Raw genomic sequence first — 57,671 nt, 5'->3', positions numbered from 1 at the left:
ACTGATTTTTTCCATACGTCATAATAATTAGGCAGACTACCAAAATATGGTATAATTATAGCTATTTTATTCATTTTTTCTCCTCTAATCATGTATAGATTATAATTTATTAATTCCCAAAAACTAGATTATTTGATTGCTCTAGTACTATTAAATTCCTTTAATAATATTTAGATTCTATAAATCCAGCTACACCTGTTACAAATACTTTTTGTTACCCAATACTACATTATCTTCTAATATACGTTATCCTCTTAAAATAAAAAGCCAAAATCTTCTATATGAATTTTCTAATTAAAAAACTATAGTCTAAAAATAACCCGCCTGAAGTTGTATATAAACTTCTAATTAATATGATCATCATTAAAATAAAAAATATAAAAATCAATATACTTTTTTCTTCACGTGTAAATGCTCTAAATATAACTGTACACATTATATAAAAAGCAATCATATAATATTCCATCATTCTTGTGAATATCTCAACATCGATTGACCCAACAACAATTGCTACACATCCACAATAAAATAAAATATCTTTCTTGTCATAATTAATTTTGTCATAGAAAATGTAAAATAAGGTAATAATTACAAATCTGATAATGTAATAAATAAAATTAAAGCCACGAACTGTTTCTCCATTTTCAATAATATATTTACTATACTTGGGTCCTACTAATCTAACAAAATAATTTATACCAGTATTAATTATATTTGAACCTGCAAATAGCAAAAATAGAGATAGTATTATTGTTCCAATGAAAATATATTTTTTATTAATTTTTTGCAATTTTAATAATAAAGGCCATACAATAAAATTAAACATTGACGTAACATGAAATAAAGTAGAAATATATATAGATATGGCAGTTTTCTTTATTCCATCCCAATTATCAACGATTAAGTTCCATATTATTAAATTTGCAATATTTTGTCTAAGTAGTACAAAAGAATTTAAAAAATATCTAAAACAAAAATATGTAAATAAAAATAAGCACTTTTCTTTATATGTCATATCTAAATGACTAATTAATCGTACCAGTAAAATCGTACTTATGAACGTATATAATATTTGATATACTAGATAATTATTTGAAATACTTTTTGATAAGCTATTAACAAATGCAAAACCATTCTCATATCTATAAGATCCTAAATTTTGAAAAAAATCGCCAAGTACAGGTGTATCTCTAAAAAAAGCTTGATAAGAAATCGCATCAGAACCACCTAAATTAATATTTCTAAATGCTGTAAAAGCGAATAAAATAACAATTAAAAATATATAATAACTCCTTCTGTTTTTAACAAAATATCCAAAAAACATTAATGTTGCCATTGAAATATAATAAATCATAGTTTATATTCTCTTCTCCATTTTTTTCTTAAATAAATTCCTACTGGAAAAGCTAGCAAAACATTGATTTTTGTATTTGCTTCTTTAATAATTTCTAAAATTCCTTTTTTTGATAAAAGTCCATACGCAACATATATTGGAGCATATTTTATCTTTCTTTTTATCGAACTCCGTTTTATTAAACATAAATTAGCATATTCCATTCCGCCATTTGGAGATTTTAATCTGACTATTCTACCATTTTTAGTTAGTCCGCCTTCTAAATATTCAGCAACATATATCGCTTTATTTTCACATATCATGTCGTATTTTTGACCTAGTTTTATCCACAATGTACTTTCACCAATATATTTTTCACCATCATACTCTGAAAAAGGATATTCTTTTAGATATTTACTGTAAACTACATCGCATTGATCACCAGTGACAACACCATTTACACGCCATTTTATAAAATTGTACCTCCCATTATTTGGAAATCTATCGCCCATCAAGCTTTCATCTGGATATTTCTTCAAAAAGGTGAAACCGCATATATTTTTTTCATTTTTACTTAAATTATATAAATTATATATATCCTGTATTGCTGTAGTTATTAAATAGTCATCGCTATCCAATATAATTGTCAATTTAGTATCTACAAATGTTGCTCCATAATTTACTGCTCTATGCTTTCCACCATTTGATTTCTTATAATATTTAATTTCAATCTTATTCTCTGTCATCCATTTTGCTACAACTTTTTCAGTATCATCAATACTACCATCATCTATAATTAACCAAATAAACTCCTTATTAGTTTGTTTACATAAAGTCTCATAACATTTATTTAATAGTTTTGCTCTATTGTAAGTAGGAGTTAAAACTGTTAATTCTTTCACTATTTATACCTACCTTCATCATATTTACCCATAACTTGTTTTTTTGAATCTCTAATCCCACGCATCATCATTTTATATTTTTCTCTTTTTCTATCTTCAAATAATGTTATCTTAATGAAGAATTTCCAAAGCGATACTCCAATATATTTCTTTGCGTCTTTTCCGTACTTATTTTCTAAATACTTTTGATTTCTAAACAAGTAGTATGTTCTAACAGGATTAGCATAAGATGGATGAACAGTTTTCCATAATATTTTTTTAGGTTTTGAATTACCAAAATGTTGATTTAAAATAGAATCATGAATTACAATAATACTTTTATTTATTTCATGGATTTTAATACCCAAATCAATATCTAAATGAGCTATGAACATTTTTTCATCAAAGCCACCAATTTCTATAAAACTATTTAAATGCATTAAACTCCCTGATGTCATAGTCCAATTCTTTATAGTATTCTTATCTGTATCAAATTGAATATATGCTTCTTTTTCTTCTAATCCATCATAATATAGTGACCTAACATTAGGAGAAACGATTGCATATTTTTTATCTACATCATTTTTAGCAAAATTCATCATTTTTTGTAGTGCACCACTATCAAAATAGGAATCTTGATCCATTGTTAAAACATATTCATAATCTAATTGCGCCGCTTTCCTGCATCCGACATTTAAAGCTACAGCAAGTCCCTTATTATCATATAGTGGTATATATTGAATTTTTTTCATGTAACTAAAATCTTTGTTTTCAAATAAATTCATATTATCATTAATAGAATTATCGACAATGATTATTTTATCTAGATGATCAATATAACTATCTATATTGCTAATACAAGAATCACTTGGATTAAAAAAAACTACAACTCCACAAATATTCATGTATTACCTCCTTGTCAAAATTTATTTTTATAAATATTCACATAAAACTTGAATAAAAAAGCACTAGATGATTTAATATCATATCCAGTTTTTACTACATCTTCTTTTTTAATAATTTTTCTTTTACTATTCTTTATTTTTTTTAGTTCTTTAATCCATTTGCTCATATCATCCAAACTTATAAATCTAATAATATCTGTAATTTTTACTTCTCTAGGTACATTATCAGAGCATAAAGTTGGTAAAGAAGAAGACTGTGCTTCTATAGCGACAATTCCTAGTCCCTCATATTTTGATGGAAAAATAAATACGTCAAAAGACATCATCAGTTCATTTATATCTGAGCGAGAATCTAAAAAAATTACTTTATCATTTATTTCTAGCTCATCAGCATATTTTTTTATTTCCGATTTTAGTTCACCTTCTCCAACTAAGACTAACTTTGAATTCAGTTCTTCTTTTAAAAATTCATTAAAAAGATTTAATGTAAAATAATGATTCTTTTGTTCATGAAATCTACCAACATTTCCAATTATAAAAAAATCTTCAAACCCTAACTCTTTTCTCTTTAAATCTCTAATATTTTGATTGAATACAAATGCTCCCATATCTATTGCATTTTTCAAAATATAAAATTTATCACTTTTTATAATTTTTTTTCCAAAAAGCCATTCACCTGCCTCGATAGAACACGCAAAATAATAATCTGCAATATACCTCAAGGGAAGTTGAATTAAATTTTTTCCTAAAGCTGATATTCCATTTCCAGATGATGTATTATGACTATGAGCAATGGTGTATCTACCCATGCTTTTAGCAATCTTTAAATAAATAGAAGCGGTACTTCTCATATGACCATGAATTATTTCATATTCTGGATGTTTTATAAAGAAATCTTTAAATTGTTTGATATACTGACATAAATTGTATCCTTTAAATCTTTTTAAAGAATATATTTTTCCACCCATACTTCTTATTTCTTCGTTATAATCACATTCCCTATCTGTATGTATTAAAAAATCAAATTGAACCTTTGATCTGTCTATATTTCTATAGAGATTCATTATCATAGTCTCAGCACCACCACGATCAAGAGAACCAAGAACATGTAAAATCCTAATTTGAAGATTATCTACAACCATACTCATTTGCTTACCTCTGATAAATATGCATCAACAACAATTTGCCTATCAAATTCTTTTTCTACTTTCTTTCTTCCTGCTAATCCCATTTCTTTTCTTTCATCATTAGTTAAAGAAATAAACTTCTCTACAATATCAATTAATGATTGAGTATCCTTTTGTTTGATCATATAGCCATTAACACCATCATCAACTACTTCTCGACATCCACTTCTATCTGTAGTAATGATAGGTCTACCAGAAGCAGAGGATTCAAGTAGTACATTACTTAATCCTTCGGGGTAGTACGTTGGATGAATTGTACAATGTGTATAAGACAAAACATCTCTTACATCCATAATTAATCCATGATATGTAATAATCCCTTTATCCTCATATTCACTTAAAACATCTTGATATTCTTCTTCACAAAACCCACAGATATGGAAATGAGTTTGAGGGTATTTATCTTTTATGTATTTAGCCATTTCTAAATAATAATCAATCCCTTTTTCTTTCATAATTCTAGAAATAAAAACAAACTCTATCTTTTCGTCATTTGGATAATCCAAAACATGAAACTGTTTTAGATTAACTCCTGATCCAGGTAAAAGTTTTAATTTATCTACTGATATATTGTTATCTATAAAGAATTGTTGATTTTCAGTATTTTGTACAAATACAGTTTGTACTTTTCTAAATGCTAATTTATATAATCCAATCATAGCTTTTTGCATTAAACTAGGATTTTCTACTGCACTTCCTAGTCCAGTGATGTTTGCTACTATTGGTACATTACAAAATGAAGCAGCCAATGCCCCATATAAATTAGGTTTAATAGTATATGAAAATATAATTAATGGCTTAATCGTTTTTATAAGTTCTTTATAGTATGCAATTAATTTAAGTTCATCTAATGGATTTTTTCCATGTCTATCTAGTTTCACTTCAATGAATTTACATCCTATTTCTTTTAATAGGTCAATTCTCTTCCCATAAGGAGAAGAAATAATAACTTCATAACCATCTTTTAATAGCCTTTCGACAAGTTCTCTACGAAAGTTATAAATAACAACATCATGATTTACTAAAAATAGTACTCTTTTCATTATTATTCTCCCTCTGTTAACTTAATTGACTCTAATAAGCTATTAACTTGATATTTATCTTTATACATACTCATATCCATATCGTAGTAAGAGTCCCCAAAAGCTTTACTGGATAATTGTCCTACTTTGTTATTCATCTTTATCATCAGCTTAATTACTTGTTTAAATCCAGGAATCGTAATAATATTATGATTTTTTATAGTTGCTATTATTTGTACCATATCTGATGTATTTGTATATTCAGCATTTTGTGGGAAGAATACTCCTGATTCTTCATTATCAATCATTAACTTAATGAATTCACAAAGATTGTCTATATGTAACATCGATCTTTTATTATCAACAATTGGGAATATTGGCAATTTCGTTGCTAGTTTTGCTAATTGTTGATAATTTCCTTTTGATCCTTTTCCATAAATCATTGGTGGTCTTACTACCACAACCTTAAATGACTCATCGTCCATTTCTTGTAGTTTTAAATCAGCTTGTAGTTTACTATCACCATAGAAGTTTTCTGCTTTAGGTTTAGTATCTTTTGTAATATGAGTAGTTTCACAACCACTATAGACAATCATTGAAGACATAAATATAAATTGTTTTACTTCAGCTTCTTTTGCCTTATTTGCTACTTCTAAAGTTAGATCAGTATTTACTTTATAGTATCTTTGTTTAACTTCATCAGATACATTACCAACATCAGCATGAGCTATACCTGCAACATGGAATACTGTATCGTATTTAGAAAAATCATATTCTTTCCAATTAGGATCTAACATATCTAATGTATCAACTTCATATTCATCGTCTGAATTGTTTAACCACTTTTCTACCGATTCTCCAATATAGCTATTAGCACCAGTTATTAAGACTCTCTTTAATGAAAGTTGTTTAACTTCTTTAATTTCTTTTTTATTAATTTGATTATCTTGTAACTGTACTTTACGTTTGACATTTGTATATGCTGTGTAACCTGCATATGATAAAGTAGCTAAAATAAAAAGAACTCCCTTATAAGATTTCCTACCCTTCATTTTATCTTTTTTACAATGTCTGTAGATTAGCCCTAATCCTGTTAGTCCGACTGTTCCTGCAGTTGTTACCACAGCAGCTCCTATCTTTGCTTCTTTTTCTATCTTTTCGGGATCTATAATTTGAATATCGACAGTTTTTTCTAGTTCTCCTGTTCCACCTTCTACTACTCCATCCCCTAATAGTACTGATCCAATAGTAGCTAGAAAACATTTGATATCCATCTTTAATCCCATATCATTAACATAATCACCATCAAACTTAGCTTTAACATCTATTTCTAATTCATCTCTACCATTAATTTGTGCCCACCCAGTTAATCCCGGTCTTACATCATTCGCATGATATTTATCTCGTTCTGAAATCAAGTCATCTTGATTCCATAAAGCTGGTCTAGGACCTATGACGGACATCTTTCCTGTAAAGATATTAAAGATTTGCGGTAATTCATCTAAAGAAGTCTTTCTTAGGAATTTACCTGTTTTAGTAATAAATTGATCTGGATCTTTTAACATATGAGTAGGCATATCTTTAGGTGTATCTGTCCTCATTGTTCTAAACTTATATATTTCAAATAGTTCTTTATTTTTACCAACTCTTTTTTGTTTAAATAGTACTGGCCCAGGAGAATCTAGTTTGATAGCTAAAGCTAATAAGCCTAGTATTGGACTTAGTACAACAATAGCTCCACCACTTAAAACAATATCGACTCCTCTTTTTAGTAGTAGATACTTCTTTTGTTTATCCGTTATCATTTTTTCCTCCATATTTACTCAAACTAAAAAGATGGTTATATTTGAGTACCATCTTCAATAATTCGATTCATTTCAATTTCTTTATTCATCGTTATTAAACAACGACTGCCTATACTTGCATATTTGTTAATTCTTGTATTGGGGCGAATCACTGTTCCTGTATTAACAAGAACATATTCATCGATTTGTGCATCATGATTGATGACAACACCAGAAGTAATAATGCAACAATTACCAATTACCGCATTCGCTTCTATTACGGAGCAGGGGAATAGCACACAACCTGCCCCTATAGATGCATACTTAGACACAACACTTGAAGGATGTTTTAATATAGGTAATGAATAACCAATTTCTTTGGCTTGTAAAAGCAATTTACTTCTAAGTTTGTTATTGCCTATCGCAATATGAATATGAGTGAATTCGGGATAATAAGAACTCATTTCATCAATAGAACCAATTACTTTACAATCATTGATTATTTTATTAATTTGGTTATCATCAAGAAAAGAAATCTTATCAAAAATATCCATATCTCTAGCTATATCAAGACAACATCTCCCATGTCCTCCAGCACCTATGATCAATAATTTTCTCATCCTATCTTTTCCTTTTTATATTTATATGTCGGTACCAGTTCCTGTACCATCGGCCTAATATCTTCAATTTCTTCATAAACTTCTTTTTTAAGATTCTTAAGTTTATCAAAAAGTATCCTCTCATCCAATTCAATTGGTTTACCAATATGAATCATTCTATTCGCAGTCTCTTGTAGTCCTTCTTCTTTCATTAATAGTTCTTCATATAACTTTTCTCCTGGTCTTAAGCCGGTAAATTCTATTTCTATATCTACATCTGGTTCATATCCAGATAGCTTTATTAAATTTCGCGCCATATCAACAATTTTTACTGGTTTACCCATATCAAGAATAAAGATTTCACCACCTTTAGCATATGCGCCTGCTTGTAATACTAGTGACACCGCTTCTGGAATTGTCATAAAATATCTAATAATATCAGGATGCGTTACAGTTACCGGTCCCCCTGCTTTAATTTGTTTTTTAAATAATGGTATTACCGAACCATTTGAACCAAGAACATTTCCAAATCTTACCGCAACATATTCAGTTTGTGATCTTTTATTATATGTTTGAACGATCATTTCACATAACCGTTTTGTTGCTCCCATAATATTGGTCGGATTTACTGCCTTATCAGTCGAAATAAGAATAAAACGCTGTATTTTATATTTATCAGCTGTTTTTACTACATTTAAAGTACCAAATACATTATTTTTAACAGCCTCGTTTGGAGCATCTTCCATCAAAGGAACATGTTTATGTGCAGCCGCATGATAAACAATATCAGGATGATATATTTCAAATATTTTATCAATTCGATCTGCATTTCGTACCGAAGCAATCAAAGTTTCTAAATTAAGATCAGGATAATCATGTTGAAGCTCAAGCTGAATGTTATATGCGTTATTTTCATAGATATCAACAATAACTAATTGTTTTGGATGATTAGCAGCGATTTGCCGGCATAATTCAGAACCTATTGAACCACCGCCCCCTGTTACCATAACAACTTTGTTGGTTACATAACCCATAATATCTTCTAAGCTAACCTCAATTGTATCACGCCCCAATAAATCTTGAACCTCAACATCTTTAAAATCACTGATTTGAAAACCATCATTAATAAACTGATACATCCCTGGCAATCTTTTAATATGACATTTAGTTTCCTTACAAATATTTAAAATATCAGCTAACTCCTTTTTATCAGCTGATGGAATAGCAACAAGAATTTCATCAATTTTATACTTTTTAGCCATTTCAATGATTTTATTACGATTACCAGCGATAGGAATGCCATGAACCGTTAATTTATATTTACTTAGATCGTCATCAATAAAACAAACAACTTCTTTATATACATACTGCGAATTAAAAATTTCATTAAGAACCTTTTCACCTGCCATCCCTGCACCGATAATCATTACTTTTTCCAAGGAGCGTCGCTCTTTATAATTATCACTGCCCTTTTCTGTTCGATATAATCTAGTCATTCGATAAATCAATCTTGTTATCCCTAAAAACATGGTAATCAATAAAAAATATATAAAATAGCAACTTAGCGGTAAACTTTTATCGGCTATTTCAAATAAAAAAACATTAGCAATACTATCAATTACTGCAGCGCTAAGAATATTTTTAAGCTCATTAATTGAAGCAAATTGCCATAAACTACGGTAAAGTTTAAAAAGATAAAAAATCACCAACGAGATAAAAATCTCCAGTCCCATTAAATTCTTTAATATATTAAAATAATAGCTTGGAATTTCTCCATTAAACCTAAGAAATAGCGCTAAAAAACTTGCTAGAATAATGCAAATTAAATCAATTAAAATTAAAATAATTCTTCTTACACTAAACTTTCTCATTGCCCCTCCTTAATAATAGTAATAATTATTGTATTTATCCTTTTCAACTTCTACTTGACTTAATACAGTTCCAAGGATATTGACATTATTCTTTTGTAAGATTTCGATTGAAGCCTTAGCATCTTTACGACCAGTTAGTTGTGATGAGCAAACAAAAACCGTTCCATCAACCACATTACCAATCGGAATAGCATCACTAACTAACATAACTGGTGGACAATCAATAACTATAAAATCATACAGCTTCATCAGCTCATTAATAAACTCTTCAAAGATATCACTACTAATTAACTCACTAGGATTTGGTACCTTGATGCCAGCAGTTAGTACTGATAACTTTCCCTCAAATGATTCATCTTCAATAAATTGAAAATATTTTGAACTAATTTTTTTAGTTTCACCATATTCGATCAAAGCGTTAGTTAATCCTCGTGAGTTCGATAGTTTTAAATAATGATGTTGGGTCGGTCTTCTTAAATCAGCATCAATCAATAAGACATTTGCATATTTCGTTGCATATATCATCACTAAGTTTAAAGCCGTAGTGCTCTTTCCTTCATTACTAATTGAAGATGTGATATTAATTGCTTTAACATTTTTTCCTACTGCTGAATATTCAATATTAGTCCTAATGTTACGATATACTTCTTGATAATCAACATGATTATTTTTGTTACTTTTATCAATAATTTTATGTGTACTTTTTACGGCCTTTTTTCTCTTTCTTCCTAACATTTTCTCTCTCCTTTGAAAACTATTCACCAGTCATCATACAGCTTTAATAAATTGGCAGTTCTACCAGCTGTTAAACATATGACCAGGGAAGTAAATTAGACTATCACAAAATAATTTTGATTTATTTTACAGAGACAAGATGTGTTGTTTCTATATTTTCTAGTACTATTCATGAAAATCTAATTATATATATTTATCACTAGAACAAATAAACTATCATACTTGGTATTTTAAACATTCAACTAATCTGTGATAATAACATAAGCCAAAAAATATCACAGCAATTCATACTAAGTATTATTTTATTTTCTAGAACTGCCCTAACAAAAAAAGCTCTGGGCATCATTACCTAGAGCTTTGCTAATACATATCATTTTACATCTATCAAATCTAGAATATATCGATATAGATATATTCATTCAATCATTCATCTATATACAAATACTAGCCGTATTAGCATATTACAAATTACTTATAATAACGCGACATAGCGACGATCACTAAAAGTAATTATTTTTAAAATAAAAAAGCCCCATGTCTGTCTATGAGCTTTTGCCTATAATTTCAAGGCCCACCTGGACCATTGTAATTTGATCAAATAATTTAACTTCGATATAAGCAACTCGCTTATGTCTATCAATCTTTTTGATCATTCCTTCATATCCCACTAAGGGACCACTAATAATATTGATTTTATCACCCTCAATATAACCTTGAGAAAGATCAACAATATGTTTTTCTTTTCCAAATTTCAAAAGAAAAATTGCTTCTTCTTTTAAAATCGGACAAATAAATTCACCATCATTACCTAAAACCTTCGTTAAATCAGGAATAAGCTTCAACTTATTAAATAGTTCATCAATATGATCACTAATCATAAATACATAGCCTTTAAATAAAACTTCATCAACTTCTTTCCAAGTTCCTTGATATTTTTTTAATCTAATACATTTTGGAATAAAACATTCTTCTAAAATATCCCTTGAAATAAGCTTTTCACAAGTATTCTTGATTTTTTCCTCTTTACCAGTTCTGACTTGAATCACATACCAATTTTCATACATGCCATTCCTCCATTTGGGTATGCTTCGCCAGTCCACATAAAAATGCAGACTGGCCTTTAGCATATTACAAATTAGCCATGGCAACGCGACATAGCGACGATTACCACGATTAATCATTTTTAAATATTTACAGTTTTACTAACTTGAACTTGTTCATTAACTTGAACATGTGAATCTTTCTTTATTTCTGGTGTCTTTCTTCTCTTTGGAGTAATACCATATTGGTAAGTTGGCACAAGTTCCTTAATCAATGAACGAATATCATCTGTTTCTCCATATGCAGCTTCTTTTAAATTTATTAATCTTTCAACAAATGTATCCTCATTCATCTCAATCGGTTTTCCAATGTGAATCATATGATTAGGAGTATCTTGAAGCCCCTCCTCTTCCATAAGTAATTCTTCATATAACTTTTCTCCTGGTCTTAATCCAGTATACTCGATTTTTATATCAACATCCGGTTCATAACCAGATAATTTAATTAAATTTTTTGCCATATCAGCTATTCTTACTGGCTCACCCATATCTAAAATAAAAATTTCACCACCCTTAGCATAGGCACCTGCTTGAAGAACTAACGATACTGCTTCAGGGATTGTCATAAAATAACGAATTATATCAGGATGAGTTACTGTTACAGGTCCACCTTCTTTAATTTGTCTTTTAAATATTGGAATTACCGAGCCATTCGAACCTAGAACATTGCCAAATCTTACAGCAACGTATTCAGTTTGTGATCTTTTATTGTAAGTTTGAACAATCATTTCACATAACCTTTTTGTAGCACCCATCACATTAGTTGGATTGACTGCTTTATCAGTCGAAATCAAAATAAATTTTTGTGCATTATATTTATCTGCAGCTCGAGCAACATTTAATGTTCCAAAAACATTATTTTTTATTGCCTCATTCGGCGAATCTTCCATCAAAGGAACGTGTTTATGTGCAGCCGCATGATAAACAATATCAGGATGATAAATCTCAAATAATTTATTGACCTTGACTTCATTTCTTACAGAAGCAATTAAAGTCTCTAAATTAAGTTCTGGATAATTATGCTTTAATTCTAATTGAATATCATAAGCATTATTTTCATAAATATCTACAATTATTAATTGTTTTGGTTTATTTGCAGCAATTTGACGGCATAATTCACTACCGATTGATCCGCCCCCACCTGCTACCATAACAACTTTATCGGTTACATAGCCCATAATATCAGCTAAATTAACTTTTATTGGATCACGTCCTAATAAATCTTGAATCTCAACCTCTTTTAAATCAGAAATATGAACATCTTCATTAATAAACTGATATATTCCAGGCAACTTTTTTAACTTACATTTTGTTTCTTTACATATATTAAAGATATCGATTAAATCTCTTTTACTTGCTGAAGGCATCGCTACCATAATTTCTTCTATCTTATATTTATTTACAGCTTCAATGATCTTATCACGACCACCATATATTGAAACCCCATGAATTGTTCGATTCCATTTACTTGGCTCATCATCAATAAAACAAATAACTTCTTTATAGATACTCTTTGAACCTAAAATCTCCTTATAAACTTTTTCCCCAGCAACTCCGGCACCAATAATCATTACTTTTTCTAAAGGTCGTTGCTCTTTTCTTCCCCTTATATTATGACACGCCGCATATAACCTAATAAAACGATAAATAAATCGACTTCCCCCAACCATCAATACTAATAATAAAAAGTAAATAAAATAACAACTTCTTGGTAATGGATTTCCAGTCAATTCACATATTAAGATATTTGCTATGGCACTCATAATCGACGCAAATATAATATTTTTTAGTTCAATTATCGATGCAAACTGCCATAAACTATGATATAGACGAAAAGTAATAAAGATTGCTAATCCAATTAATATCATTGAACCAATCAATATATTTACTCTATGTAGATACTGAGACTCAATAGGTCCATTGAATCTCAATAATAAAGATCCATATGCAGCAATTATAATGCTAATAACATCAAAACTAACTAAAAATATTCGTCTAATATTCAGTTGCGTCTTTTCTCCCAATCTTTTCATTCTGTTCTATCTCCCTTCTAGAAACTCAGAAAAGTAACTACTTATCATTTCTCGATTTTCTAAAATCATTTAACATTCTATTTTTAAGCATGATAAAAGATTCTATCAAATATACAAGGCAATTATGATTAATTTAAGACAATAAATCAAGTGATTTTCCATATTTTCTCTATTTTATTACAATTACCGACAATATCCATCATAAATTTAATCTTATTTTCATTCTTTTTTTTAAATTTATAAAATAACAACTCTGTCACACATTCTATTTTAACATTTTTCTACAATAAATATTAATTTTTATTGGTAATTTCTTGCATTTTATCCGCTTATAAAGGATAATACGTTTTGGAATAGTTTTATTCAATATATTAATAATGGGAGGACTTATGGATAAAAATGAATTAAATGATGAAGTTGAAATCGACTTATCACAATTATTGAAATTACTGAAAAAGAATATTCGCTTGATTATTATCTTAGCCTTAGTCGGAATAATTATTGCAGCTTCTGCAACTACCTTTCTAATAAGTAAAAAATACCAGTCACAAGGAAGTGTATTATTAAAAGCTGATGTAGTTAATGGATCATTAGACTCAACTCAAGTTAATACAAATAAAATGATGGTAAATAACTATGTTAAATTATTACAAGGTAATAACATTCAAGATCAAGTTGCTAAAAACTTAAATATTACTTCTGCCGAAGTACGCAGTTCATTAAGTATTACAAATACTACTGATACACAAATTATTGAAATTTCTTCAACAACTGTTGATCCTGGACTTTCTAAAAGAATCGTTGATGAAACAATTAGTGTTTTTACAACTTTAATCCAAGAAAAGCTAGATGTGACAAATGTTACGATCGTTGATCAGCCTGAAGTAAATCCTAATCCGGTTTCACCAAGCATGGTTAAAAATGTTATTATTGGGGCAGTAGCCGGTATCGTTATTAGTTTGGGGTATTTATTACTTACATACCTATTAGATACTAAAATTAAAAACGGTGAACAAGCTGAACAATATCTAGGGGTCCCTCTATTGGGAATCGTCCCTTTCTTTGAGGAATAACCATGGCATTTATTGATATACATAGTCATTATGCTTGGAATGTTGATGATGGTATCGAAACTCGAGAAGATGCACAGGCAGCATTAAAAAAAGCTCAAATTCAAAATATTACTAAAATTGTAGCAACTCCTCATCTTACTCCAGGAACAACTACAGCAAAAGAGTTTGAACAAATTAAAGAACGGATTGAGGAATTAAAAAAGCTTGCCAAAGAATATCAAATTGAAATCTATCCAGGTTGTGAAGTTATGCTTAATGGAGACTATCTAGAACTATTAGATAATCATCAATATTTAACTATTAACAATGGACCGTATTTACTTGTTGAATTTAATGTTACTCAAAAATTACCCGAAGATTATGATGATCGTCTATATGAATATGGAATAAAGCAAAAAATTGTTATCGCTCATGTAGAACGTTATTTTCATCATAGTATTGATTTAAATCTAATTCAAGAGTGGATTGATCGTGGCTATATTATTCAAGTTAACAGCACTAGTTTATTAGGAATCCATGGTAGTATGATTCAAGAAAACGCATACCAGCTATTAGATAATGGTATGGTTCATGTAATCGCTAATGATGTTCATCGCCCTAATGGTAAACGTAGTGTTAATCTCCAAGAGACATATGAAGTTTTAGCAAAAAAATATCAAGCTGAGGATTTAACTAGACTCATGTATGATAACCCTCTAGCCATTATCAATGGACATGCGCCTGAATTAATAAAAGTTCGTAAAATATCTAAATTACCTTGGTTTAAAAGGAGAAAATAAATGTTTAAAAAGAATAAAAAACAGAGTGAAAAAGACACATATCTGATTACTTCGCCAGATAAAAAGCATGGGAAAATCGATTTTAAAGAAGTATACCGCCACATTAGAACAAACATCGAATATTCTACTGTTGGTAAAAATGTTAAAGCAATCAACGTGACATCTTCAATTCCTAGTGAATCAAAAAGTACTACATCATTAAACTTAGCGATGATATATGCAACGAAATATGCAAATGTCTTATTGATTGATGCTGATTTAAGAAAAGCTACCCAGCATCGTTATTTAAAACTATCGAACTCACGAGGATTAACTAACGCTTTGATCGAATATGGTGAAACTAAAAAAATTAGTTCAAAATGTTTCCAATTCATTGAAGATGAATCGTTTGTAGGAAAATTATCAGTTTTAACTTCTGGGGTCAAAGTACCAAACCCTAGTGAATTATTAAGTAGTCAAATCTTCGAAGACTTTATTAATGAATTAAAAGGATTATACGATTTTATTATCATTGATTGTCCTCCAATTATGTTAGTTAGTGATGCTATTCCGATTGGTAATGTGGTTGATGGAACAATCTTTGTTTGCTCATCACAACTAACTGGTCGTAAAGATGCTAAGGCTTCAATCGAAATCTTACAAAAGAATAATGTCAATATCCTTGGAACAGTATTAACTCAAGTAGAGCAAGATGGCTCTAGCAATGGATATTACTACTATTACTAACAATGAAAAATAAAAAAAACAGTATTTTTCTTATTGTTGTTCCAATTCTTTGTATTTTAATAGTAGCATTATTTGCCTATGATCGTTACCAAACCAACCAGTTAGCAAAAAAATTCAAGCAAGATAATCAAACTGTCGATACTTCTAAAAACAATAATCAAACATCGTTAGAAAACAAATTACCAACTATCTATTGCGTTGGTGATAGTACAACGATTGGAACTAGCAAAAATACCAGTTATCCCAAATATTTAGAAAATAGCATTAATACAACTATTACTACTTTTGGAGATGACTCTATTAACAGTCTTGCTTTAGCAATTAAATTTGGCGTTAGTGAAATCTATGTTAATAACTTTACGATTCCTGCAAAAAGTGAAGAAACTACAATTACCTTATTAGATAAAAATGGTCAGGCCGTAAATGCTATTTTAACAAGTAAGACCAATATTGATAAATGTACAATCAATAACATTGAAGGTTCCATCAATTATGATACAGCTAATAATCGTTTAGTTTTCAAACGTTCAAAAGCTGGTGAAAGTAGTAAAATCAATACTTTAACTAAAATAGAAGTAACAAAACCTGAAATTAATAAGGATAACATCTTAATATTATTTACTGGTTCTTATGAAGAAAGTGTTCAAGGAAGCTTAGCTGAATATCAAAAACAAATTATTAGTGCATTTAACACTGATAAATATATTGTTGTATCATTAACTCAAGATGATCGTGATGCTACAAATAATTTATTGAAGACAACACATGGTGATCATTATTTAGATTTTAAAAGTTATTTATTAACAAGCGGTTTAAAAGATGCAGGAATTACAGAAACTGCTCAAGATAAAACAAATCTAGCTAATAAAAATACTCCGTCTAGTCTTTTAGATGACAAGATAAATGGAAATAGCAAATATAATGAATTATTAGCAAAACAGCTTACTGATAAAATGACTAAATTAGGTTATCTAAAATAAATAAACTAGTTTAACACTTTAATTTTTAATAAAATTAAAGTGTTTTTTTATAGTTAACAGTAATTAACTTAAAAAAAATATAAAAGATATTATTATATCATAAATAAATTGTTTTTTATATATCAAATTTTTAATATTTTTTTGTATTTTTTATCATTGTCACAAAATTATCTCAAATTTAAATAACTAAATTTAACTAATTACTTGTTATTATGCCAAAAAAGATATATTATATATGTGTATATTTGTGTATCTTTCGCAAATATTCTAAAACTAAAAAGGAGGGGACAAGATGAAGAAACTTTTAAGTTCTTTAATGGTAGCTTGCTTAATGTTTGTTGCAACTATCTCAACTGTTGGTGCTGTTGGTTCTATCACTGCTGATGAACAAAAAATCATCGATGCTTTAGAAGCTGGTGTTACAGTTGATGGAGTTAAAGTTAATCTAAAAGCTGCTGATATTAATGCTGCTAAAAATTACTTAACTAACAATGATGTTACAGCTGCTCAAGTGACTACTATTTTGAACAACATTGAAGGAGCTAAATCTTATATGCAAACTAATCATATTAAAGATATCGCTTCTATCAAAGGTGCTCATGCCACTGCAATTTTAGGTTTCGCTCAAGCTGCAGCTGATGTACTTGGGTTAACTATTAAAGTTGGTGCTGATGGTACTGTCACTGTTTACAAAGGTAGCGAAGTTGTTTATTCAACTACAAACGTTATCAAAAAGACTGGTTATGATTTCACTCAAACTGCTGTAATGGCAGCTGGACTTGTAGCTGTATTATTCGGTGCAGGATATTACGCTAAGAGAAAACAACTTTTAGTTAAATAATCGTGCGATTAAAACATAAGCAAAAAAAGATAATGGCACTAGTATTAGTGCCATTATCTTTTACCATTATCTGCTACCTAGTATTATTTTTAATAATTAGTCCAATTATTGAACCAGTCATGTCTATTTACAGTCTTGTTGCTAGTGAACATGCACCAAATTTAAATGATAACAGCAACAAAGATCTATATAAAAATAAACTAGTTAGTTCTGCTACTATTAAAGCTTCAGAAGTAGTAATGCCTTCTTATGGTGACCTATTTGGTAAAATAACCATTGATTCTGTCAACAAGACAATTAACCTATACTATGGTGATGGTAATGATCAGCTTCGTAAAGGCGCTGGATTATTCAACGGTTCATTTTTACCAGGATTTAACCGTACTTCATTAATTGCCGGTCACTCATTGCCTTACTTTGAATGTTTAGGTGATGTCAATGTTGGAGATATTATTAAAATATCTACCCATTATGGTGATTTTGAATATAAAATAACAGATACTAAAATTGGTAAAGCTACTGATGAATCAAATTACGATCTTGCCCAAAGCGAGAAAGAACAATTGATCTTATATACATGTTATCCATTCGAATTGATTGGTTACAAAGCTGACCGTTTATTTGTTTATGCAGATAAAATAAGTGGTCCAACGATCTTGGAGGGACAATAACATGGCAAGAAAAAAATCAAGTAGTCGAACTACATTATCGTATATTTTATCATTATTAATTGCAATCTTTCTAAGTATCTTAGTAGTTCTAACAGTAACTCGTTTTACTGTTATGTCTCCAGGTTTCTTAATTTCTAAAATGGATGGAGCTGATTTTTATAAACAATCAGTTGTATCATTAAATGAAGAGATCCAGCAAGAAACACAGTCAACAGGATTTCCTATAGAAATGTTTGAAAACTATGTTGATGAAGATACTGCTAAAACAGCAATGGAAAAATACATTAATAATGCCTTTGATGGTGGTGAAACCACTATTAACACAACTGAATTTGAAACAAAACTTACCCAGGATATAGATAACTATTTAACAACTAATAATATTATTATTAATAGTGAATCACAAGAAGCAATTAGCGTACTGAAAAGTAACTTGATTGATTTATACAAAAGCTATTTATCATTCCCTTATCTAGCCCTTGTTATTGATGTTATAAATACATATGATGGAATCTTTTTAATTGCGGCAGCAGCTTTAGTTGTTTTAATCGGATTAGCAAGTTTCTTATTATATCGCCTATATAGTCATTATCAAGGTAGAAGACGCTATTTCTCATATGCCCTATCGGCTTCTGGTTTAATGTGTTTCGCTTTACCATTCTTTATCTATATTGGTAAATTTATTGATAAAATCAGTTTATCACCTGCATATTTCTATAATTTCTTTACAAGTACCTTAAACTCTTACATGTTGACATTTGTAATCGTTGGTTTAGTAATGATTGTTTTAGCAAATATTGTAGCGTATATAAAATTTGAACGAAAATAATGCGCTTGTAATTAATACAAGCGTTTTATTTTGCTTATAAAGAAAAAAGGCTCTAACTTAAATTATAGGCCTTTTAACTGTTATGTGTAATTATCAAATATTTGTTCAGCGGTCTTAATTAAAGCTTTTGAAAAAGCCAGCTCAAATACTTCATAATCAAATGAACTTCGTGTAATTCGATTAAACAGTCGATAAAAATCATCATGATTGCTGATAAAATAAGGAATTCCTGCATCAATACCCAAATACTCACAATACTTAAGATAATTATTGGTGTCAATGTTTCCACCTTTTTCAAATCGATAGACAGTACTCTTACTGATTTTCAACACTTTAACAATTTCTTTTTGGGGAATCTGCTTTGTTTTTCTAATTCTTTTTAACACTTTCCCTAATGTCAAGATAAACCTCTTTTACATTACCCCAATTTAAATTAAACCTAATCGCTGCAGACACTTAAAGATTCCATCATCATCAGGCTCTTCAAATGTATCATCCGCAATTGCTTTCAACTTATCAGGAGCTAAATACGATACTACTCCATAAGCTGCCTCGCTAATCATTTGAAAATCATTCATACTGTCACCAAAAGCAATCGTATCTTTCATATCTCCACCTAGATATGCAACTGCTCGTTTCATTGCATCACCTTTAGTACAATTTTTTAAAATAATTTCACCATTAATAAAATCGTCTGTTTCCTTAGAAAAAATAACGATATTAAAAAACTCACTTAAATACTTTACACAGTCATAAAATGCCAACTTATCTTCTGCAATAAAACATACTTTTGTTACTTTCGTTTGCAAAATGTTAAATTCACTGATTGGTAAACGTACTTCTTCATTTCTACGCTCTTCTAAAAAACGTGCTAATTCAAGATTTCCTTCAAGAATATTTGCTTGCTTCTTTTCAAAAAAATCTTGGACACCTGGTGTTTGATACAAAGCATCTTTAGTTTCTAAGCTAAATAAAATTTTAGCATTAGTAAATAAAAGCATTACTTCTGATAAAACATACTGGTTAATAAAATTCTCAAAGATGTATTTACCATCAATACTAACAAAACCACCGGCTGAAGAAATTATTCCGTCAAATCCAATATCCCGTATCGATTTCATTATCGACACCGGAGCACGTCCCGTACATAAAAATGTTTTATGACCATTTGCCCGTGCTTTCTTTATTCCTTCTTCAGTATTCTTAGTTACTCGTTTACTTGGACCAATTAAAGTTCCATCAATGTCAAAAAATAAATATTTACCCATCTTTATCCTCCGTTATGACTATATTATACAAGGATTTCATCAATTAGTATCGGTTTTTCAACAAAAAAATCAACAATTTTATAAGCTCCATATAATTCGTTAATTAATTCATCGCTTACTTCATTATTTGCATGGATATAAGCTAATACTTCTCCCACCTTACATTGATCTCCAACTTTTTTATTTAAGATAATCCCTACGCTATGGTCAATAACATCATCCTTAGTCTGACGACCACCGCCTAATTTCATTGAAACTATTCCTAATGTTTTAGCTTCAAGAGTTTGAATATACCCAGCTTGCTTAGCTTTAACCTCAATAATTAGTTTAGCTTTAGTAAACAACTCAGGATTACCAATATACTCATCATTTCCATGTTGATATTTAACCATTTCTTTAAATTTATCTAATGCTTGACCAGTATCAATTACTCGCTTAAGCATTTTTAAAGCGGACTCTTCATTTTTGCATTTTTTGGCCTGTACTAACATATGACTGCCAGCTTCAAGACAAAGATTTAAAAGATCCTCAGGACCACTTCCATTTAATGTATCAATCGCCTCAATTACCTCTAAAGAATTCCCGATTGCTTTTCCTAGCGGTTGATTCATGTTTGAAATAGCTGCTCGAGTATCTTTACCTAGATGTTGTCCAATTTCAATCATTGTTTGTGCCAAGCGCTTAGCTTCCTCTTTAGTTTGCATAAAAGCACCTTCCCCATATTTTACATCTAATAAAATAGTATCGCTGCCAGACGCTAATTTTTTTGACATGATCGATGAAGCAATCAAAGGGATACAATCAACAGTTGCAGTTACATCACGCAGTGCATACATTTTTTGATCAGCCGGTACTAGTGTAGCACTTTGTCCAATAATCGCGATACCGATTTCATTAACTTGTTTAATAAAATCATCTTTACTTATTTGAATTTGCAAACCCGGAATCGACTCTAATTTATCTAATGTTCCCCCTGTATGACCTAAACCACGCCCCGACATCTTAGCAACTTTAACCCCACAAGCTGCAACCATTGGTCCTAAAACTAAAGATGTTTTATCTCCAACACCACCTGTTGAATGTTTATCAACCTTTACACCTGCAATTTCACTTAGATCAATTATTTCCCCACTATGAAGCATTTCATCAGTTAAGATAGCCGTTTCATGTTTAGACAGCCCATTAAAACATATTGCCATTAAAAAAGCACTCATCTGATAATCTGGAATATTGCCATCATTATATCCTTTAATAATAAAATGGATTTGTTCTTTTGTTAACTCATGATTATTTTTCTTTAATTCAATTAAATCAACCATTCTCATACTTACACAACCTCCGTAGTTATATTGTACTACAAACAAAACAAAATATTAATCTAAACAATAATAAATAAAAGACTTAGAATTACTCTAAATCTTCTAAAACAACAGCTGTTCCCATTAAAACCGGTTTATTTGAATCACGCAAATCAAAGCAAACCCCCAATACAGCATTGGCACCTAATTTTTCAGCAGCTTTAGCTAAATTTTCTTGAGCTTTGACAATATATTCTTCCACTCCCATTGTTACTCGAAAAGCTCGTATAGCATCATCATAGCCGACTACTATGCCTAAGTCTTTAACTACTTTTTTATTAGGATAACTGCTTAAAGTTGAAATAATCATTTCTATTTCCTCCTTTGTATCTTCTCTAATTATATCTTTTAATTTATAAAAAAAGCAACCATTAGGCTGCTTATTCGAATTTACTATCAACTTCAAAAATATTATTTCCATTCAAATAATCTTTAACTAACATTCGCTTCTTTCCAGCTAGCTGTAATTCTGTAATTAAATATATTCCTTCACCAGTTTTAACCCCAATTGCATCTTTAAAGATCTTAACGATTGTTCCATTTTCTTGATGAGCGTGGTGCTTAAGGGCATTTTCACATACATGAATTTTACCGGCCCAGATCTTTACAACTTTACCTTGATAAGTGGTATAAGCACCTGGCCATGGATTCATTCCACGTACTTGATTATATACTCGAAGAGCACTCTTACTAAAATCTATTTTTTCTTGTTCATGACTAATTGTTGGTGAATATGTAACTAAACTTTCATCTTGGGCAATTGACTCATTTGTACCAGCAAGTACGCTCGGTAAGGTTTCTAGTAACAACTCTGCTCCAGCAATACTCAAACGCTCATATAATTCTCCCGTTGTTTCCTCTGCTCCAATTGGCACTTCGACTTGAGAAATAATATTTCCAGCATCCATTTTTTTGACCATATACATGATCGTTACCCCTGTAACTTCTTCACCCTCCATGATTGCATAATGTACTGGCGCGCCACCACGATATTTAGGTAATAATGAAGCATGAACATTGATACAACCTATTTTAGGAGCATTTAAAACTGCTTCTGGAACAATTTGTCCATAAGCTGCAGTAATAATTAAATCCGGCTCTAAGGCTATGATTTCCTGATATTCTTCCTTAATTTTTAAAGGCTGATAAACTGGTATCCCAGAAGCCAAAGCAACTTCTTTAACTTCAGGCATTGTTAACACCTTTTTACGACCAACAAAACGATCGGGCTGAGTTACTACAGCAACAACATTATAATTATTTTCCAACAATTTTTCTAAAACCTGTTTAGAAAAACTTGCTGTTCCCATAAATATTATTTTTGCATCTTTCATAATATACACCATCACTTTCTTACTATAAAAGTGTACTAATAATATTGGAAATAATCAATACTAATGTTTCAATAACTTTAATACAAACTTCACTAATCTGTTTAACTACTAATGATAATGTATTTTCTTCATTATCATTAGTAGTTCCATAATCGGTAGTAATTGGTTTTTGTTCTTTAACATCCTCTTCAAACTGAGTAATATTCTTGTCAAATACAGCTTTTTGGATTCCGTAGTCTCCAAATAAACCATTAATCATAAATAACAATAATCCAACTAAACAAAGATCAATTAAAAAATTTTTCATCCTAAATATTCTCCAATCGCTTTAGCAATAATTTCTACTGTCGCTTGAACTTCTTCTTTAGTATTACTTTGAGCGCCAACCTCTATTAGAACCATATTGTCACTAATTCCTTGATTATAGTGAGATTTTTTCACATAAACACCACGGCTGATTTTTGGAACTGTTGCATTAGCTAAATCTGACAGTTTTTGTGAAAGCTGATTAACCGCATCAAATTTACCACTGCTTTTACCTACAACAAACATGATTTTAGCATATGATTTTCCATCATGGCTAATGGTTGACAGCTCTTTAGAAATCGAATCGCGATGAAAATCAATAATTAAGTCATAACCACCACTAAGCTTTAAACTCTCTTCAAGATACATTTTAGATACCGTATATGATTTATTATAAGCTATTTTATGAACCGCTTTATAGCCTTCAAAATCATTTCCTTCAACATCGCACTGGTATCCTTTATTATTTAAACAATCTTTTAAATAATTAGCTCCTTCTACGACATTAAAACCATCATATTCTTCACCCTGGTGAGTATTATAAATATGAATCTTTTTATCTTTCGTGGGAACAAAACTAGTGTTGGTTGGATTGGTTGCCACTGGAGTAGTTGGATTATTTTGTTCATTATTAATTGCATTAATAACTTGGGCATTTGATCCGCTTACTTTAGTTGGAAGATAAACAATTAAACCTACAATAACCGCCAATTTCAATAAAATTAAAAACGTATTTTTAAGTCTCATCTGCATCACCTACTATACTATACAATACAATAGTATGCATGAATTGTAGGATTTAGTACCTTAACGCATTAATACTTTTACTTATTATTTTTGACATAATTTCACACTGTTCATCAATTTGCTTATCACTTAATACAAAATTACAATCAATCGGATTCAATATTTCATTAAATAACAGCTCTAATTCACTATCATCCAATTTTCCTAATTGTCCTAACATCATTTCTTTTTGCTGTTCATTTAAGCTCCCATGATAACGTTCACGCTTTCCTACTTTTAATTTACTTATTGGATTTAAACTATCACCAAAGTAATCTAGCGTATAATTTAAGACATCACTTACTAAACTGCTTGCATAAATAACAGTTGGTATACCAATTGCAATTACCTTAGCACCCACAGTCTCCTCGTTGATTGCCTGACGATAATTACCTATCCCACTACCAGGATTTATCCCTACATCGTTAATTTGGATTACATGAGCTAATTTATGATAATTTTTAGCACAGAGGGCATCTACAACGATTACAAGATCAATATCCTCTTTATCCACTAACGCTTTTACAATCGCTCCAGTTTCCATCCCTGTTTGCACCATCACCCCAGGAGCAATACCTAAAATATCATAATAGTGATTAATTAATTTGTCTTCATCATCAAGAAAATGAGTAATCCGCACATCCCTTAAAGTTCGTGGGCCAATCGCATCATTAGTTAAATATTGATTACCTAACCCTACCATCAAAATCTTAGGATAATCAATCTTATCAATTAATGGCTTTAAATTATTTACAACTTCCTTAATAATAGCAGTTTGTTCCAAATAGTCTTTAAAACTTATTTCGATATAAGTTCCAATCCCCTGATTAATACTTTGATGAGCCTGAAGGATCGAAACTTTTTCAACCTTAACACCATCATTAACATACTCTTCCTTTTGATAATGCTTACCAACTTCTAGTTGCTCTAGCGATTCGGTTGCTAAATCACTACGTATATTACTAAAATTCATCCTATCACCTATTATAAATATCACCAATTATGGAAATTTAATACATATTTGTCCAATAATATCGTATCAATTCAAAAAAAAGTTGCATTTATTGGATTATTTTTATATAATGTAAAAGCAAGAAATGAAGCGAGGTGAAAGATCATGGCAAATATGAAACAACAAATTAAACGGTATAAAAATGATAACCAAAAAAGAGCAAAAAATACTTCATATAAATCAGCATTAAAAACTGCAATCAAAAAAGTATTAGCTGAAGTTGAAGCTGGAAATAAAGATGAAGCAGTAAAAGCTTATAACGAAGTAGCTTCTAAATTAGATGCTTCTGTAGTTAAAGGAATTCATCATAGAAACTATGCTAGCAGACAAAAATCTAGATTAGCTAAATTAGTAAACTCTATCTAATGATAGGGTTTTTATTTTAAAGGAGAAAATTGTATGGAGAGAAAAGATATTGATATTAAAGATACATGGGACTTAAGTACTATCTATAATAGCCATGAAGCTTTCTATCAGGATTTAGAAAAAACTAAATCTTTAATTAATGATCTAATTACTTTCAAAGGTAAAATTTGTAATAGTATTGATAGCTTTTATAATTTTTTAACAACAAAAGATACGGTTGAACGATTAATGAATAAATTATATTGCTATGCTCATTTAAATTGTGATGTCGAACCAAAAAATCAGGAATATCAAACTATGATGGCCACTATAATGGGAGTTTTAGAAGCTTCGTCAGTACAAATATCATTTGTCGATAATGAAATCATTGAGGCTAAAGATAAAGTACTGGAATATTTAAAAGATCCAAAATTAGAAAAATATACTTACAAGATTAATTCATTATTATCATATGAAGCACATATTCTGCCCAAAGAACAAGAAGAATTATTAGCTAAAGTGGAAAGTATTGCTGATACTTCTAGTCAAGTATTCAATGCTCTTCGTCTTGAATATGAAGATGTTGAAGAAGATGGAAAGTTGAAAACATTAAATAATGCTACTTTAAACCAATTCCTAAAGAATAAAGATGAAAAAGTACGTAAACAAGCATATACTAATTTCTTTAAAGAGTATCAGCGCTATGAAAATGTCTTTGCTCAAACATTGGCCGGGGTAATGAAAAAGGATGCTTTTTATGCCGATGTACGTAAATTCAATAGTGCTCTTGAAGCTAGCGTTTTTGATGATGATGTTCCTAGTGAATTATTTTTTAAAGTTTTAGAAAGTGCAAACGTCAAATATCGACACTTATTTCATCGCTATAACCGACTAAAAAAAGAGCTTCTAAAGAAAGATGTTATTTATAATTATGATTTAAATATTCCACTAGTATCTTCAATCAACAAAAAGTATACGATTGATCAGTGTTTTGAAATTATTAATGAATGTCTTAGACCATTTGGTCAAGATTATTTGGACATTATTAATAAAGCTCGAAATGAACGCTGGATTGATTATTATCCTACACCAGGTAAACGAATTGGTGCTTATTCTAGTGGCAGTTATGACACTAATCCTTTTATCTTAATGAATTTTATTGGTGACTATAATTCTCTTTCTACTATGATCCATGAACTTGGTCATAGTGTTCATAGTTATTTATCTAATCATCATCAAGATGCAGTTAACGCTAATTATCGTATTTTTGTTGCTGAAGTTGCTTCAACTGTTAATGAAACGTTACTGATTAATTATATGATCAAAAATGCTAAAAATGATCAAGAAAAAGCATACTTTATTTATGAACAATTAGAAAACTGTGTTGGTTTGATTTTTAGACAGCCAATGTTTGCTGATTTTGAATATAAATTGCACACGATGGCAGAAAATAATGAACCATTATCATCAAAAGTTATTACTGATCTATATGCACGACTTAACCAAGAATATTATGGAAAAGATGTAACTATGGATGAACTAGTTGGCTGGTCATGTTATTATGTACCACATTTCTATTATGATTATTATGTATATAAATATACGTTAGGTATGACCGTTGCCTTAGCCATAGTTAATCGTATTTTAAAAGGTAATCAGCAGCAAGTAACTGACTACTTAAATTTCTTGAAATCTGGAGGCAGCAAAGCACCTGTTGAGCTTTTAAAACAAGCGGGTGTTGATCCTTTAGATGATCAAATTTATGAAGATGCATTTAAATATTTTGAAGAACTATTAAATCAATTTGAAACAATTAAAAAAAATGCTTAGAGAATCAATTATGATTCTTTAAGCATTTTTACTTTTTTGCTTCTTTCTTTTTCGGAAGCACCAAACTTAATAACAAAGATACAACAAATACACCTGCAACAGCATTACCATTAAATATATCTCCCACTACTGGTGGAAAAGCTGCAAAAAAATTACCCGAAGTTTGAGTTAATCCTACCCCAATACAAAAAGCTAATGAAACAATGATCATTGTGCGCTCATCAAACTCATTTTCTTTAAGCATTTTGATTCCTTCATACATGATTGAACCAAACATCATCACTGTACATCCACCTAAAACTGCTTGTGGTAAGGAATTAAAGAATGCTCCTAACGGTGGAAATAGGGATGCTAAAATTAAAATCAATGCCCCTACTAAAATGGTAAAACGATTAATAACTTTTGTCATCGTAACTAATCCCACATTTTGGCTGAAAGATGTTAAAGGAATACAACCAAAACACCCTGAAATTGCGCTAGAAAGGCCATCAACAGCAAGTGAACCTTGTAGTTCCTCCATCTTAATATCACGTTCTAAAGCACCGGTACACACTGCTGTAGTCGCTCCTGTTGTTTCTGCAGCAGATACCAAAAATACGATTGCAATAGTGAAGAATGCTCCTAAATCAAAAACTGGTGTATGACTCGTAAAAAAAACTAACTTGGGAATACTAAAAAAACCTACTTCTTGTATTGTTTTTGTTATTCCTGAAAAATCCACCATCGGAGCAATATTTGCGACCGTAAAAATAACAGATAGTAAATATCCAAAAATAAGTCCCACTAAAATATTTAAATTTTTATAAACACCTTTCAGTAAATAACGTGATACTAAACAGACAACTAAAGTGAATGTACCAACTAATAAATGATACCATGACCCAAAATCAGCGGCACCATTTCCACCGCCCCATGAATCCATTCCAACTGATAAAAGTGAAAGTCCAATTGCAATTACTACACAAGCTGATACAACTGGAGTTAAAAAACGTTTCCAGTATTTTGCACTCAATCCGACAATTCCCTCAAAGATCCCACCTAAGATGACCGCTCCGATCATCCCTTCATATCCTAAGTCTGGGTTCGTACAAATTACTAATAAACTTCCTAAAAAAGTGAAACTAACACCCATAACAACAGGTAATTTCGAACCAATCTTCCAAACTGGATAAAGTTGCATGCAGGTTCCAATCCCAGCTACAAACATTGCACATTGCAGCAATTGCGTGATCTCAGCTGAAGTTAAATGTTCTCCTGTTCCTCTTACAAGTGCTGCACCACATACAATCAATACAGGTGCTAAATTCGAAACAAACATCGCTAAAACATGCTGCAACCCAAAAGGAATTGCTTTTTTTAAAGGAACTCTTCCATTTAGCTTGTAAATATTTTCTGTACTTACAGATGTAACCTTTTCTTCTTTACTATTTTCCATCATAATGACCCCTATTTTCTTTTATCTTCTTGAAGTTATAACTGCTATCTATCCAAACAATAATAACTATAAAAAACGATAGAATTTTACCATAAAAATAGACAAATATCTACTCCTTAGTAAGCCTTTTCTTTAATAAAGCCATATAATAGAACATTTATTTTTATTAATAAGGAAGGATATGTTATAATTCTAACGAGGTGAAATTCATGAAGAGAAATGAAACAAGAACTATCAAAGTGGGAAACCTTACTATTGGTGGTAATAACGAAGTAATTATCCAGTCAATGACAAATACTAAAACTAAAAACATTGAAGCAACTGTGAAACAAATAAATGCTCTAGCTGCAACTGGCTGTCAATTAGTGCGACTTGCAGTTTTAAATAATGATGACGCTCTAGCTATTAAAGAAATAAAAAAACATGTTAGTATTCCGCTAGTCGCTGATATTCATTTTGATTATCGTTTAGCATTACAGGCAATTGAATCAGGAATTGATAAAATTAGAATCAACCCTGGTAATATCGGTTCTCCAGAAAAGGTTGAAATGGTTGTAAATGCCTGTAAGAAACATCACGTTCCAATTCGAATCGGAGTCAATAGTGGTTCTTTAGAAAAAGATATTTTAGCTAAATATGGCAAACCTACTGCTGAGGGAATGATTGAAAGTGCGAAAAAGCATGTTGAAATATTAGAAAGCCTAGGTTTCTATGATATCTGTATTTCTTTAAAATCATCAAACACCTTACTTACGATTGCTGCATATCGACTAGCAAGTGAAACTTTTGATTACCCTTTACATATTGGTGTTACAGAAGCCGGTACAAAGCTTGGTGGAACAATTAAATCTAGTTTAGGGATTGGCACGATTCTATATCAAGGAATTGGTAATACAATTCGAGTTTCTTTAAGCGATAGTCCCTTAGAAGAAATCAAAGTAGCAAAAATACTTTTGAAAGAATTAGAGCTAATTGATAATGTCCCAACTCTTGTTTCTTGTCCAACCTGTGGAAGAATTCAGTATGATCTGATTCCCGTAGCCCAAGAAATTGAAGATTTTTTAAATACCATCAACGCTAATATTACCGTAGCTATTATGGGTTGTGCTGTAAATGGTCCCGGTGAAGCTAAACATGCTGATATCGGAATCGCTGGTGGTTTTAAAGAAGGTCTTCTGATCAAAAAAGGTGAGATCATTCGCAAGGTAAAACAAGAAGATATGGTTGAAGAATTAAAAAAAGAAATTTTATTAATGATTAAGTAGTACATTTTAGTACTACTTTTTTACTTTATGCATATAATTGAAAAAAAGGAGGAAACATGATGAGTAACACTAGTTACAATGAATTATTTAATTTAGATTTTAAGATGTTTAAGAAGCTTGTATATGAGCAGGATATTGATATTGACGAAGAGCAATTATTACTAATTTATAATTTAATTCAAAATAATCGCTATGCACTGATCGATAGCCATTATAATGAAGTTCTCTACAATTATATAAGTGAAAAGACAAGTATCTCTACTTGCCTTAAAATTAAAAGTTTTTTATCCAATTGTCCCCATTACTTTAATCTAGGATTAAAAGTTTGAGTTCTAAACATCTCAATTTCTTCCTTATATGGAGCAATTTTTTCAATATATGGTGTTTCTAAAATCTTAGGAACACTTTTTAATTTATCATGATGAACGATCATATTCAATGTATCAAATCCAATATGACCATATCCAATATTTTCATGACGATCTTTACTTGCTCCACACTCATTTTTAGAATCATTTACATGAACAACCAATAACCGTTCCAAACCAATTTTTTGATCAAATTCTGTTAAAATATCATCAAACTTAGTTAAATCAAATCCAGCATCATGAAGATGACAAGTATCCATGCAGACCCCTAAACATTCATTATTATCAACATTTTCAATAATATATTGCAATTCATCGAAAGTTCGACCACATTCACTTCCTTTACCAGCCATTGTCTCTAAAGCAATTTTAACATTACCACAATCTTTTGTTGCCTCATTCAATCCTTCAACGATTCTTTCCAAACCAATCTGACTCCCAGCTCCTACATGGGCACCTGGATGTAAAACTAATCGTGTTGCTCCTATCGCTTTACAACGTTCTATTTCTTGCTTTAAAAAGCTGACTGCTAATTCAAAAGTCTCAGGTTTTGTTGTATTAGCTAGATTGATAATATACGGTGCATGCACAACAACATTATCAATTTCAATTCCATTTTCTTTCATTAATTCTTTTGCTTCTTCAATGCGTAATTGATCAATAGGCTTACGGGCAGTATTTTGGGGAGCTCCAGTGTAAAACATGAAAGTATTAGCCCCGTATGATAATGCCTCTTTGACTGAACCTAATAACATCTCTTTTCCTGACATTGAAACATGACTACCAATAATCATTAATTCTCTTCTCCATTCCTCTTAGCCGCTTGAGCTGCACGAGCTCTTTCTTTCTTTTGTCGGCGAATATCATTTTGAATCATTGCTCGTTTTTGTTTACGAACAACTTGCTCAACTTCTCTTTTACGTTTCTTTTTATAACCAGGTTTTACCTTTTTTGGTTTACGAATAATACTTTGAACTTTCTTTTCTAATTCGGTTTGTTGTTTAGGACGTTTATTTCTTTTTAAACGATCACCCAAATCAACAAATTGACCATTTTTAATCGTCATATTTTTAAAAAGAATTCCTTTACGTTCAAGAACTTTTAAATTTGCTTCATCGGTTGTATCATACATGCTGTAACATATTCCAGTATAATTTCCACGGCCGCAACGACCACTACGATGAATATAAAAATCCGGTTCTTTAGGAAATTCCATATTAATAACATGCGATACTCCATCAATATCAATTCCACGAGCCGCAATATCCGTTGCAACAATAAATTGATATTCATTGTTTTGAATTCGCCGCATCATTTGCTTACGTTCACGAGGTTCTAGATCACCATGAATCTCTCCCACTTTAAATCCGTCTTCTCGTAATTTTTTAGTCGTACTGGCAACATCACTACGAGTATTAGCAAAAATAATACATACATAAGGATCAATCGACTCAATAATCTTTTTTAATACCTCATAACGGTTTTTATGCTTAGTTGCAATTAGAATATGTTCCACATTTTCAGTAGTTACTTTATCATCATCAATCTCTACTAATACTGGTGATTTCATATATTTTTTTAAAAACGGTCTTAACATCTGCGGAATCGTTGCAGAAAAGACCATCATCCTTAAATCATCACGCATCTTCCCGGCTACAGCATCAATATCTTCCAAATATCCAAATTCAAGCGTCATATCAGCTTCATCAACAATAAAAGTTGAAGCAGTTGTAATTTTTAAAGCTTGTTCATCTAAAGATAAATCTTTAATTCTTCCCGGTGTCCCAATAACAACATGTGGTTGAACTGCTAGTTTATTAACGGTCTTTTGACGATCATTTCCTCCAACGATCAAAGATACTTTGATCTCACTATTATATTTAGTAAATAATTTAGCATTGTTATAGATTTGGGTTGCTAATTCCCGTGTCGGGGCTGTAATTACAGCTTGAACACTATTATTCTTAGGATCGATGCGATCCATTACCGGTAACAAAAAGGCATGAGTTTTTCCTGTACCTGTTTGTGAAATACCAATAATATCACTATTTTTATACACTAAAGGAATTACTTGTTCTTGAATTGAAGTTGGTTTTTGAAAACCTAATTCTTCAATTGTTTGTAAACAAAATTCCTGCATTTTAAATTTTGTAAATGTACTCATTTTGTACTCCTTTCTTTGATAAATTCAACTAATTTTAACATAACCAAAATAAAAAGCAAATAAAATAAACCTATTCTTTAAATAGATTTAGTATGTTCTATTCTAAGTCCTCAAAGTTAGTTTTAAAGACCTAAATCCCACTTAAAAACAAATAAAATAGTTAAACAACAATAGTTTACCCAAACAATTTTTATCTAGCTATTGCCCTTTGCAAAAATAACCTCTAACTCCAAGCAAAATAACAAGTATTCAATATCACAATTATTAATTATTTGCATACATTATTAATAAAGGAGGGATAAAAATGAACCCATTCTATGATGAAAATTTTTACTACAATAATTTCAATCCCCAAATGAATCCCATGAATCAAGGGTTTCCTGTTAATAGAAAACTAAAAACCCGCGCCAATTTACAAAAAACATTACATTATGCCTCTAAAACTGTTTATACCATTAATCAAGTAATTCCTCTAGTCTATCAAATCCGCCCTATTATCAACAATACTAAAAATGCTTTTAGAGTCATTCAAGCAGTTAATCATATTAACGATATTGACTTTGATGAGGTTGAACAAAATATTACTCCTATCGATCAAGAGAAAAAAGAAACAAAAGAAGAATCAGATGACGTAAAGTTTGAAAATATGGTACAATAACCACGAGGTGATTTAATGAAAGTATATCCAATTACACCCAGAGGATATTGTAAAGGGGTTGTTCGTGCAATCGAATTAGCTAAAAAACAAGCCCATCAAGATGATGTTTATATTCTAGGCATGATTGTCCATAACCAATATATTGTTGATGCTTTAAATAATTTAGGTGTCAAAACGATTGATAAAAAAGGTGCTTCGCGTGAAGAATTATTAGATCAGGTTTCCCAGGGAACGGTTATCATTACTGCTCATGGAGCTAGTCATAATGTTATAAAAAAGGCTCATTCAAAAAATATTCAAGTAATCAATGCTACTTGCCCCGATGTTATTAAGACTCATGACTTAATTAAAAATTATTTAAATCAAGGGATTGAAATTCTTTATATTGGCAAAGCTGGTCATCCGGAATCAGAGGGAGCATTATCAATTGATCCTGCTCATATCCATCTGATTGAAAATAAAACCGATTTTGAAAATCTTGATCCTAATTTAAACTATGTCATTACAAATCAAACGACAATGTCTTTATATGATGTTTATGATTTATGTGAATATGCTAAAACAAAACTAAATAATTTAATTGTTGCTAAAGAAACATGTCAAGCAACAACTGTACGTCAAGAAGCTATTGCAAAAATTAATGATGAAGTTGATGTCATTTTTATCGTTGGTGATCCTCATTCGAACAATACTAAAAAATTAGCTAGTATCGCACATGAAAAAGCTAATAAGGACACTTATATGATTGAAAGTGTTAATGATATTGATATATCTATGTTAAAGGAAAAACATGCTGCAGCTGTTAGCTCAGGGGCATCTACACCAACATACTTGACAAATCAAGTAATTGAATATTTACGTCAATTTGATTATCAAAATGTTTCTACTCATCCTAAACCTAAAATTGATTTAGCTAAAATTATTTAAAAAGCTTAATTTTCTCTCGAAAATTAAGCTTTTATTCATCTGGCAGCCAATTAACTCTTCGATAATAAATTAACAATCCAATTGCACAAATTGCCCAAGTAACAGGCCATCCTGCAAAAACAAAAGCTAGATTATGCGTTAATGGAACGGTAATCATTAAATAGATTTGTCTTAAAATAACAAAACTTCCTACCATAAAATACATTGGTACTTTAGAAAGCCCTGCTCCACGCAATGTACCGTTAAGAATTTGAACAATCGGTAAAATAATATAGCATGGTGCAAAAACATTGATCATTGTCACCCCTGCAGCAATTACGGCTTTATCATTAGTGAAGATTCCAACTAACTCACTACCAAATAATCCCATTGTAATCGAACCAGCTAAGATTACAATTGAACACATTAACCAGGCTGCTTTTACTCCTTGACGGACACGTTGATATTGTTTTGCCCCCATATTTTGACCCACAAAAGTTGTGATTGCCATATTAAAACTTTGCAACGGTAATTGCAAAAATCCATCAATTCTGATCGTTGATGAATATCCAGCCATTGCTGCAGTTCCAAAACTGTTAATATACGATTGTACTATAACATTTGAAAAAGATGTTAAACTTTGCTGAAATGCTGCAGGAAAGCCTACTTGTACGATTTTTCTAACAATATGTTTGTCAAATGAAATCTCATTAATTTGCACTCGATAATCTTCTTTTGTGTGAATCAACTGGTACATTACCATTACCGCACTAATTGCCTGAGCAATTACTGTTGCGATTCCAACTCCAGCGATTCCCCAATTAAAACTACAAACAAATAAAAAATCTAAAGCGATGTTAACAACACTGGCAACGATCAAATAAATTAAAGGTCGTTTTGAATCACCGATTGCTCTTAAAATTCCTGAACCCATATTATAAACAAGGCCAAAAGAAATACCACAAAAATAAATCATCAAATACATCGATGAATGAGGTAAAACTTCTTGTGGTACTCCAATAGCCTTTAAAAGCGGTTGGGTACACAATAGCCCTACAACCGTAAAAACAACACATAAAACTCCTGTAAGAGCCAGTGATGAATGGACAGCACGCTGCATTTTTTCAATCCGTCGCGCCCCAAAATATTGGGAAATTACAACTCCAGCCCCCGTTGCCAGTCCCATAAAAAAGCCTACAAGCATATTAATTACTGGGGTAGAAGCTCCTACAGCAGCTAATGCATTACTGTTAACATAGTTGCCAACTACATAAGAATCGACTGTGTTGTATAATTGCTGAAATAAATTACCAATCAATAATGGAATTGAAAACCATAAAATTGATTTATAAATACTCCCCTTAATTAAATCCGTACTTTGATCTGCCATAAATCTCCCTCGCTTTAACATGAAAATGATACACCTTATTAACCAGCATTACAAGAATTGCTTAAACAATTCTTGTTCAAAATATGAAAATCAATTATATCTAAATATCACGATGTTATAATTTATACATGGAGAAATTATATGGAAAAAAAGATTATATTTTTTGATGTTGATGGCACACTCGTAAGTGATACCGGCGGGATTGAACATGTACCTGAATCTGCCAAAAGAGCAATTGCTTTAACTAGAGCTAAAGGAAATTTAGTATACTTATGTACTGGGCGCAGCAAGGCTGAAATCTATGATTTCATTCTTGAATGTGGAATTGACGGAGTAATTGGAGCTGGCGGTGGCTATATTGAAATAGGAAATCAAATGCTCTATCATAAAAAAGTGACAAATAAAGCAGTTAATCATATGGTTGACTATTTTGATACTAATAATTTTGATTACTATGTTGAAAGTAATGGCGGTTTATTTGCAAGCAAAAATCTAGTTAAAAGACTTGAAAGAATTATATATGGTGATTATGAAAATGATCCTCAGGCCAAAGCTCGCTATGAAAAAAAGACAGCCATTTTATTAACGCTCTAATTGAAGGTCAAGAGATGCGTCGTGATGACATTAATAAAGCCTGCTTTTTAGAAAATCCGAATATTCCATTTAATAATATTATTAAAGAATTTGATCGAGAATTCAATGTAATCCATTGTACTGTTCCTGCTTTTGGTGATAACAGTGGCGAATTATCAGTCCCAAACATCCACAAAGCTAATGCTATTGAAACATTAATCAACTACCTAGGAATTGAACGTAAAAATACTTATGCATTTGGTGATGGAATGAATGACAAAGAAATGCTTGAATATGTTAATATTGGAATCGCCGTCGGCAATGCTAAAGAAGGTTTAAAAGCAGTTGCTGATGAAATAACTGACAATATAGATAATAACGGTATTTACAATTCTATGAAAAAGCATAATTTGATTTAAACATATAATTGAAATATAATATTATTAATTAAGACTGTATTGCCGTAAAGGAATCGAATCATTGGGTTCCTTTCTTTTTTTATAGTTGATTGATTTTTAGAACATAAAACTATTTTTATTAAATAAAATAAGAGTAAAATTTGAACATATTGTACAAATTTCTAATTCATATAATCGATATCATCACTTAAGTGCCTAACTAGGTTCCCTAAGACCATATCCTAATAAAATTATCCTCAATATCAATATTTTAAACAGTTATTTTAATACAACTAAAAACACACATCCCATTATATGCTTACATCAATAGCTCCAATTATGTTGTAGCATAAAAGTCAAAAACCAAGATACCTACTTTATGTAAATATCTTGGCTATAATTACTTACATTCAACTTTATGACATGCATCAAAATACTTTTTAATAATATGAATAATAATCCTGACTATTCGCTTCTTTTACAGTAATCCCAAGATTACTCAATAAACTAGCAAGTCGCTTTTCCATAATTACTTCAAGATGATGAGGAACATCGATTAAGACAATATCATGATCCAATGCATATTTAGCATGACGATGTTTACTATCACCCGTTATATATGCATCCACTCGACCAGCTAGCTGTTCAAGATCATCGGCCCCACTACCACCACAAATAGCAATTGTTTTAATCTCTACTTCTTTACCAGCAAGACGTACTGGTACATTAAAAGTATCTTTAACTTTCTTAACTAACTCGCTAGTCATACAAGGCTGATTTAAAAGTGCCATTTTCCCCACTTGAAATTCATCATAACAGCTAACATCATGAACACCTAAAGCATTAATAAGCCAATCATTCATCGAAATACCATCTTTGCCTCGATCAAGACAAGTATGTAGGCTATAAACAAGAATATTGTTTTTTATTGCCATTTCAATAAACTTTCCATGATGATTATGGAAATCAAGATTCATTATTTCTTCTAGCAAAAATGGATGGTGTGTAACTAACATTTGACAATTTTGATCAATTGCCTTTTGAAGACTTTCTATATCAGCATTTAATGCAACCATTATACTTGTTACTTGTTGATTACAGTCACCTACTTGAATTCCACATTTATCCCACGACATTTGTAAGTTAAGTGGAAAGATTGATTCCAAATAATTAATTATTTTAACGGCATTCATGGAGCACCTCTTCAATCATTTTCATTTTATCAGCAATTTCATGATAACGCGGATGATCATGTGGTAATGTATTTTGAATCTTTTCATAAACTTGATACTGTTTTTGCCATTTTTCTTTAAACAATGGAGTTTGATTGTTGATTAAAATTGGTCCAAACTCTTCATCCTTACGATTATATGTAATTGCTTTATTCTGTCTCGCTGTAACTACCATCACCTCATATATATGCCCAGCATCCTTAACCATCTGTTCATCAATGATGATCCAATCATTAGCAAATAAATATTTACGTAAATGATCATTATTGGCATTAGCTTGTAAAAACATCAGTTTAACATTTCTTAAATACTCACGATGCTCTTCAAGAATCTCACTAATTAAATAAGATCCCATTCCAGCAATACTGATCATATCCACTTCACGATCAAGAATTGGGTTCAGCCCGTTTCCCAATAGTGCAAAAACTTTATCTTCTAATCCATATTGTTTGATTGTCTCTTTTGCGGAATCTAATGGTCCCTGTGCTACATCACAAGCGTAAGCACAAGTTATAATCTTATTTTTAACTAAGTAGCATGGCAAATAGCCATGATCACTTCCAATATCTGCTAAAACACTTCCTTGTTTATATTTACTAATTACATCAGCAATTAGCTGTAATCTTTTTGATAGTTTCATTTTAACGATCTAAGAAGTCTTTTAATCTTTTTGAACGTGAAGGATGTTTTAATTTACGAAGTGCCTTAGCTTCGATTTGACGAATTCTTTCCCGGGTTACACTAAATTCTTTCCCTACTTCTTCAAGCGTTCTAGTTCTTCCATCATCTAAACCAAATCTTAAGCGTAATACTTTTTCTTCACGATCAGTTAATTCTAATAAGACTTCATTCAATTCATCTTTTAGAAGTTCATTAGCAGCATAATCATCTGGCGACATTGCACCTTCATCTTCGATAAAATCTCCTAAATGAGAATCATCTTCTTCACCTATTGGTGTTTCCAAAGATACTGGTTCTAAAGAAATTTTTTGTATTTCACGAACTTTTTCTGGTGTCATTCCATCCATTTTTTCAGCAATTTCTTCGGCACTAGGCTCACGCCCTAATTCTTGAATCAATTGACGCTGAATTCTTGTCAATTTATTAATTGTTTCTACCATATGTACAGGAATACGAATTGTTCTAGCTTGGTCAGCAATAGCTCTTGTAATAGCTTGACGAATCCACCATGTTGCATAAGTTGAAAATTTAAATCCCTTAGTATAATCAAATTTCTCGACTGCTTTGATTAAACCCATGTTACCTTCTTGAATCAAATCTAAAAATAACATTCCTCTTCCAACATATCTTTTAGCAATCGATACAACTAAACGTAAGTTAGCAGCAGCGAGTTCCTTTTTTGCATCTTCATCTCCTTCTAAAATCTTTTTAGCAAGGTCTATCTCCTCATCATGAGTAAGCAGTTCAACGCGTCCAATCTCTTTTAAATACATTTTAACTGGATCATTGATCTTGACATTACTTCCTAATTGATTTTGATCTAATTCCGCATCAGCATCAGCAACTTGATACATATGAATCGTATCACCTGTCATCATATCGAAATCACCAGCAAAATCTAAATCTGGAGTATCACCATCTAATCCTAAATCATCATCTAGTCCTAAATCATCATCTAATTCAGCAGGTACACCAGCTAATAATACTTCGTCTTCTACATCTAAATCATCTAATCCATCATCAGAAATAACAATATCATTATTTCCAATAAATTCTAATAGTTCCTCTGCAAGATCATCATTTAAATCATATGTAGATAAATAATTATCAATTTGATCTTGTGTTAATACACCATCTTCTTTTTTAGCATCATTTAAAACAATTTGCTTTAAATCATCAAATGATACTGCAGTTACATTTTTCTTTTTTTTCATATATTACTCCTTGTCTTTTAATGCTATGATTTCTTTTAATATTTGCGCCTTTTGTTTAGGATCAAAAGTATCTGCCAATGCTTTTGTTAATTCTTCTTTTTTTACCATTACAGTTTTTTCTTTAATTGTTTCAATATAATCATCAATGGCTTTAGTATCTTTTAACTTAGGTAATCCTAATTGCGATATCTCAATTATATTTTGAACCAAGTTTTCATCTTCAATACTACTGATTAAATCAGCAACCTCTAATACAACTTCTTGACGATAATAATCAATAATATAAGAAGCAATGATTCGATAAATATCATTAAACATAAAACCTGCTTTTGCCTCATACATCATTGCGACATTTTTATCATTCATCATATAGTATAATAAATCACGTTCCGCTCTTATATATTTATCCAATAATCGCTGATTTTGAAATTTTGGTATTTTAGGTGGCTCTGCTGTCTCAATTCTTACAGCTGTATTTTGATTAATTAACTGGTCAATAATGTTTCTTGAAAAACCTGATTTTTTTTCTAATTGCTGGATATAATGATCTTGATCAATAATATCATCTAATCTACTGATTTCTCTGGCAATTGTTTCTAAATAAGATTTACGATCTTCATAATTATCCATGTTTGTCATTTCATAATAATAATTCATCTTAAAATCTAATGAAGATAATGGCCTTTTTATTACAGCGTTTAATTCTTCTATACCACGCTTATCCAAAATTTCATCAGGATCCAAATTATCTGGTAAATCAACTACCTTAACGATGAAACCAGCACTCAATAATATATCAATGCTTTTAATTGTAGCATTTCTCCCAGCCTGATCACCATCTAAACATAAATATACGGTTTTACTTAAACGTTTTAATAAATTTAAATGCCCATGTGTCAAGGCGGTTCCCATAATTGCTACTGCATTTTTTATTCCAGCCTTGTATAATGCAATAACATCCATAAATCCTTCAGTAATAATGATATAACCCGCTTGTCGTGCTTCTTCGCCAACGCGGTGATAATTATATAAAGTATCACCCTTAATAAAAATTGATGACTCGGGCGAATTCATATACTTAGATTCATTTTGGCTTTGTTTATAGATTCGACCGCTAAACCCAACGACACGACCACTAGCATCATGTAGTGGAAACATGATCCTGTCTGTAAAACGATCATATCCATTTGAAGCTTCAATAATCAAACCAGACTCAAACATTGAAACCTTATTAAAATTCATTTTTTCAAACGCCTTTAATAGTACATGATTATTAGGGGCGTATCCAATTTCAAAGGTTTCAATAATTTCATCCGTAATTTTACGATTATTTAAATATTCTTTAGCTTGAATCGCTAACTTAGTATTCAAGTAATGATTATAAATTTTATTGGCTTCATCATGCATACGATACAGTGGTTCTAACTTTTGATCGACCGGCTTAACTCGACTCTCTAAATTATATTTACTTATATCAACGTTACCAATATTAGCAACCATCTTGACGGCTTCAATATATGGTATTTTCAAATAATCCTTTAAAAAAGTAAAAACATTTCCCCCATGATGACAGACAAAACACATAAATATTTGTCGTTCTGGTGAAATTGACATCGATGGATGGCTGTCATCATGGAAAGGACATATCGCTACATAATTACGGCCTTTTTTTTCTAAGGGAAGATACGTGCCAATGACATCAACAATATCAACACTTTGCCTAATTTCATTAATTTTCTCTGATGATAGTCTCGGCATTAATGTTCCTCCTTATTAGAATGTGATCTTTTTACTAATATAATCAACTAATTGATTAATTGGTAAACGAATTTGTTCCATTGTGTCACGGTCACGTACAGTTACTGTCTCGTCTTCCATTGTATCAAAATCAACAGTTACACAGTAAGGTGTTCCAATTGCATCTTGACGTCGATAACGTTTTCCAATTTGTCCAGCAACATCATATTCACAATTAAAATATTTTGCTAACTGACCATAAATTTCAGTTGCTTTATCACTTTGTTTTTTGGTTAATGGCAAGATAGCAACTTTAAACGGTGCCACACTTGGATGTAATTTCATTACAACTCTAGTTTCACCATCTTCTAAAATTTCTTCCTCATAACTATCACAAAGTACTGATAAGAAAAGACGATCAGCACCTACCGAAGGTTCAATAACATAAGGAATATATTTTTCATTAGTTGTTGGATCTAAATATTCTAAAGATTTTTTAGAATGATTTTGATGTTGGGTTAAATCGTAATTAGTTCGATCAGCAATTCCCCATAATTCACCCCAACCAAATGGGAAATTATATTCAACATCACAAGTGGCTTTAGAATAGAAGGAAAGTTCCTCTTTTTCATGATCTCTAAATCTTAAATTTTCTTCTTTTAATCCTAAATCAAATAAAAACTTTTGACAATATGATTTCCAATAATCAAACCACTCTAAATCAGTATCTGGTTTACAGAAAAATTCTAATTCCATTTGTTCAAATTCACGCATTCTAAAAATGAAGTTTCCTGGTGTAATTTCATTTCTAAAAGCTTTCCCGATTTGACCAATTCCAAATGGCACTTTTTTACGTGATGTTCTTTGAATGTTTTTAAAGTTAACAAAGATACCTTGAGCTGTTTCTGGTCTTAAATAAACCACATCTTTTGCATCTTCGACTACACCCATTTGAGTTTCGAACATTAATTTGAATTGTCTTACATCAGTGAAGTTGCTTTTCCCACAATTAGGACAAACAATATTGTGATCCTTGATATATTTTACTGTCTCTTCACTAGACCATCCTTCACTATGAACACTCGGATCATAAGCTTCGATTAATTTATCCGCACGATGACGGGTCTTACATTCCTTACAATCAATCAAAGGGTCAGAGAATCCACCAACATGTCCACTCGCTTCCCATACCCGCGGATTCATAAAAATAGCTGAATCTAATCCTACATTATATGGTGATTCTTGAATAAAACGTTTCCACCACAATTGTTTAATATTGTTTTTCATTTCAACACCTAAAGGACCATAATCCCATGTGTTTGCTAAGCCATCATAGATTTCAGAACCCTGATATACAAATCCTGAAGTTTTTGCATGACTTACTAATTTATCCATATCTTTGCTTGCCATAATTTACTCCTTATATTCATGTTATTTTAGATATATAAACAATGAATGACTTGAACACAGTCAAGTCAAATAAAGGCAATAATTTGTTTAATATCTATTTTTTCGTGCACATATAAAATACCCTTATAGTAGTTATTTGTCAACCAACTATAAGGGTATCAAACAAAGGTTCGCTGATTCAACCAATCAAGTACATCTTTATACACTTCAAGACGCTGTTGATCGTGTAATAAATCATGATGACTACGATCATAGAGCGATAAAGTAATATCTTTAACTCCTTGATGACTAAGCGCTTCATATAACCATTTAGGCCCTACGCCAAATTTGCCAAAAGGATCCTTAGCACCAGAAATTATCAAAACTGATAAATATTCAGGTATTTTTTTTATGTTTTGGATAGTAGAAACTTTTTTTATTAAGCCAAACACTTCTTCATAAGCGTTATTAGTATATGTAAAATCAGTAAACGGATCTTGCTGGTACTGTTCTAACTCTCGAGCATCACCAGTAACATAAGTTGCATTTTTAGTACGAGAAATTAATTGATTGATAACATTTTTACGAACCGTTTTGGAACGATGCATATGTCCTTTAAGCATTGCATCCCCCTTAATAATTAGTTTTCCAATCAATGCAAAATGAGGTTTGCCACAGGTTCCCATTAATATAGCACCTTGGATAAAGTCCCCATATTGTGCCATATATTGTCGTAATACTAATGAACCAAGTTGATTGCCAATCATAAAATATGGTAAATCTGGATACCGAGATGCCATAATATTTCGCAAGCGATGCATATCTTCAACTAATGTCTTTGTTGCATCACCAATCCCAAAATAACCCTGCTCATAATTATATAATGAAGTCCCATGACCCGGAAAATCACTAACAACGACAACAAAACCATCGTGAGCTAAATATTCAGCAAACCGTTCATAGCGCCCTGAATGCTCTCCCATTGCATGATGAATCTGGATAATAGCCTTATAGCGAATCATTACAGTCGGTAAATATATATCAAAATTGACATGTGTTGCCGTTGCTGATGTAAATTTTTCACTATATTTCATAGCTAATTTCTCCTTTTCTTTTGATAGTTATTTTTAGCCTGATAAGAGCGCTGATTATTATTGCGACGAGGTCGAATTAAACAATTCTTCCCAAACCCAATTAAATCTTTTCGGTTTGCCTGCACTAAAGCTTCATACACTAAATCATAATTCTTTGGATTACGATATTGTATCAATGCCCTTTGCATTGCTTTCTCTTTTGCCGTCTTTGGAACGTATACTTCAGACATATCACGAGGATCTAAACCAGTATAATACATTGTCGTAGATAAAGTTCCAGGAGTCGGATAAAAATCTTGAACCTGTTCTGGCTGATGATGAATATCCCGTAAATATTCTGCTAATTCAATCGCATCATCAAGTGTACACCCAGGATGTGATGACATTAGATACGGAACTAAAAATTGTTTTTTGTTGTATTCTTCATTTAATTGATAATATTTATCAACAAATTTCTCATATAGTCCTCTCCGAGGTTTTCCCATCTTATCTAATACCTGATCACTAATATGTTCCGGAGCTACTTTTAACTGACCACTAATATGATTTTGAACTAACTCCTTAAAAAAAGTATCATCTTTATCATACATTAGATAATCATATCTAATTCCTGAACGAACAAAAACCTTTTTTACGTTTGGTAATACTCTTAGTTTCCTCAATAATTCTAAATAATCCTGATGACTTACTTCTAGATTATTACAAGCTTTAGGCCATAAACACTGTTTAGTCGGACATGCACCATGTTTATTTTGCTTCGAACAAGCAGGCCCTCTAAAGTTTGCAGTAGGTCCTCCAACATCATGAATATATCCTTTAAATTCAGGATCCCAAACCATTTTGCTAGCTTCACTAATAATTGATTCATGCGAACGCGCTTGAACAATTCTTCCCTGATGAAAAGCCAATGCACAAAAGTTACAAGAACCAAAGCATCCTCGATTACTAATTAAAGAAAACTTAACCTCATCAATTGCAGGAACATGCTGCTTATAACTAGGATGACTATCACGGTTATAATCATATGAATAAGCACGATCAAACTCTCTTTGCTTCAACGGACGATTAGGCCTATTTTGAACAACATACCATCCTTGATACGGTTCTACTAAAGTTTTTGCATTAAAATGATCAGTATTTAAATACTGAATATGAAAAGATTTTGCATAAGCTTTTTTATTATTACAAATTTCCTCATAGCTTGGCAACATAACTGGCTCGTGAGCATCATCGAGATTTTTCGTTTTAAAAACAGTTCCATCTAAATAAGTTAAATATTTTATTTCCAAGCCGTTATCAAGTGCTTCAGCTACTTCAATAATGCTATTTTCACCCATTCCATACAATAATAAATCTGCATTAGCATCAATAATTATCGATTTACGTACTTTGTTGTCCCAATAATCATAATGTCCTAAACGTCTTAAACTAGCCTCAATCCCACCAATAATAATATTAGCATCTTTATAAGCTTGGCGTGCCATTTGACTATACACGATTACAGCGCGATCTGGTCTTTTAAAGCCTTCACTTCCGGGTGTATATAAATCTTTATGACGACGTTTTTTAGCTACTGTATAATGATTAACCATTGAGTCAATATTTCCTGATGAAATCAAAAAACCTAATCGTGGTTTGCCAAATTGTCTAAATTCTTCAACATTATGCCAATCCGGCTGTGCTAAAAAACATACTTTAAACCCGTGACTCTCTAAAGTTCGGCAAATTATTGCTGCACCAAATGAAGGATGATCAACATAAGCATCCCCACATATATATACAAAATCTGGTTGTTGCCAACCCCTTGCTTCCATTTCTTCTCGATTTATTGGTAAAAATTCACTCATGATCATTCCTCTTTCTTTATTTACATATTATATACACAATTTTACAAAAAATAAATAAAATCGACAAAAGTTGATAAAGTTTTGTCGATTATTTCTATAGATTATTGAATTGACGAATAAACTTACGACTTTGAAACGTAATCCCCGTAAATTCATCAATATAAGCCTCCATAATAGGCATCAATTCATCGATTATATTTTCTTCTAGATGAAGCATATCAATATTTTCTAATTGCCATTTATTAATATAGCGAAAACCTTTTAAAACATCAACTGTTAATTTTTGATCATACATTCCAATACATTCTTGACAGACAAATCCACCACTATGAATTGAAACTCCAGAAATATGATCAAGGCGCCCACAACTGACACATTGATCAACTTCTAAACTTGAACCTGTTTTTTCCATAATAAAGGCATTAAATAATAAATAGACCAATTTAGGATTATATCCGGTCTGTAATGAACGTAATGCTAATAACAGCGTATTATATATAGTCTCATCAGGATCATTATCCTTAGTAAATTTATAAACAAACTCACAAAAATAACTTGCATAAGCTTCTAATTCAATATCCTCTTTAATATAGCGAAAATATTCAACTGGAGCGCCTTTGATCAAATTTGATAAACCACTTCTAGGAATAAAAGTAAATTCTGACAAAGTGATAGTTTGACAAGAAGGGGCATTTTTACTTTTTAACTTCTTTACCCCTTTCGCTATTAATGCCAATTTGCCATAATCATGAGTATAGATCCATAGCAGCATATCATTTTCTTTATAAGGCTTATTTTTTAAAACTAGTCCAGTAATATTTTCTTCACCATTAATAATCATCTTCGTTATATCCAAATTCTTTTAAATATTTTTGTTTGTTGCGCCAATTATTTTCAACCTTAACAAACAACTCTAAATGAACTGGTACTTGTAAAAAACGTTTCATCTCGCGTTGAGCATTCTGGCGAATCTTTTTGATCATCGTCCCTTGTTTACCTACAATAATTCCCTTCTGACTTTTACGATCACAAACAATTGTTGCAATAATTTCTACACCCGCTTCATCTTCCAGCATTCTTTCTATCACAATTGCAACACTATGTGGTACTTCTTCTTTAGTAAAATAAAGAATTTTTTCACGAATAAATTCAGCCATTACAAAACGCTCTGGGTGATCTGTTAAATGATCTTGAGGATAATACATATTCCCTTCTGGCAAATATGCTTTTACCGTTTTAAGTAATAAATCAATATTATCATTAGTAGTTGCACTAATTGGAATAATTTCTTTAAAATCAAATAATTCCTGCCACTCCTGTAATTTTTTAATCAGCTCTTCTTTTGAAACAGTATCAATTTTACTTAATACTAAAAACACCGGCCCATCGGCTTCCTTTAAGCGCTCAATAATAAATTTATCTCCACGTCCAATTTTTTCATTAGCCGGTGCTAAAAATAAAACTAGGTCAACGCCAAAAATGCTATTTAAAGCGGTTGTATTCATAAATGTTCCCAAACGATCTTGCGGTTTATGAATACCTGGTGTATCCATAAAAATTATTTGGGCTTCATCATCGGTATGAATTCCTTGAATTGTATTTCTAGTTGTTTGAGCAACATCAGACATGATAGCTAATTTTGTCTCTAAAATACTATTTAATAGTGTCGATTTTCCAACATTAGGACGACCAACGATACTTACAAATCCTGATTTGAACATGTTAAACTTTCTCCTATAAATGCCCGCGGCAATAATTCTTTCATTGTTGTTATTTCATAACTTTCACGATTAGCCAAAATCACTGGACAATCTTGTGGTAATAGTTCCATCAATACTTGGCGACATGCTCCACATGGTGAAACAATCTCATCACTACCTGCCACAATTGCCAGCTGTTTGATATCAGCTTTACCATAGCCATTGCTATACGCACCATAAACAGCATTACGTTCTGCGCACATAGTTGAACCAAACGCTGCATTTTCAATATTAGTCCCTAAAAAGTAATTTCCATCTCTCATCTCAATACATGCCCCTACTTTGAATTTTGAGTATGGACTATAAGAATTTTTCGCTGCTTCAAAAGCCTTTTCAATTATTGTTTTTACATCCATAAAACCACTTCTACTCAACTTAAATCATGATATTGAGTATTTATCCTTTCTAAGTCTATAAATTAGCAATAAACTACTTATCGTCTTGTGATATTTAAAGCATCTAAAATTGATTTTTGCATTGCAATCATCTGTATTTCGTCTTCTTCTATCATGTGATCAAACCCTAAAAGATGTAATAATCCATGGGTAAATAAAAAACACATTTCACGCTTTAAATCATGACCATATTCTTCAGCTTGGACTTTAGCATGATCAACAGAAATAAAAATATCTCCGATACTTCTTGGCATCCCTGGGACATAAAACTGCTCATTATCTTCTAATGCAAAACTAATTACATCTGTGGCCCGATCTATTTTACGATATTCTTTATTTATTTCGTGAATTTTAGAATCATCTACCAAGATGCATGATAATTCTAAATCTTCTTCAATTCCCAATTGTTTTGCAGCTTCATTGATTATTGAACGATAATCATCAGTATAATCTTCATTAAAACCAGCTGCTTCATTTATCAATGCAAAATCGATTTCCATACAATTACCTCATTTACTTATATATTTTTCCATCTCTAATTATAGCACAGTCAAATAATTCATTCACTAATTTTGTTTGATGCGCTACGATTATCATAATCGTATTTGGCAAATTATCATGTATGTAGCTTATAATTTTCTTAGCTTTATAATCATCTATATTGCACAATGCTTCATCCAAAATAAGAACTTCTGGTTTTTTTATGATAGCTCTGATAAGCATTACTATCTGGGCTTGACCTGACGATAAAGGCTGACCATCTGTTTCAATAATCAAATCAAGACGGTCAAGATAGTAATTTAACCCAAATATCTTTAACAATTTTTCCATCAGTTCCTCCTCTTTACTATTCAAAATCAAGTTAAATCGCAATGATTCATGATAAAAAACAGGTTTTCGATCTAAATAAATAATCTTTCGATACAAAGAATTAGTATCAATATTCATTAAATCGATCCCATTAATATAAATATGCCCCTTTAATAACTCATCATACTTCATCAGTAATTTAAGTAAGGTTGATTTTCCCACCCCAGTATCACCTTTTAACCATAATGAACGTTCAATCTGAAGATCCAAATGTTGAAGAATCGGCTTACTATAACCGTAACTATAGCTAATATGATCAAAACTAATCTTACTGATTCGCCCCCTTATTTTTTGCTTTTTTTCACTTCTATTAGGAATAATCTCTTTATAACGCTCATATAAAATTAAAATTTCATCTTTCTTAATAATAAAAGCAATAACATTAAACATTGGTTCAATCATATACGATACCAGCATATAGAAAAAGATAATATCACCAACACTAATACTTCCTTTTTTATAATGAAAACTAGCCAATAATACAACGCCAAAAGATAATAATTGAATTAATGTTTCACTAATAAAATTCAACTTATTTAATTCACTGTCCCGTTGATAAAGGCTATAATTATATTCCTCAAATAAATAATTAAGCTTTTCTTTAATAAATTTTTTCAAAAAAAACTGATGGCTATTATAAATATTTTTCAAATACTCAAGATGTCCTTGATTCATTATTTCTTGGTTTACAACAATTTGTTTATTTAAACCATTAACTATTTTAAGCCATTTAATTGTAACGATAGTAATAATACTTAAAAAAGCTATTACAACCAAAGCTAAATTCATTGAAAATAGTATTAAGGCACTTAACAAACCAATAATTAAAATTAAATCAACAAATAGAGCCATATAAAAATGAATAAAAAAATCACTTAGCTGAAACAAATTTTGAACTTTTGTAAGAAGAACTCCTTCTTGATTTCGATAATAATAACTAAAGGGAAGATACAGCATATTTACGACACTTTTATTTACATATTCTTGATTTAAATATCGCTGAATTTCTATTTCCAATTGTTTCCTTTGAAAATTGATCATGATTCTAATCCCACTTATTATCATAAAAACACCTGTAAAAATTAAAATCATAATATAATTCATCCCATTGATTTGATCTACTAACCCTTGGAAATAATATGATCCTAAAACACTACAGCAAGAAATCAAAATAGCTTTAGCAACAAGTCTGATAATATAACAGTAATTATTTTTTAAATGAAGTATTATGAAACTAATAAAACTTTGTTCCTGATGTCGACTAGAAACTCTGTATCTTCCAACATGATGAATGCAGATACAAATTCCTGTATAATCTTTTTCAATCGACTCTTTTGTTCTTTTGGTTAACCCATGGGCAGGATCACCAATTAATAAGTATTTTTTTGTTGCCCGATATAACACCACATAATGTGTTAGTTCACCATTTAAAAGATGAATTATACAAGGTGATTTTGTCTCCTTTAGTAATGTATTTAAATCACTTTGATAAGCTTTAGCATCTAAATGATACGATTCAAAACATTTGATTATTCCATAAACACTAATTCCCTCATTAGTCACTTTACAACGTTCTTTGATTTCTTTGATTTCAATATCTAAATGATAATATTTTAAAATCATTTTAATGCAGTATGCTCCACAACTATAATTATTATCTTGTTTGTATATTGGGTATTTAAACATAATAAAAAACCTCCTATTATCATTTACTAACTAAGGAGGAAAATTACTTCTTTTTTATTGAAGTTTTAAGATATCTTCATCATCTATATGCATTTTTGCTACTGCACTCGCTGCATAACTATAATCTATACTAACTCGTTCATATTTATCCTGGGCTAAAAAATCCTTCTTAATGCGATTAATCGCTTTTACTACTCCATTTTCATCACAATCAAGCAAAATCAAAAATTGTTTCATACTATATTTACAAACAATATCACCTAATCTTAATGAATTTAAAATAACTTTTTCTAAAATATTGGATGTTTCTTCTAAAACAAGATTATAAATTTCTAAATTATTTTTAATATAATTTTTAGGTGTAATAGTCAATACTGCTAACGTCTTTTTAGTTCTATTACGAATTGATTTTCGTGCTTCCAAACGATATGACTTTTTAAAAAAATCATAATCGCAACTATATGCACCTCTCGTCTTTGTTTCAATCAAGTCATCTTGAATAGAAAAAATATTTCTTTCTTCAGCATTATTGACATTATAATTTAAATAATACTTCATTTTCCTAATCGTTGCATTTCCCAAATCATCTTTTAAAGCGGAAGTGACTTTATTATAGTGTTCTTTAGCTAAAGTTATCTTATCTTGTTTAACTAATGCAAGAACTAAAATAGCATTAATGTTCTCATCAAGATAATTATCAGCTAAATTTTTCATACAAATTTCTTCAATAATTCCATACTCTTCCTTTTTTAAATAAAATTCAATCAAGAATCGTGATACATTTAAAAATTGTGAGTTCAAAAAACCTCTAATAATCGATAACTTTTCCACATTTTCTATCATTGGCAAAAATTCACCACTATATCGATAATAAGCTTTCATATAATATTTAGCTCTTATTTCCTCATCATGAATCTCATTTCGTCCTAAACGATGATACAAGGTAAAGTCATCTACATCAAAAATCATCTCTATTTCAGGATTCCAATAATATGTTCCTTGTGAAGATAAAATATAATCATACTCACCTAAATTATTTTTTAAAATGGTTCTCAAACGATAAATCAAAGCCTTTAACGCATTAGCTGGATTATTTGATTCACCTGAAGCAAACATTAATTCTTGTAAATCATTAGAACTTAATTTACGACGATGATGATAAATAATATAAGCTAATAATTTAGCCAACTTGGGTGAATTAATTATATTAAAATCTAGCCAATGATCTTCATCCAATTTAATCACATAGGCATTAAAAAAATCAACCTTAAGTTTCACTAAATCACCCCCACTAATAATATTATAATTAATAATTTCTAAAATTATCAAAATTAACATAAATAACATAATTTTATTATTTATTTTTTAACCCGCAAACTCTTCTTAACATTATAACAATCACCCTAATATATGTCCATTAAATTAAACTATGTTTCTTAGTAATAATTAAATGTAAAAAGCAATCCAATTAAGAATTGCTTTTACTAAGGATAGGAATGATCAAATTATTTATGCCTGTTGAGCCTTTTTCTTTTTGATTACAAAAGCAATGATTCCAGCGATTATTGCAACAGTTGCAAAACCTCCACCGATTACATAAGCAGTATTATTACTAGTTGACTTATCACCCTTTGCCAATGGTGTTTCATTTTCATCAACTACTTCAGTTTGTGGTTCCTCATATGGAACGATTTGTCCATCTTGATCTACTGTTGTAACTGTTCCATCTGGATTAGTAATCATTGGATTACCAGTTCCACCATCGATTGTAAAATTAGTTCCTCCTGGAGTAGTAGCAGCCAAATCCGTCCCAGTTTCACCAGGAATAAATTCTATTTCATTTTGTGTATCATTAACATCACGATAAACCATTACATAGTTTCTTCTTGTTGAATAAAAATCATGTGAATAACTAGTTGCTTGTCCGCTCATTAATACATACGTTGTTCCATTAGCCTCATATTGTGCAGGAACTTCAATATTTAGTTCTTGACCAACATTGGCTTCTAATTTAGTTGTGTATAATGTATCTTCTCCTACATATGTGTTTGAAACATTCATATATGTTACAGATACTTCATATTTATCAACTTCTAAACCTTTTTCATTAAAATAAACATTGTATTCTGTAGTTTCCTCACCAAATTTATGAGTAATTGTACTTTCTTGATTTGGACTTAAAACATAAGTCTTACCATCAATTTCAACAGTTGTGTCAACTTCAATTGTTTTTGTTTTTCCAGGATCAATTGTATATTGATGAATTTGTAAATCTTCTCCAGTTGCTAAATCAACATAATTTACTTGAATTGGTTGTGGTGTATTTTCATCAGTAATAACTTGTTTATATTCTACTTGGTATGTTTTTGTTGCATCACCAAAAGTATGAGTGATTTTAGCTCCATCAACTACCTCGTATTGTTTTCCACCCTTCATAAATGTTTTAGATGGTGTATGATCAACAGTCTTATCTTTTTCTACTAACAATTTTTTCGTTAAAATTGCACTACCAGTAGCCTTATCTACATATTGAATATAGATATTATATGGCTTACTAGCTACATCATCTTGAACTTGATAGCGAACAATTGATCTCATTTGACCTTGTGCATAAGTTTGACTTACTGTTGCTTTTTGCCCAGCAATTCTTTTATAAGTTCTACCATTGATTGTTGAAACGAACGTTTCTGGTGTATTAACAGAACCACCATTAGCTTCTGTTACTTGATAAGAAAGTATCTTATGCTCAACACCATCTTGATCAATCAAAGCAACTGTACTAGTATATGGTGTTTGTGCTCTTTTTGTATACTTAAAATCAATTGAACGTGTTCCATAAGGAACAGATATATAGTTATTACCATTAATATCATAAACACTGCTTCCAAGTGTGATCGTACTTGGTGCAGTATAGGTTCCATTATTGTTATAAGTACAAGTTACTGTTTTAGCACTCATTAATTCTGTCCCATCAACTGTACTAAATGTTACATTAATATAGTATTGATTTAAACTAGCAATTTCTTGAACGGCCGCAGCATCTTGTGCTAATACTGTCAAATGTGAACTACCATTTACAGCAGGTACTTCAATTCGCTTAGTTTCACCTCTTGCAATACTAACACCGTTAGTCTCACCTGTTCCAGTTGCCTCCCATGCAAATGTAGTTGCTTCTCCATTGTTTTTTACTGTGAAAACTCTAGTATCAGGATTGTTAGAAACAGCTGTCCCTAACATTAAATTTGAAGCAGCTTCAGCATTGATCATCACTCCTGTAACTGGCATAACAATCATCGCTAGAACCACTAATAATCTGAATAATTTCTTTTTCATAGGTCATTCCCCCTTTAAATCTTTCAATCCATTTCCTTTTTACACACTTATAATAGCATTCGAGTATCACACTCTTATCACAAAAAACAATAAAATTAGCAAATAGTCAAAAAACTTTAATTTATCATACAAAGAGGCAGGTTTTAATCTGCCTCTTTATAAATTAGCTAGATTTTCTCAGCTTTTTTAGCTTTTCTTTTTTTATTTGATACAAAGTATACTGCTCCTAAAGCCAATATTGAACTAAATCCTAAGACAACATATCCATTTATATCAGAACTATCACCAGTTGCAGTGCTGCCTGTTTTAGTTAATTTTGTATCTGTTGGGTCATATACTCCACAATCCCATGTCATATCATATCCATCTTGATCTAAATAGAATGAACGGGTATAATACCAAACTCCATCTTCGCTATAAATACCATCACTATCTTCAGCACTATCTTCACCTTGAGTAGACAATGTAACTTTGTATTTTGATGGAATTTCAAATTTAACTCGATAATATCCTTCTGATAGCTCATTGAAAATATAATATCCTTGGCTATTTGTATAAGTTGTACCTACTTCTTGCCAATCATTTTCATCAGCAATATTACCTGTTAAATTAGTTTCTAAAATAACTTTAATACCTTCAATACCTGTTCCATTTTCATCTTGAATGCCATTGACATTTGTATCATACCAAACATAATCACCCACAGAACCTTTTGATTGAACGATTCCAGCATCCCATGTTAAATCTACTGTATTATATGCTAAATCAATAGTTTGAGTTGGGAAACCAAGTCCTGGTACATATTCATTTAAAGCATTAGAATCTAGTTCTGGATCATCCCCAGCATATGGAACTGTCAATTTTGTAGTAAGTGGTAAATCAAAGATTACACGATATTCAATACCAGTATAAGTTGAACCCTTTAAGTTATCAAAACGATATCTACCATCTTGATCAGTTATTGTATTTGCAATTGATGTCCATACTTCTTCACCTTTTTGTCTAGCAAACAAATATACTGGTACATCCGGCATCACGATATCTGTTTCATCTTGAAGACCATCAGCATTAACATCTTTGAAAACATAGTCTCCTAAACTGCTATACAATCTTGCACCACCATCAACATTATCAACTCTTGTATTGACAGGAATATTAATAACTCCTGTATATCCCGACATCCTATTCTCATTAGTCTCAATATGATAAGCCACATCACTATCAAGCGTATCATCATCACCAACATCTGCTTCAATAACCTTATATCCTTCAGGATATGTGAATTTAACAACATATGTTCCAGAATCTAAATAATCAAATAAATAGCTTCCATCTTCACCAACTACAGTAGATGCGACTAATTCTGTTGGGATATTATTTTCAATTCCAAATTCTTCATCAACCCGATATAATTCAACAATCGTACCAGGTAATTTGATATCAACATCTTTACCATCACTATCTTGATAATTTTGAATATCAGAATAATCACGATCTTCAAATGCAACACCAGATATTGCACTATAAACTGTTAACCCAGCATCAATTGTCATATCACTTGTATGATAAGCTAAATCAATTACTTCACTACGAGCAATTAAAGTATTCTTATTTTCATCAGTAATAGTTGGATTAGAATCAATTGCACTATCTGTTGTTCCACCATTTTTAGTAAAGTAGAAACGTTCCGCGTGTCCACCACCCATTGTTGGTTTAACACCACGAATATCAAATTCAACAACATAACTTCCATCTTCTAAATCAGTAAATAAATAGTAACCATTTTCATCAGTTCTAGTAGTTTTTTCTGGAGTACCACTAACCTCACCATTAGTTACTGTATAAAGATTTACAATCACATCTTTTACACCAGTTTCTTCTGGATCTTGAATACCATTTTTATTTTCATCAAACCAGACAAAATCTCCTAGAGATCCTAATGCAACGTATCCTGCATCTAATGTTAAATTAGTTTCTCCTACTAAGCTGCCATCAGCTTGTTTAGTTGCGGTCAAAGTAAATAATTCTGTCTTACAATAATCATCCTTATTAAGATCATTTCCAATATTAGAATCAGCTTCAATTTGTGGTTTTCCATCAACATCTTGAGCGTATCTTTGAGTTGGCTCATATTTATATAAAGACTCATCTTCTGGAATAGCAAATTCAACTTGATACTGATAATACTTGTTACCAACATAATCATTTGGATTAGTTGATGATGAATCCGTCTTACCATCTTTTAAAACATTACAATCTTGATTTGTAAATTCATATTTACCACTGGCATCAGTCAAAGTTGTTTCTGAATCTAATTCTTTAGTTACTTTTCCTTCATTTTGATTAATCGTTGTAACAAATTTATGCAATGTTACATTTAAACCTTGAACCGGTAAATCATTGCTATCTTGTAAACCATCACGGTTCATATCATAGAATGCATAATCACCGATTGTTCCTTTAGGTAATGCAATTTCAGCTTTAACTTCAAGATTTTCAACAATATCACTGTCATTTACAGTATCTAGACCAGTACGTTTAACTGCAACTAAAGCAGAGTTAGACATTAACTTACCAGATACTTTCTCTAAATCTGAAGTACTGTACTCAGGAGCAGACATGTTGACATGCAATTCAATTGACTGATTAGGTTCTAATGGCGCATTAGAGAAATCAAATTCAACAGCAATAGCACTAACTAGTCTTAAATCAATATCATTTGATGCTTCTATCCATTGATGAGCGCCGCTTGTCCAATCATCATCATCCATATTACCATATACAATTGGCAATTCTTCTGAAGCAGTTTTACTTGTACGGGCATCTTGTTTCCATTCATCCCATTTAGTATCTTCACTTTCACCAACACAATAGTAGACTTTATAAGAAACACCTGGTGTTAAACAATCTACATAATTTAAAATTGGTGATTTATCAAGATTTGTAACCCTTGCAGTATAGTTATCATTTGTACGATTAACTAACGAGTCACCTTCAAATGGTAAAATATCTACAACACGCGCCTTACTAACAGCACGATCTGATTTTTCACCATTTTTAAATACAATCTTATAATCCAAATCTTCGCCAGGAGCTGTTTTAGCAATCTGATTATTATTTAAATAATCATCATCATAAATACCTTTAACTTGTTTATAGATTGATAAATAATTTTGTTCATTGATTTTAATGATTCCGTTACTATTTGGATACTTTAATCCATCACCGGTTTCATCTGGTTTATTAGTAATTTCATCTAGCACACTGTCAGCAACAAGTGTATTGTAACTAGAACCTGTAGCGGATTCGACAGTAAAACTATTTCCATAAGGATTTTCAGCTGACAAAGCAATAATTTTTCCACTAGTAAAGTATGCTGGTGCCCATAATGTTGTGCTAGTATCATTAATTGAACTAGTTCCTTTATAACTAATCTGTATCTTCATTCCAGGTTTAAATTTAAAATCTTCACCTAAATCAATTGTTATCTTCTTAGTTTTTGATGTCGTTTCAACTAATTGATTATTTTCAACAACACGAGCAGGAACATCATTAGTATAAGTAACAGTATATTCATCTGGTTCTAATGCTTTACCTGAGGTATCTCCATCATGTTCAAATACTATTACTTGGAACCTAGTTTGTAAATCTCCTATACTATAACTATTATTATTTAGTGACATACCGA

Annotated in this window: 54 protein-coding genes (2 of these 54 cut by a window edge); 15 read left to right on the top strand and 39 right to left on the bottom strand. The window is 30.9% G+C overall.

Features of this window, described 5'->3' with window-relative positions; all coding sequences use genetic code 11:
• The 12 genes from KSU54_RS03695 to KSU54_RS03640 all read right to left on the bottom strand — a co-directional run.
• Positions 1–74, bottom strand: the 5' end (the start) of a protein-coding gene (locus tag KSU54_RS03695; protein ID WP_117792111.1) for a DUF6625 family protein. Its footprint begins 886 nt before the window's first position; the window shows 74 of its 960 coding nt (coding positions 1–74); the start codon lies at positions 72–74; its stop codon lies beyond the left edge, outside the window.
• A gap of 203 nt (positions 75–277) precedes the next feature.
• A complete protein-coding gene (locus tag KSU54_RS03690) occupies positions 278–1,354 on the bottom strand; it encodes an EpsG family protein (RefSeq protein ID WP_117792113.1) in 1,077 nt (358 codons plus the stop codon).
• Positions 1,351–2,235, bottom strand: a complete 885-nt coding sequence (locus KSU54_RS03685; protein ID WP_167309591.1) for a glycosyltransferase family A protein — start codon at positions 2,233–2,235, stop codon at positions 1,351–1,353. Before KSU54_RS03685 ends, KSU54_RS03690 begins: the two co-directional genes overlap by 4 nt.
• The gene (locus tag KSU54_RS03680; RefSeq protein WP_117792116.1) at positions 2,235–3,119 is read right to left on the bottom strand and encodes a glycosyltransferase; all 885 of its coding nucleotides are present in this window, start codon (positions 3,117–3,119) and stop codon (positions 2,235–2,237) included. The genes KSU54_RS03685 and KSU54_RS03680 overlap by 1 nt, the downstream gene beginning before the upstream one ends.
• A gap of 14 nt (positions 3,120–3,133) precedes the next feature.
• A complete protein-coding gene (locus KSU54_RS03675; protein WP_117792118.1) occupies positions 3,134–4,267 on the bottom strand; it encodes a glycosyltransferase family 1 protein in 1,134 nt (377 codons plus the stop codon).
• A complete protein-coding gene (locus KSU54_RS03670) occupies positions 4,264–5,349 on the bottom strand; it encodes a glycosyltransferase family 4 protein (protein WP_117792120.1) in 1,086 nt (361 codons plus the stop codon). Before KSU54_RS03670 ends, KSU54_RS03675 begins: the two co-directional genes overlap by 4 nt.
• 2 nt (positions 5,350–5,351) lie before the next feature.
• Positions 5,352–7,133 carry a sugar transferase gene (locus tag KSU54_RS19115; protein ID WP_117792122.1) on the bottom strand — a complete coding sequence of 594 codons (1,782 nt, stop codon included), beginning with the start codon at positions 7,131–7,133 and terminating at the stop codon, positions 5,352–5,354.
• A 35-nt stretch (positions 7,134–7,168) separates the two neighbouring features.
• On the bottom strand, positions 7,169–7,732 hold the full coding sequence (locus tag KSU54_RS03660; RefSeq protein WP_117792124.1) for a PglD-related sugar-binding protein: 564 nt from the start codon (positions 7,730–7,732) through the stop codon (positions 7,169–7,171).
• The gene (locus KSU54_RS03655) at positions 7,729–9,582 is read right to left on the bottom strand and encodes a polysaccharide biosynthesis protein (RefSeq protein WP_117792126.1); all 1,854 of its coding nucleotides are present in this window, start codon (positions 9,580–9,582) and stop codon (positions 7,729–7,731) included. The genes KSU54_RS03660 and KSU54_RS03655 overlap by 4 nt, the downstream gene beginning before the upstream one ends.
• A gap of 9 nt (positions 9,583–9,591) precedes the next feature.
• Positions 9,592–10,317 (bottom strand): CpsD/CapB family tyrosine-protein kinase, encoded by a 726-nt coding sequence (locus tag KSU54_RS03650; protein ID WP_217749032.1) that lies wholly within the window; start codon positions 10,315–10,317, stop codon positions 9,592–9,594.
• Between the two features lie 542 nt (positions 10,318–10,859).
• Positions 10,860–11,381, bottom strand: coding sequence for an antiterminator LoaP (gene loaP / locus KSU54_RS03645; RefSeq protein ID WP_009009214.1), 522 nt, complete (start codon positions 11,379–11,381; stop codon positions 10,860–10,862).
• A 119-nt stretch (positions 11,382–11,500) separates the two neighbouring features.
• Positions 11,501–13,450, bottom strand: coding sequence for a polysaccharide biosynthesis protein (locus tag KSU54_RS03640; protein WP_217746737.1), 1,950 nt, complete (start codon positions 13,448–13,450; stop codon positions 11,501–11,503).
• A gap of 389 nt (positions 13,451–13,839) precedes the next feature.
• On the opposite strand from KSU54_RS03640, the gene KSU54_RS03635 reads away from it, so the two are divergent.
• The 7 genes from KSU54_RS03635 to KSU54_RS03605 all read left to right on the top strand — a co-directional run bounded on the left by KSU54_RS03635 (position 13,840) and on the right by KSU54_RS03605 (position 19,349).
• Positions 13,840–14,523 (top strand): YveK family protein, encoded by a 684-nt coding sequence (locus tag KSU54_RS03635; RefSeq protein ID WP_008791393.1) that lies wholly within the window; start codon positions 13,840–13,842, stop codon positions 14,521–14,523.
• A 2-nt stretch (positions 14,524–14,525) separates the two neighbouring features.
• Complete coding sequence (locus KSU54_RS03630; RefSeq protein WP_003536455.1) at positions 14,526–15,302, top strand: tyrosine-protein phosphatase; 777 nt, start codon at positions 14,526–14,528, stop codon at positions 15,300–15,302.
• Positions 15,303–16,028, top strand: a complete 726-nt coding sequence (locus KSU54_RS03625; RefSeq protein ID WP_003536454.1) for a CpsD/CapB family tyrosine-protein kinase — start codon at positions 15,303–15,305, stop codon at positions 16,026–16,028.
• Positions 16,029–16,030: 2 nt separating this feature from the next.
• On the top strand, positions 16,031–17,008 hold the full coding sequence (locus tag KSU54_RS03620) for a hypothetical protein (protein ID WP_003536453.1): 978 nt from the start codon (positions 16,031–16,033) through the stop codon (positions 17,006–17,008).
• A gap of 292 nt (positions 17,009–17,300) precedes the next feature.
• Complete coding sequence (locus KSU54_RS03615; protein WP_003536450.1) at positions 17,301–17,849, top strand: LPXTG cell wall anchor domain-containing protein; 549 nt, start codon at positions 17,301–17,303, stop codon at positions 17,847–17,849.
• A gap of 32 nt (positions 17,850–17,881) precedes the next feature.
• A complete protein-coding gene (locus KSU54_RS03610; RefSeq protein WP_008791392.1) occupies positions 17,882–18,520 on the top strand; it encodes a class D sortase in 639 nt (212 codons plus the stop codon).
• A 1-nt stretch (position 18,521) separates the two neighbouring features.
• Positions 18,522–19,349: a hypothetical protein gene (locus tag KSU54_RS03605; RefSeq protein WP_003536435.1), complete on the top strand. Its 828-nt coding sequence runs from the start codon at positions 18,522–18,524 to the stop codon at positions 19,347–19,349.
• An 80-nt stretch (positions 19,350–19,429) separates the two neighbouring features.
• Here KSU54_RS03605 and KSU54_RS03600 read toward each other — a convergent pair whose 3' ends face one another.
• From KSU54_RS03600 to gpr, 8 genes are all read right to left on the bottom strand, one after another.
• The gene (locus KSU54_RS03600) at positions 19,430–19,750 is read right to left on the bottom strand and encodes a helix-turn-helix domain-containing protein (RefSeq protein WP_008791390.1); all 321 of its coding nucleotides are present in this window, start codon (positions 19,748–19,750) and stop codon (positions 19,430–19,432) included.
• 27 nt (positions 19,751–19,777) lie between these two features.
• On the bottom strand, positions 19,778–20,617 hold the full coding sequence (locus KSU54_RS03595) for a Cof-type HAD-IIB family hydrolase (RefSeq protein ID WP_003536433.1): 840 nt from the start codon (positions 20,615–20,617) through the stop codon (positions 19,778–19,780).
• A 23-nt stretch (positions 20,618–20,640) separates the two neighbouring features.
• Positions 20,641–21,942 (bottom strand): pyrimidine-nucleoside phosphorylase, encoded by a 1,302-nt coding sequence (locus KSU54_RS03590; protein ID WP_003536432.1) that lies wholly within the window; start codon positions 21,940–21,942, stop codon positions 20,641–20,643.
• 82 nt (positions 21,943–22,024) lie between these two features.
• The gene (locus tag KSU54_RS03585) at positions 22,025–22,285 is read right to left on the bottom strand and encodes a heavy metal-binding domain-containing protein (protein ID WP_009300032.1); all 261 of its coding nucleotides are present in this window, start codon (positions 22,283–22,285) and stop codon (positions 22,025–22,027) included.
• Between the two features lie 70 nt (positions 22,286–22,355).
• The gene (gene fmt / locus KSU54_RS03580; RefSeq protein WP_003536430.1) at positions 22,356–23,309 is read right to left on the bottom strand and encodes a methionyl-tRNA formyltransferase; all 954 of its coding nucleotides are present in this window, start codon (positions 23,307–23,309) and stop codon (positions 22,356–22,358) included.
• 22 nt (positions 23,310–23,331) lie between these two features.
• Positions 23,332–23,616 carry a hypothetical protein gene (locus KSU54_RS03575; protein WP_003536429.1) on the bottom strand — a complete coding sequence of 95 codons (285 nt, stop codon included), beginning with the start codon at positions 23,614–23,616 and terminating at the stop codon, positions 23,332–23,334.
• On the bottom strand, positions 23,613–24,362 hold the full coding sequence (spoIIP, locus tag KSU54_RS03570) for a stage II sporulation protein P (protein WP_008791386.1): 750 nt from the start codon (positions 24,360–24,362) through the stop codon (positions 23,613–23,615). The genes KSU54_RS03575 and spoIIP overlap by 4 nt, the downstream gene beginning before the upstream one ends.
• A gap of 52 nt (positions 24,363–24,414) precedes the next feature.
• Complete coding sequence (gpr, locus tag KSU54_RS03565) at positions 24,415–25,374, bottom strand: GPR endopeptidase (RefSeq protein WP_009300030.1); 960 nt, start codon at positions 25,372–25,374, stop codon at positions 24,415–24,417.
• A gap of 144 nt (positions 25,375–25,518) precedes the next feature.
• Between gpr and rpsT the strand changes: the two genes are divergently transcribed.
• Together rpsT and pepF are read left to right on the top strand one after the other, a co-directional pair.
• Positions 25,519–25,779 carry a 30S ribosomal protein S20 gene (gene rpsT, locus KSU54_RS03560; protein WP_003536425.1) on the top strand — a complete coding sequence of 87 codons (261 nt, stop codon included), beginning with the start codon at positions 25,519–25,521 and terminating at the stop codon, positions 25,777–25,779.
• A gap of 33 nt (positions 25,780–25,812) precedes the next feature.
• On the top strand, positions 25,813–27,588 hold the full coding sequence (pepF, locus tag KSU54_RS03555; protein WP_003536423.1) for an oligoendopeptidase F: 1,776 nt from the start codon (positions 25,813–25,815) through the stop codon (positions 27,586–27,588).
• Between the two features lie 28 nt (positions 27,589–27,616).
• Here pepF and KSU54_RS03550 read toward each other — a convergent pair whose 3' ends face one another.
• Entirely contained in the window at positions 27,617–29,023 is a 1,407-nt protein-coding gene (locus tag KSU54_RS03550) for a uracil-xanthine permease family protein (RefSeq protein ID WP_009300029.1), read from the bottom strand.
• A 209-nt stretch (positions 29,024–29,232) separates the two neighbouring features.
• Between KSU54_RS03550 and ispG the strand changes: the two genes are divergently transcribed.
• The gene (ispG, locus tag KSU54_RS03545) at positions 29,233–30,288 is read left to right on the top strand and encodes a flavodoxin-dependent (E)-4-hydroxy-3-methylbut-2-enyl-diphosphate synthase (RefSeq protein WP_003536420.1); all 1,056 of its coding nucleotides are present in this window, start codon (positions 29,233–29,235) and stop codon (positions 30,286–30,288) included.
• Between the two features lie 59 nt (positions 30,289–30,347).
• The gene (locus KSU54_RS03540) at positions 30,348–30,617 is read left to right on the top strand and encodes a hypothetical protein (RefSeq protein ID WP_008791383.1); all 270 of its coding nucleotides are present in this window, start codon (positions 30,348–30,350) and stop codon (positions 30,615–30,617) included.
• On the opposite strand, the gene KSU54_RS03535 is transcribed toward KSU54_RS03540, so the two are convergent.
• Positions 30,590–31,450, bottom strand: a complete 861-nt coding sequence (locus tag KSU54_RS03535; protein ID WP_003536418.1) for a deoxyribonuclease IV — start codon at positions 31,448–31,450, stop codon at positions 30,590–30,592. The two genes, KSU54_RS03540 and KSU54_RS03535, sit on opposite strands and share 28 nt — an antisense overlap.
• Positions 31,450–32,820, bottom strand: coding sequence for a DEAD/DEAH box helicase (locus KSU54_RS03530; RefSeq protein ID WP_003536417.1), 1,371 nt, complete (start codon positions 32,818–32,820; stop codon positions 31,450–31,452). The genes KSU54_RS03535 and KSU54_RS03530 overlap by 1 nt, the downstream gene beginning before the upstream one ends.
• A gap of 304 nt (positions 32,821–33,124) precedes the next feature.
• On the opposite strand from KSU54_RS03530, the gene KSU54_RS03525 reads away from it, so the two are divergent.
• Both KSU54_RS03525 and KSU54_RS03520 read left to right on the top strand, forming a co-directional pair.
• Positions 33,125–33,478: a hypothetical protein gene (locus tag KSU54_RS03525; protein ID WP_003536416.1), complete on the top strand. Its 354-nt coding sequence runs from the start codon at positions 33,125–33,127 to the stop codon at positions 33,476–33,478.
• Positions 33,479–33,493: 15 nt separating this feature from the next.
• A complete protein-coding gene (locus KSU54_RS03520; RefSeq protein WP_003536415.1) occupies positions 33,494–34,405 on the top strand; it encodes a 4-hydroxy-3-methylbut-2-enyl diphosphate reductase in 912 nt (303 codons plus the stop codon).
• Positions 34,406–34,436: 31 nt separating this feature from the next.
• On the opposite strand, the gene KSU54_RS03515 is transcribed toward KSU54_RS03520, so the two are convergent.
• Entirely contained in the window at positions 34,437–35,774 is a 1,338-nt protein-coding gene (locus KSU54_RS03515) for an MATE family efflux transporter (RefSeq protein WP_009009202.1), read from the bottom strand.
• Positions 35,775–35,915: 141 nt separating this feature from the next.
• Between KSU54_RS03515 and KSU54_RS19395 the strand changes: the two genes are divergently transcribed.
• Together KSU54_RS19395 and KSU54_RS19390 are read left to right on the top strand one after the other, a co-directional pair.
• Entirely contained in the window at positions 35,916–36,368 is a 453-nt protein-coding gene (locus tag KSU54_RS19395; RefSeq protein WP_003536413.1) for an HAD hydrolase family protein, read from the top strand.
• Positions 36,369–36,382: 14 nt separating this feature from the next.
• On the top strand, positions 36,383–36,766 hold the full coding sequence (locus KSU54_RS19390) for an HAD hydrolase family protein (RefSeq protein WP_003536412.1): 384 nt from the start codon (positions 36,383–36,385) through the stop codon (positions 36,764–36,766).
• A 419-nt stretch (positions 36,767–37,185) separates the two neighbouring features.
• On the opposite strand, the gene KSU54_RS03505 is transcribed toward KSU54_RS19390, so the two are convergent.
• From KSU54_RS03505 to KSU54_RS03435, 15 genes are all read right to left on the bottom strand, one after another.
• Positions 37,186–37,938: a Nif3-like dinuclear metal center hexameric protein gene (locus KSU54_RS03505; RefSeq protein WP_003536411.1), complete on the bottom strand. Its 753-nt coding sequence runs from the start codon at positions 37,936–37,938 to the stop codon at positions 37,186–37,188.
• A complete protein-coding gene (locus KSU54_RS03500; protein ID WP_003536410.1) occupies positions 37,925–38,617 on the bottom strand; it encodes a tRNA (adenine(22)-N(1))-methyltransferase in 693 nt (230 codons plus the stop codon). Before KSU54_RS03500 ends, KSU54_RS03505 begins: the two co-directional genes overlap by 14 nt.
• A gap of 1 nt (position 38,618) precedes the next feature.
• Positions 38,619–39,872: an RNA polymerase sigma factor RpoD gene (gene rpoD / locus KSU54_RS03495; protein ID WP_003536408.1), complete on the bottom strand. Its 1,254-nt coding sequence runs from the start codon at positions 39,870–39,872 to the stop codon at positions 38,619–38,621.
• A gap of 3 nt (positions 39,873–39,875) precedes the next feature.
• Positions 39,876–41,630: a DNA primase gene (dnaG, locus tag KSU54_RS03490; protein WP_003536407.1), complete on the bottom strand. Its 1,755-nt coding sequence runs from the start codon at positions 41,628–41,630 to the stop codon at positions 39,876–39,878.
• Positions 41,631–41,645: 15 nt separating this feature from the next.
• Positions 41,646–43,019, bottom strand: a complete 1,374-nt coding sequence (locus KSU54_RS03485; RefSeq protein WP_003536405.1) for a glycine--tRNA ligase — start codon at positions 43,017–43,019, stop codon at positions 41,646–41,648.
• A 158-nt stretch (positions 43,020–43,177) separates the two neighbouring features.
• Complete coding sequence (locus tag KSU54_RS03480) at positions 43,178–44,092, bottom strand: alpha/beta fold hydrolase (RefSeq protein ID WP_003536403.1); 915 nt, start codon at positions 44,090–44,092, stop codon at positions 43,178–43,180.
• Positions 44,093–44,094: 2 nt separating this feature from the next.
• Positions 44,095–45,939 (bottom strand): YgiQ family radical SAM protein, encoded by a 1,845-nt coding sequence (locus tag KSU54_RS03475; RefSeq protein WP_003536395.1) that lies wholly within the window; start codon positions 45,937–45,939, stop codon positions 44,095–44,097.
• 94 nt (positions 45,940–46,033) lie between these two features.
• Positions 46,034–46,780 (bottom strand): DNA repair protein RecO, encoded by a 747-nt coding sequence (gene recO / locus KSU54_RS03470; RefSeq protein ID WP_003536393.1) that lies wholly within the window; start codon positions 46,778–46,780, stop codon positions 46,034–46,036.
• Entirely contained in the window at positions 46,770–47,660 is an 891-nt protein-coding gene (era, locus tag KSU54_RS03465) for a GTPase Era (RefSeq protein ID WP_003536391.1), read from the bottom strand. The genes recO and era overlap by 11 nt, the downstream gene beginning before the upstream one ends.
• A complete protein-coding gene (gene cdd, locus KSU54_RS03460; RefSeq protein WP_003536389.1) occupies positions 47,639–48,055 on the bottom strand; it encodes a cytidine deaminase in 417 nt (138 codons plus the stop codon). The genes era and cdd overlap by 22 nt, the downstream gene beginning before the upstream one ends.
• A 77-nt stretch (positions 48,056–48,132) precedes the next feature.
• Entirely contained in the window at positions 48,133–48,594 is a 462-nt protein-coding gene (gene ybeY / locus KSU54_RS03455) for an rRNA maturation RNase YbeY (RefSeq protein ID WP_003536388.1), read from the bottom strand.
• A gap of 13 nt (positions 48,595–48,607) precedes the next feature.
• Complete coding sequence (locus tag KSU54_RS03450) at positions 48,608–50,650, bottom strand: cysteine peptidase family C39 domain-containing protein (RefSeq protein WP_003536385.1); 2,043 nt, start codon at positions 50,648–50,650, stop codon at positions 48,608–48,610.
• Between the two features lie 54 nt (positions 50,651–50,704).
• The gene (locus KSU54_RS03445) at positions 50,705–51,928 is read right to left on the bottom strand and encodes an AfsR/SARP family transcriptional regulator (RefSeq protein ID WP_226814467.1); all 1,224 of its coding nucleotides are present in this window, start codon (positions 51,926–51,928) and stop codon (positions 50,705–50,707) included.
• Between the two features lie 231 nt (positions 51,929–52,159).
• Positions 52,160–53,983 (bottom strand): hypothetical protein, encoded by a 1,824-nt coding sequence (locus KSU54_RS03440; protein ID WP_003536381.1) that lies wholly within the window; start codon positions 53,981–53,983, stop codon positions 52,160–52,162.
• A gap of 167 nt (positions 53,984–54,150) precedes the next feature.
• Positions 54,151–57,671, bottom strand: partial view of a SpaA isopeptide-forming pilin-related protein gene (locus tag KSU54_RS03435; protein WP_117792130.1) — the final stretch only. Its footprint extends 8,767 nt past the window's final position; the window shows 3,521 of its 12,288 coding nt (coding positions 8,768–12,288); its start codon lies beyond the right edge, outside the window; the stop codon is at positions 54,151–54,153.

This window comes from Erysipelatoclostridium sp. MSK.23.31 (genome assembly GCF_019125875.1).
Taxonomy (GTDB): domain Bacteria; phylum Bacillota_I; class Bacilli_A; order Erysipelotrichales; family Coprobacillaceae; genus Thomasclavelia; species Thomasclavelia ramosa.
This window is presented reverse-complemented; position numbering and strand designations above follow the sequence as displayed.

What these genes read in the sequence shown, in the direction of transcription:
- KSU54_RS19395 (WP_003536413.1), top strand. Translation starts at nt 35,916, where the DNA reads ATGGAAAAAAAGATTATATTTTTTGATGTTGATGGCACACTCGTAAGT.
- loaP (WP_009009214.1), bottom strand. Translation starts at nt 11,381, where the DNA reads ATGTATGAAAATTGGTATGTGATTCAAGTCAGAACTGGTAAAGAGGAA.
- KSU54_RS03525 (WP_003536416.1), top strand. Translation starts at nt 33,125, where the DNA reads ATGAACCCATTCTATGATGAAAATTTTTACTACAATAATTTCAATCCC.
- KSU54_RS03655 (WP_117792126.1), bottom strand. Translation starts at nt 9,582, where the DNA reads ATGAGAAAGTTTAGTGTAAGAAGAATTATTTTAATTTTAATTGATTTA.
- KSU54_RS03670 (WP_117792120.1), bottom strand. Translation starts at nt 5,349, where the DNA reads ATGAAAAGAGTACTATTTTTAGTAAATCATGATGTTGTTATTTATAAC.
- KSU54_RS03500 (WP_003536410.1), bottom strand. Translation starts at nt 38,617, where the DNA reads ATGAAACTATCAAAAAGATTACAGCTAATTGCTGATGTAATTAGTAAA.
- pepF (WP_003536423.1), top strand. Translation starts at nt 25,813, where the DNA reads ATGGAGAGAAAAGATATTGATATTAAAGATACATGGGACTTAAGTACT.
- KSU54_RS03520 (WP_003536415.1), top strand. Translation starts at nt 33,494, where the DNA reads ATGAAAGTATATCCAATTACACCCAGAGGATATTGTAAAGGGGTTGTT.
- KSU54_RS03595 (WP_003536433.1), bottom strand. Translation starts at nt 20,617, where the DNA reads ATGGGTAAATATTTATTTTTTGACATTGATGGAACTTTAATTGGTCCA.
- KSU54_RS03535 (WP_003536418.1), bottom strand. Translation starts at nt 31,450, where the DNA reads ATGATTATTGGTAGTCATGTTTCAATGTCAGGAAAAGAGATGTTATTA.
- KSU54_RS03640 (WP_217746737.1), bottom strand. Translation starts at nt 13,450, where the DNA reads ATGAAAAGATTGGGAGAAAAGACGCAACTGAATATTAGACGAATATTT.
- KSU54_RS03620 (WP_003536453.1), top strand. Translation starts at nt 16,031, where the DNA reads ATGAAAAATAAAAAAAACAGTATTTTTCTTATTGTTGTTCCAATTCTT.
- KSU54_RS03590 (WP_003536432.1), bottom strand. Translation starts at nt 21,942, where the DNA reads ATGAGAATGGTTGATTTAATTGAATTAAAGAAAAATAATCATGAGTTA.
- KSU54_RS03575 (WP_003536429.1), bottom strand. Translation starts at nt 23,616, where the DNA reads ATGAAAAATTTTTTAATTGATCTTTGTTTAGTTGGATTATTGTTATTT.
- recO (WP_003536393.1), bottom strand. Translation starts at nt 46,780, where the DNA reads ATGATTATTAATGGTGAAGAAAATATTACTGGACTAGTTTTAAAAAAT.
- spoIIP (WP_008791386.1), bottom strand. Translation starts at nt 24,362, where the DNA reads ATGAGACTTAAAAATACGTTTTTAATTTTATTGAAATTGGCGGTTATT.
- KSU54_RS03475 (WP_003536395.1), bottom strand. Translation starts at nt 45,939, where the DNA reads ATGAGTGAATTTTTACCAATAAATCGAGAAGAAATGGAAGCAAGGGGT.
- KSU54_RS19390 (WP_003536412.1), top strand. Translation starts at nt 36,383, where the DNA reads ATGCGTCGTGATGACATTAATAAAGCCTGCTTTTTAGAAAATCCGAAT.
- KSU54_RS03450 (WP_003536385.1), bottom strand. Translation starts at nt 50,650, where the DNA reads ATGTTTAAATACCCAATATACAAACAAGATAATAATTATAGTTGTGGA.
- KSU54_RS03515 (WP_009009202.1), bottom strand. Translation starts at nt 35,774, where the DNA reads ATGGCAGATCAAAGTACGGATTTAATTAAGGGGAGTATTTATAAATCA.
- KSU54_RS03480 (WP_003536403.1), bottom strand. Translation starts at nt 44,092, where the DNA reads ATGAAATATAGTGAAAAATTTACATCAGCAACGGCAACACATGTCAAT.
- KSU54_RS03485 (WP_003536405.1), bottom strand. Translation starts at nt 43,019, where the DNA reads ATGGCAAGCAAAGATATGGATAAATTAGTAAGTCATGCAAAAACTTCA.
- rpoD (WP_003536408.1), bottom strand. Translation starts at nt 39,872, where the DNA reads ATGAAAAAAAAGAAAAATGTAACTGCAGTATCATTTGATGATTTAAAG.
- rpsT (WP_003536425.1), top strand. Translation starts at nt 25,519, where the DNA reads ATGGCAAATATGAAACAACAAATTAAACGGTATAAAAATGATAACCAA.
- KSU54_RS03615 (WP_003536450.1), top strand. Translation starts at nt 17,301, where the DNA reads ATGAAGAAACTTTTAAGTTCTTTAATGGTAGCTTGCTTAATGTTTGTT.
- cdd (WP_003536389.1), bottom strand. Translation starts at nt 48,055, where the DNA reads ATGGATGTAAAAACAATAATTGAAAAGGCTTTTGAAGCAGCGAAAAAT.
- KSU54_RS03630 (WP_003536455.1), top strand. Translation starts at nt 14,526, where the DNA reads ATGGCATTTATTGATATACATAGTCATTATGCTTGGAATGTTGATGAT.
- gpr (WP_009300030.1), bottom strand. Translation starts at nt 25,374, where the DNA reads ATGAATTTTAGTAATATACGTAGTGATTTAGCAACCGAATCGCTAGAG.
- KSU54_RS03605 (WP_003536435.1), top strand. Translation starts at nt 18,522, where the DNA reads ATGGCAAGAAAAAAATCAAGTAGTCGAACTACATTATCGTATATTTTA.
- KSU54_RS03530 (WP_003536417.1), bottom strand. Translation starts at nt 32,820, where the DNA reads ATGAGTACATTTACAAAATTTAAAATGCAGGAATTTTGTTTACAAACA.
- KSU54_RS03505 (WP_003536411.1), bottom strand. Translation starts at nt 37,938, where the DNA reads ATGAATGCCGTTAAAATAATTAATTATTTGGAATCAATCTTTCCACTT.
- KSU54_RS03675 (WP_117792118.1), bottom strand. Translation starts at nt 4,267, where the DNA reads ATGAGTATGGTTGTAGATAATCTTCAAATTAGGATTTTACATGTTCTT.
- KSU54_RS03550 (WP_009300029.1), bottom strand. Translation starts at nt 29,023, where the DNA reads ATGGAAAATAGTAAAGAAGAAAAGGTTACATCTGTAAGTACAGAAAAT.
- KSU54_RS03585 (WP_009300032.1), bottom strand. Translation starts at nt 22,285, where the DNA reads ATGATTATTTCAACTTTAAGCAGTTATCCTAATAAAAAAGTAGTTAAA.
- era (WP_003536391.1), bottom strand. Translation starts at nt 47,660, where the DNA reads ATGTTCAAATCAGGATTTGTAAGTATCGTTGGTCGTCCTAATGTTGGA.
- KSU54_RS03650 (WP_217749032.1), bottom strand. Translation starts at nt 10,317, where the DNA reads ATGTTAGGAAGAAAGAGAAAAAAGGCCGTAAAAAGTACACATAAAATT.
- KSU54_RS03610 (WP_008791392.1), top strand. Translation starts at nt 17,882, where the DNA reads ATGGCACTAGTATTAGTGCCATTATCTTTTACCATTATCTGCTACCTA.
- dnaG (WP_003536407.1), bottom strand. Translation starts at nt 41,630, where the DNA reads ATGCCGAGACTATCATCAGAGAAAATTAATGAAATTAGGCAAAGTGTT.
- KSU54_RS03540 (WP_008791383.1), top strand. Translation starts at nt 30,348, where the DNA reads ATGAGTAACACTAGTTACAATGAATTATTTAATTTAGATTTTAAGATG.
- KSU54_RS03625 (WP_003536454.1), top strand. Translation starts at nt 15,303, where the DNA reads ATGTTTAAAAAGAATAAAAAACAGAGTGAAAAAGACACATATCTGATT.
- KSU54_RS03680 (WP_117792116.1), bottom strand. Translation starts at nt 3,119, where the DNA reads ATGAATATTTGTGGAGTTGTAGTTTTTTTTAATCCAAGTGATTCTTGT.
- KSU54_RS03690 (WP_117792113.1), bottom strand. Translation starts at nt 1,354, where the DNA reads ATGATTTATTATATTTCAATGGCAACATTAATGTTTTTTGGATATTTT.
- KSU54_RS03440 (WP_003536381.1), bottom strand. Translation starts at nt 53,983, where the DNA reads ATGAAAAAGAAATTATTCAGATTATTAGTGGTTCTAGCGATGATTGTT.
- ybeY (WP_003536388.1), bottom strand. Translation starts at nt 48,594, where the DNA reads ATGGAAATCGATTTTGCATTGATAAATGAAGCAGCTGGTTTTAATGAA.
- fmt (WP_003536430.1), bottom strand. Translation starts at nt 23,309, where the DNA reads ATGAAAGATGCAAAAATAATATTTATGGGAACAGCAAGTTTTTCTAAA.
- ispG (WP_003536420.1), top strand. Translation starts at nt 29,233, where the DNA reads ATGAAGAGAAATGAAACAAGAACTATCAAAGTGGGAAACCTTACTATT.
- KSU54_RS03635 (WP_008791393.1), top strand. Translation starts at nt 13,840, where the DNA reads ATGGATAAAAATGAATTAAATGATGAAGTTGAAATCGACTTATCACAA.
- KSU54_RS19115 (WP_117792122.1), bottom strand. Translation starts at nt 7,133, where the DNA reads ATGATAACGGATAAACAAAAGAAGTATCTACTACTAAAAAGAGGAGTC.
- KSU54_RS03660 (WP_117792124.1), bottom strand. Translation starts at nt 7,732, where the DNA reads ATGAGAAAATTATTGATCATAGGTGCTGGAGGACATGGGAGATGTTGT.